Below are 55,718 nucleotides of genomic sequence, written 5' to 3' on the forward strand. Positions count from 1 at the left end.
AACGGTTCCCCGCCTCGGTCGCCTGACCGCGGGCTGTCGACGGGCGTCCACCGCGGTGCGCGGTGGACACCCGTCGCGGCCGGTCCGCCGGCCAGTTCGCCGGCAGCCCGTACCGTCGGCAGCCAGCTTGTCGGCAGCCCGAGCCGTCGGCAGCCAGCTTGTCGGCAGCCCGTACCGTCGGTGTGGTGGCCGCCGAGAAGGAACTCTCCGCCCGGGGTTTCGTCGTCGTCATCGTCGGCGTCGGCGTGCTGCTCTGCTGTGGCACCCCCACCGCCGGCTTCTACCTCTCCCACAAGGACGCGAGGGAGGAGCCCGGCATCCGCGCCGCCGCCGACGCCTACCTGTCCGCCGTGGTCAGGCATGACGACAACGGCGCGTACGACATGTTGTGTGCGGCCGACCGACGCCGCGAGTCGCGGGCGGACTGGCTGGACCGTCCTGCGGCCGGGTACGGGGTGACCGGGTTCCGGATCACCGACGTGACGGTCAGGCGCCTGAGCGAGGGACCGACCCTGCGGTGGGTGACCGCCGAGGTCACCTATTCGGACCAGGCACCCCGGACGGTGGGGCTGAACGTCGAGCGGCAGGACGGCGACTGGAAGGTGTGCAGCCCGGACGTCCGGTGACCTGCCCCGGACGGCGGGCGGTACGGCCCGGGCGAGGGCGGCCCCGGGTACGGTCGGCGGGCGCGTATTGACGTCACATGTCAGACGAATTACGTTGACGTTCGTCAATTCAATACGTGTCCTGCACCCCGGCGAGGAGCGTGCACATGCTCAGACGGAGAGTCGCCCTGCTGTCCCCGGTACTGCTCGCGGCGACCCTGGGCACCGCGGTGGTCACCGGCACCGTGCTGCTCGGCAGCGCCCCACCCGCGCAGGCGCTGGAGAACGGCCTGGCCCGCACCCCGCAGATGGGCTGGAACGACTGGAACTCGTTCGGCTGCAACGTCAACGAGACGCTGATCCGGCAGACCGCCGACACACTGGTCTCCAGCGGGATGGCCGCCGCCGGCTACGAGTACGTCAACATCGACGACTGCTGGTCGACCAAGCAGCGCAACGCCAGCGGCGACCTGGTCGCCGACCCGGCGAAGTTCCCCAGCGGCATGAAGGCGCTCGCCGACTACGTCCACGGCAAGGGCCTCAAGCTGGGCATCTACTCGTCGGCCGGGACGACCACCTGCGCCGGCTACCCGGCCAGCATCAACTACGAGCAGCGCGACGCCAACCTCTGGGCGTCCTGGGGCGTCGACTACCTCAAGTACGACAACTGCGGTGACCACCTCGGTCGCAGCGGGCAACAGCGCTACACCGCGATGCGGGACGCCCTGGCGGCCACCGGCCGCAACATCCTCTACAGCCTGTGTAACTGGGGCCAGGAGAGCGTCTGGACCTGGGGCGCGGCGGTGGGCAACTCCTGGCGCAACACCGGGGACATCGGCGGCAACTGGAACTCCATCATGGGCATCCTCGACCAGCAGGTCGGCAAGGACTCGTACGCCCGACCCGGCGCGTGGAACGACCCGGACATGCTGGAGGTCGGCAACGGCCCCACCGAGACCGAGTCCCGCGCCCACTTCAGCCTCTGGGCGCTGCTGAACGCCCCGCTGCTGGCCGGCAACGACCTGCGCACCATGTCGGCGGCCACCCGGACCATCCTGACCAACACCGAGGTCATCGCGGTCAACCAGGACTGGGGTGGCCGGCAGGGCTACAAGATCAGCGACAGCGGTGACCTGGAGGTCTGGCGCAAGCCGATGTCCTCGGGCGGGGTGGCCACGGTGCTGCTCAACCGGGGTGGCGGCACGGCCACCGTCTCCACCACGGCCAGCGCGCTCGGCCTCGGCAGCGCCTCGTCGTACGCGGTACGGGACCTGTGGGCGCACAGCACCGCGACGTCGACCGGCACGATCAGCGCCTCGGTGCCGGCGCACGGCGCGGCGATGTTCCTGGTGACCGGCGGCGGCACTCCCCCGCCGACCACCCCACCCCCGACGACGCCGCCCCCGACCACCCCACCGCCGACCACTCCCCCGCCGAGCACGACGACCGCGGTCCGCAACGTCTCCGCCGGCCGGTGCCTGGACGTCAACGGCGCGACGCAGACCAACGGCGCCGCGGCCATCGTCTGGGACTGTCACGGCCAGGCCAACCAGTCGTGGACCTCGACCAGCAGCCAGGAGCTGCGGGTCTACGGCACCAAGTGTCTGGACGTCAACAACGCCGGCACCGCCAACGGCACCTCGGTGATCATCTGGGACTGCAACGGCCAGTCCAACCAGAAATGGCGCTTCAACGCCGACGGGACCGTCACCGCGGTCGGCTCGGGCCGCTGCCTGGACCTGGTGGGCAACGGCACGGCCAACGGCACCCGTACCCAGATCTGGGACTGCAACGGCGCCGCCGGTCAACGGTGGAGCCGCGGCTGACCCGTAGCGTGCCGCCGACACCCGCCACCACCGGCCCGACGAGCGGGCACAGCGCATCTCGGCGACGCGCCGCCGCGGTCACGACCCGCGCGGCGCGTCGCCGCTACGGTCCGGCGGACGGGCCTGCCCCGGGGCGGACCCCACCCCCGGACGGCATCGGAGGCGGGGCCGGACCCACCTGCGTCAGCCGCGTCCGGTGATCTCCACGGTCGCGCGGGCGAGCGTCCGGCCCGTCCCGTCCAGCACGGTCAGCCGGACCCGCCCGTCGGCGACGTCGACAGCGGTGGCGGCGACCAGGAACCGCTGGGCGTGGACGTCCGCCCGGACAGACGACGACCCGACCAGGACCGTCCGCGCCTCCCGAAGGGGCAGGTAGCCCAGCAGACCACCCAGGATCTCGCTGATCGCGTACTCCGGTCCGCCGCCGCTGGTGCCGACCGCCGCCGTGGAACGCCCGGCGTCGAGACTCTCCACGTAGCTACCCGACGGTCCGGCCCAGAGCCGCAGCGTACGACCATCGTCCAGGGTGACCCTCTCGGCGTCGACATAGCCGGAGGGCGGCTGCCAGCCACCTGCGGACTCCGCCGGTGGGTCCGGGGCGATGACGACGACCGCCGCGATCGTCAGGGACACCGCCGCGAGCCCGACGAGACTGCGCAGTGGCGAGCGGGGCGGGGCGGCGGTCATGCGGGGGTTCCGCCGGCCGACGGTACGGGCTCGGCGAAGGTGTCGCGCAGCGCCGGGTCCAGGGACCGGCCGGTGGTCGGGGTGAGGAACAGCTCGGCGAGCAGGAGGTCGGCGAGGTGGGCGGGGTTGATCCCGGCCTCCCGGCCCGCGAGAGCGTGCAGCAGACCGCCGCAGCGCAGCGGGGCCCGTACCGCCGCGGCGGGCAGCCGACCGACCCGGCGCGGACGGCCGACCGACCCCGCGATCCGGGTCATCATCTCCGCCCAGCTCAGGTTCTCGTCGGCGACCGGAACGTCCCCACCACGGGCCTGTTCGAGCGCGTCGGCCGTGATGTCGGCGACGCTGTCCACCGAGGCGGTGGCGGTCCCGCCGACGGGGACGACCAGGGGTGCCCGGGACCGCGCCCACCGGTCCAGCGGACCGGCCCAGTTGGGCAGCCGGTCGCCGGCCCGGCCGAAGACGAACGGTAGCTCCAGCACGGCGACCGGCAGCCCCGGGCCGGCGGCGGCCCGCCCCTCCCCGGCCTGATCCCGCCGGCACCTGACGTACGCGTGGTGTGCCGTGAGTCGCCACTGTGGATGCAGCCGGTCGAAGTGGGTGTAGTACGAGCCCATGACGACCCCCCGGGTGAGCCCCTCGTGACGGGCGGCGGTGAACAGGCGCACCACCGGCTCGACGAGTTCCCGGCGCAGGGCCGGGTAGGCCGGCCTGGGCAACACCCGCTGTTCGTCCGCCCGGGTGGCCAGGACCACACCGTCGTGGCCGGCGAGCAGCGGCCGGAGGTCGTCGATCGCGGCGGACTCCAGGTCGAGCAGGTGGTCGACGCCCGGCCGGGCGGTACGGGCGACCGAGGTCACCGCGTGCCCCCGCCCGCGCAGCACGTCGACCACCCGGGTACCGATCAGACCGCTGCCGCCCACCACGAGAATCCGCACGGCCCATCGTCCACTGCGGACCGGTCGGCTTGTCAAGCCGTACTCCCCCGGACCGGTGGGTGGGTCACCTGTGGCGGGGCGGCACCGGCCACGTGCCCCCCGTCCGGGTCCTCAGCGGCGACGTTCCGGCCGGCACCCGCCCGCAGCCGGTCGTCGCCGCCTCGCGGGTCGGGTCGGCAGCTCGGCGAGGAACCGCTCGGCCCGGCGGGTGTGCAGGAAGGCCCCCCGGTCGGCGGAGACCGCCCGCGCCCGCTCGGCGGCGGCCCGGACGACCTCGACCGGCTCGCCCCGCGCCTGGAGGAGCCGGGCCCGCAGCAGGAGCAGCAGCCCCTCCGGGTGGCGCTGGCCGCACGACTCCAGATAGAAGTCGGCCCGGTCGAGTGCGGTCGCGGCGGCCTCGACCGCGCCGGCGGCGATGAGCATCTCGGCGAGGAGCCCGTGCCAGGCGGCGACGTCCGAGCGGGGCGGGTCGAGCAGGTGCGCGGCGATGAGCCGACGCACCTGCTCCGCGTTGCCCACCGGATCCCGGCCGGTCACCGCCAGCGCCCAGCAGCGGGCCAGCCGCTGGTAGGTGCCGAGGAAGACGAAGGAGAAACCGGGATCCACAGCGATGCCCCGCCCGGAGGCGCGCAGCGCCAGCGCCGGATCACCGACGAGCACCGCGATCCGGGTGGCGGCGCACGCCCACACGGTGACCATGTATGGGTCCTCCCCGGCCAGGTCTTCGAGCCCGTCGAGCAGGGTCCGCCCGTCCGCGACCTCACCGTGCAACGTGGTCACCTCGGCCAGCATCGCGGCCATCAGCAGCTGGAGGTCGTGCCGGACGGGGTCCTCGTCCCGACGGGGAATGTCGAAGATCATCTCCCGGGACCGGTCCAGCCAGCGCGCCGCCTCACCGATCTCCCCGTAGTCCCACTGTTGCAGGCCCCAGGCGTGCAGTCCGCACGCGAGCACCCACGGATCACCGGACTCCTCCCCCCGTCGCCGCAGCCGGCGGGCCAGCAGGGCGCTGCGGTCGAGATCGACCGCCTGGACCAGGGCGGCCCAGCGGGAGTAGAGGAAACTGGCCGCCTCCCGCTCCCGACCGAGGCCACGGGCCAGGTGCTCGGCCCGCTCCAACAGGTCGGTCACCGAGAAGCCGTACATCGACCGCATGCCGAGGACCGCGGTGAGCTGGGCCAGCGCGGACAGCTCCCCCTCGGCGAGGCCTGCGGCCCGGGCCACCTGCACGGCCGCGCGCAGGTGGCGCTCGGCGACGTCGAGCGCCGACTTGCCCGCCGCGTGCCGGCCCGCGTCGACCAACGCCCGGACGGTCCGGGCCGGCTCGGCGAGCAGCCCGGCGGACCACAGGTGGTGCCCGAGACGTTCGGCCACCGTCTCGGCCTCCGGACCGCCCCGATCAGGCCGTACCCGGGTCGTTCCGGGGGGCGTTCGTTCGAGCGCGTCGGCGATCCGCAGGTGCAGCTGGCCGAGCTGCGTCGGCCGGGTCGTCACGGTCACCGCCTCGCGGACCAGATCGTGGGCGAACCGCAGCGAGAAGGGGTCGCCCGGCCGGCTCTCCAGCATGCCGAGCGCCAGTACGGGTTCCAGCCGTTCGAGGCAGCTGTCGAGGTCGAGACCGGCGGCGCGGGCGAGCAGCCCGAGTTCCACCTCCCGGCCGATCAGCGCGGCGATCCGGAGCAGGTCACGGGTGTCGGCGTCCAGCCCGGACATCCGGTCGACGACCACGTCCCGCACGGTCGCCGGCACGCCGGCCCGCCCCCGGGGCCGGTCGGCGAGCAGCCGGGACAGTTCCCGGACGAAGAACGGGTTTCCGCCGGTGCGGCTGAGGATGCCGCGGGTCGCGTCGGCGGTGGGAGCCGCGCCGGTCTCCCGGCGGACGAGTTCGGCCACCTCGGCCTCGTCCAGGTTGCCGAGCTGGATCCGCTGGTGGCCGGGGAGCCGGCTGACCGTGGCGAGCATCCGGGACAGCGCGGAACCCGGGGTCGGGGCGCGGTCGCGCAGCGCGCCGATCAGGGCGGTGCCGCCGGGCAGGCGGGTCGCCAGGTGACCGACCAGGTGCAGCGACGCGCTGTCGCCCCAGTGCAGGTCGTCGAGCGCGAGCACCGTGGGCCGCCGCGCCGAGGCCGCGGCGACGATCGCGACGACCTGCTCGAAGAGCCGGAACGGGAAACCGTTGTCGGGCAGCACCGGCGCGGCGAGGACGTCCGGACGCGGTTCCAGGAGGCTGCCCAGCTCCCGACCGACCGGAACGTCCCGCTGCGCGGCCGGCAGACCGTCGAGGATCCCCCGGATGGCCTGGACCCAGGGCCACATCGAGGGGGTGCCGCCGCCGTCGAGGCAGTGCCCCCACACGACGAGCGCGCCGCGCTGTTCCGCCTCGGCGGTGGCCTCCCTGAGCAGTCGGGTCTTGCCGACCCCGGACTCGCCCTGCACGATCACCAGCCCGGTGCCCCCGGCGAAGGCGGCGGCGGTCGCGTGCCGGAGCGCGGCGAGTTCGCCGACCCGGCCGACCAGGCCGCCGCCCGTCGGGGTCCGTGGCGTGGGCGGCGTCGACGCCCCGCCGCGCACCCGGTGGTACGCCTGCCACAGGGCCGGGCCGGGATCGACCCCCAGTTGCTCGGCGAGGTCGGCCCGGACGGCCCGGAACACGGTCAGCGCCTGCGCCTGCTGGCCGGCGGCGGCCAGCGCGGTGACCAGCGCCGCCTGCACCGGCTCGTGCAGGGGTGCCATCGTGGCGGCCAGGCGTAGCGGAGCCAGCACCTGGTGCGGTTGCCCCGCCGCGACGGCCAACCCGGCGGCGGCGACGGCGGCGGCGAAGAACTCCCCGTCCAGGGCGGAGAAGAGGGCGACGGCGCCCGGCCGGTGCGGGTGGCCGTCACCGGCCGGGCCGCGCCACAGCGCGAGCGCCCGGACGTACGCGTCGAGGGCGGCCCCGTCGCCGCCCTGGGCCAGGTGGACGGCGGCGGCCCCGACGTGCTCCCGGAAGGCCATCAGGTCGAGCGTCTCCGCCGAGGCGGACAGCCGGTAGCCGGTCGGGTGCCGGAGCAGGTAGGAGCCGGCCGCGCGGGGCGGCAGCCCGGGTTCCAACAGCCGGCGCAGCACGCCCACGTACTTGTGGATGACGTTGACCGCGCTCACCGGGGCGTCGTCGCCCCAGACGAGGTCGATCAGCTCGGCGGTGCTGACCGGTCCCCCGGCGCGGGCCAGCAGCAGGACGAGCAGGTAGGCCCGCTGGCGGGGCCCGGGGTCCAGCTCGACGCCGCCCCGCCGGACACGGAGCGGGCCGAGGATCTGGAGTCGCAGTGCGTCTTCCGGCCGTGTCCGGTGTCCGCTCTCCCCCGACCACAGCCCAGCCACGCCTCGGTAACCCCCGGCCGTCGGTGATATCGACGCCCTTCAGCTTACGCCGAAGCCCCGCAATACCGACCGGAGATGAGGGCGGGGCCGGGGCTCACCAGCGCCAGCCCTCCCGCCCGGTGTCCGGCACGGACTCCACGCTCAGGTGCGCGTGCAGGCCGTGGTCGGTCAGGTAGGTCTGGACGAGCTGACCCTGCACGACCGTGTTGTTGTAGATGGTCATCGAGGTGCTGTCCTGGTGGACGCACCAGAGCTGGCCCTGGCTGTGCGGGTCGTAATCGTCCAGCACGACGTGCGCGCCGGGCACGGGCAGCCCCCCGTCCGGGGTGGACGTCAGGTACTCGTCGCCGTGGAGCAGATAGAAGCACCGGTCGGACCCGCGCTGCCCGGCCGGCACCGGCTGCCACTCCCGGCTGCCGGTGGTGGCGGGCAGCAGCTGCACCGGTCGGCCCTCGACCCCGTCCGGGCCGGCCACCCCCAGCTCGGCCGCCGTGCCGGCGGGCGCGACCACGGGCAGGATGTCCCGGTGCAGTTCGAGGTCGGTCGACGACGAGAAGAACCAGCGCTGGTACGGCGAGTCCGTCGCGTCCCGGGCGGCCAGCAGGAAGTCGCCCGCCACGCTGGTGAGCGCCTGGCCGGTCAGGTAGTTGAGCAGGGTGTACGTGCCGTCGCCGTTGCTCACCGGCCGCCACAGCTGGGTCAACGACGGTGACCAGCCCAGTCCCGCGCGGGCGTCCGGGGCCGCGTCGGCCAGGCCCAGGTAGCGGTCGTCGGTCGAGTTGCCCTCCCGGACCCGTTGCAGGCGCAGGTAACCGGGGAACTCGTTGTCCCATTCCAGCCGCCACTGCTGTGCCCGCGACGGGTCGTACGCGGTGTCCACGACCAGCGGCCCGCCGTTGGGTTCGGCGTCGGCGACGGAGGTGGTGGCGGCGTTGCGCAGCAGTGCCCGGCCGGGCATCGTGGGGGTGGCCAGCGGCGGCACCTCCGCCGCGGCGCGCAGGTCGAACCCGTAGGTCACCGGGTGGTGGTCGGAGTTGGTGATGGTCCGTTCCGTGTGCGCCTGGAAGAGCGTCGGTGCGCCGTTGCCGAAGTCGGTCACCGCGTAGTCCAGGGTGCTCGTCGGGCCCGTCGTCGGATGGGTGTTGGCGTCCGGGGCCATCACGGCGAACTGGTTGGCCGGTAGCGCATTGCGCAGGTTCTGCGGTTCCCGGTTGAAGTCGCCGAGCACCACCCACTCGTACGCACGACCGGTCGTCGGATCGAGGTTGTTCTGGAGGTACGTGCGGATGTTCGCCAGCGTGGTCGGCATGTCGTTGCCGTTGCCCGACCAGCCGTGCACGGTGAAGAAGAACGTCGCACCGATCCGTACGCCGAGCGCCGGCCGGGCGCCCGCCGCACCGGCGACCACGACGACCTGGTCGGCCCGCTGCGCGGTGGCGATGGCCAGGTTGACCCGGTTCGGGCCCTGCGTCGAGGTGTCAGTGTTCAACCAGTACAGGTGACGGGTGGGTTCACCGAGCAGGGTGCCCAGGTAGTACTCGTAGACCGGGGGGAAGACGCCGTTGTTGGCGAACACGTTCTGGGTGTAGCGCCCCCGTTCGTGCGCGCTGCCGGCCGGTGGTGACCCGGCCTCCTGGAGCGCCACCGCCAGCACCCCCGCGCTGAGGAACCCCAGCACGGTCGCGTACTTGTTCTCGTAGGTGCCGCCCGCGCTGGAGCCCGCGCCCTGCATGTTCCAGGTCATCACCGTCTGCCGGTTCCCGGCACGCGGGTCGAGCTGGCCGACGTCGCGCAGGAACAGTGACGGCCACCGCTCGCCGGTCCGCACCGCGACACCCTGGCCGGCGTAGTTCACGGTCTCCCGGCCGGACCAGTCCTTGATCGGCGCACCGCCCTGGCTCAGCGGGGTGAACGCGCGCGGGTTCGCCGCGTCGGAGCCGAACTGGTAGATCGCCTCCGACTCGCCGCTGTCGCTGGAGTACGGCTCGTAGGGCAGGTAGGGGCCACCGGCGACGGACTGTTTGATCATCGTGTTGCGGTGGAAGACGTTCTGCGGGCCGGACGCCCCGGACCACTTGATCGCCTTCGCCGCCGCCGCCCACCAGATCGGGAACCAGGTGCCGTCCTCCAGCTCGCCGCCCTCGCCGCCGCAGTTGGCGGTGCAACTGCCCGACCGGTGCTCGTACGGGACGCGGACGGTGTTGCCCTCGAACAGGTTGTAGCGTTCCCAGCCGCCGTGCAGGTTGAGGTCGGAATCCAGGTCGTTGCCGAACGCCACGTTGCCGCTGGCCGACCACTGGAAGGTGAAGTGCCGCAGGTTCCGGCTGGTGTTGTAGGCCCACAGCGAGTCCCACACCCGGCTGCCGCGCAGGTAGCCGTTGCCGCCCTTGCCCTTGTTCCACGCCCCGTCGAACGTGTTGTGCTCGATCTGGAGGTTGCGGGCGACCTCGGTGACGATCGGGTGCGAGCCGGTCATCGACCCGGCCAGCCCGCGCGCCCAGCTGTTCGCGGCCCACTTGAACGCGATGCCGTGCATGGCGTACTCGGGGGCCAGGTTGCCGTAGTTGTGCACCGCGTCGGTCGGGGTGGGGTGGTAGACGCCGCCGAGCAGCTTCGGCAGCCCCTCCATCTCCTGGGAGAAGGCGAAGTTCTCGAAGCCGACGCCCTCCACCGCGCGTAGCGGCGTGATCTTGCTGGTGTAGACGGTGCCGGCGATCGGCGCGGAGCCGTCCGAGGTGGAGTCGACCGGCACGTCGTACTCCAGCGGACGGTCCAGCGTGACGGTCTTCGCCGACGTGTTCACGGCGGTCGCCCGGAACATCTGCTGCCGCATGTGCAGGTTCTCGCGGGTGCCGGGGTCGTCCGGGGAGAGCCCCTGCTGCTCGTAGAAGCGCAGGCTGTTGGCGGCCCCGACCCAGACGTAGCCGCCGACCCGGAAGCCGTCCATCTTCGCCTTGCTGTCGAGGCGGATCACGTTCTGCCCGGCGCGGGCCGAGAAGCCCGGGTCGGCCGAGGCGGACCCCAGCTTCTGGCCGGACGCCCAGTGCTGGTTGATGGAGCCCTCGAACAGGTCCTTACGGTTGGCGGGGGCGGCGGACCACTCGTCGGCGTACCGGTCGGCGACCTCGCGGGTCTGCACCTTGAACAGCGCCCGGCCGGGCCAGATCCAGCCACCGGTGCCGGTGTCCGGTGCCGAGCCGAACGTCATGGTGTCCTGGTTCCACCGGCTGCCGTCGGCGGTGAGCGTGTCGTACCGGGTGTTGACGTCCGGCCGGAGCACGATCCGCGTCCCGCCGCTGCCCGCCCCCTGGCCCCGGAGCACCAGGAAGTTCGCGTCGACGTAGATCTGCCGGGAGATGTCGATCCGCCCGGCCGGCAGCACGATCAGCGAGAGCCGGCGCGCGTTGCCCGACGGCGAGCAGGTGGCCTTGATCCGGTCGATGGCCGACTGGAGGCCCCCGCTGTCGTCCACCGTGTCGTCGGCGCGGACCCCGAACTCGCCGGCCAGCCGGGCCGGATCGATCGTGCAGGCCCCGCCGGCCAGGTCCGCGTCGGTCGGCAACGACTGGCCGCCGAGATAGCCGACCCGGGACCAGTCGGGCAGCCCGGCGACCCCGCCGATCCGGTTGCCGGCGGCCAGGTCGGCGTCCCCCGCGACGCCCGCCACCAGCGACGCCGCCGAGTCCATCGACCGCGGCACCCCCGCCGGCCGGGCCGCCGCCCGCGCCGACGAGGGCGGCGGCCCGGCGACCGTCACGACGAGCAACAGCCCCAGCAGTACGCGGGCGGCGCGGACCATGGTTGTCTCCCCTGTTCCGGGTGGTTCAGTAGCGGTAGTAGTGCGCGTCCTTGCGGCCACCGGAGGCGGTGGTGCCCTCGGCGGCGATCCCGATCCCGTCGACGCCGTTGTAGAACGTCTCGTACTTCCGGTTCGGGCCGATCACCGCGAAGGTGTCGGTGCTGGTGTTGAAGTGTCCGACGACCGAGATCAGGGTCGCCTCACTGCCGGTCGGCACCGGTCCCCACCAGCAGTCGGCCCCCGGGGCGAGGACCGGGCCCAGCTGCACGGTCTGGTTGTTGAGGGTCAGGTACTCGAGGTGCACCCGGTAGTTGCCCCAGGGGCAGAGCTGCACCCACCCGTCGCGGATGGTGGAGGCGGCGGCGGGTGTCGTCGGCGCTACGACCAGCGCGACCGCGCCGACCGCCACGCCGACCGCCGCCACCATCCGCCTCGGCTCGAAGTGCTTCGATGTCATTCCGGAGAGGGTAGGTCGCCCCACTGGACAGGAAGTGAACCCCCGATCCAGTACACCGCCCGCGCCCCGTGGAGATTGTGCGTGGTCACTCCCGGAACATTCGGCTGCAAGGGATCACCCCTGAGGACAGCCCCGGCTTCCGACCCCAGCGGTGAGGACCCATCAGGTTCCCTCCTTACTCCCCCGCGGACGCTGCGCCCGCTCGGTGACCTCGCCGATCTTGGATCTGGCTCGCCCCAGGGCTCCCGCACCGAGACGGCTGGCGGCACCAATGCCTCCCGCCCCTGCCTCCAGCACCTTGTCACGCATCCCCGTTCCCGTGTCGAGAACCCTGTCCCGCACCTCCCCGGCCGCGTCCCGCCACCGCCTGGCACTCCAGGAACTATGGTCACGATCAATGCCGAGCCGTCCGTGGAATTCGACGACGGCGGTCCCTACCCGGTTGGTCGAATGCACAACGGCGCGGGAGGTGGTCGGATTGAGCAGCACCTTCGCGTTGGCCGTCCCAGCGGCCGCGTCCATCCGGGCCAGCAGGCGTTCGGTGCTGCGGGAGATGAGATCGAGGCGATGGCGTCGGGCGATCCTGATGGCAACCCGATGCTCCTCCAGGTCCTCCGGAGAGGCGTCCAGCACCCGGTCGATTTCGAGCACGGCGACCGCGTCCTGGAGTTGGAAGCAGCGGGCCAGAACGGCGAGCCACTCCTGAACCTTGATCTCGGCTTCGCTGGTGGTCCTGACCAGATCACCAACCTTGGTCTGGCTCTCCAGCTTCTCGGCGATGGCGTCCATCTGCCGCAACGCGTACGCCTGGGTCCGGGCCAGCGGGATCGGTGTGGTCTGCACCTTCGACCAGGTGACCTCGGAAACCCTGCCCACCCGTTCCCGGATCGTCAGTGCCTCGTCGATGACGAGTTCGACCCCGATCATGTCCGCCACCACGGCATCGGTCTGGGCGCGGAGCACCGCGTCGACCTTCGCATCGATCACGGCGAGATAATCGGTGATCTGGTCCATGGTCTGTTGCATGGCGAGTTGCGTCATGAGTCCGGCGACGCCGGTCAGCACCGCCGGGTTGGTCAGCAACGTTCGGGGATTCTTCTGCACGATTTCCAACAGGCCCGTGATCTTTCCACGGTCGGTCAGCACAGCGCGGCTGATGCCGTCCCCCGAGCCCTTCATCAGGTTGTACTTCTTCATCGCCTGTGCCGATTCCGCAGTCAGCTGAACCCAGCGACCGGAGTGCTCGGCAATCTCGGAGCCGCTCTTGGCGAGCGTGGACCCGGTGCGGAGGGTGGAGCTGATCCTTCTGAACCCAAGGTCCTTCGACGGCAGCCGCTCACCGGTGAGGAAACGATCGACAGTAGCCGGATGCCCGATGACCGCCAGACCATCGCCGTCACTGACCAGCTCGATCTCGTTCTCCAACGTCTGCTCCCAAAAATCTGACAAGAACTTGCCCACGCTACCGGCGACGTCGCCACCCCTGCCATGGGCCGCTCGTCCCATGGTTCCCGGGCATCAAGTGGACCATCCGCTTCCTAGACCACACGGTCACGAACGCGGCGCATCCCAGCCACAGACGCCGACCATCGAGTCGTCGGGCCGGCGATCCTGAAAGGAATTGCTACCCGAGGCTGAGATCGTGCTGCTCCAGTGCGCTCTGAAGGATCCCGAGCGCTCTCGGCCCCACCCCGTGCAGTGCGGCCAGCTCGGCGCGCGGCACGCCCGCGAGGTCGCGCAACGTCAGGTAGCCGGCTCCGGTCAGCGCACGCGTTGCCGGCGCACCGATCTTCGGCAGGGCGTCGAGGGAGGAGTTCACGCCGCCGACCCTACGCACCCGCCGCCGCACCCGCGCCCACCGACGTGAACGTGTCACGAGGCCGGCGGCCACCGGCCGGACCGCTGCCCGCTCAGCGGACAGTGGACTCTCGGCCGGTCGGATCGGTGTCATCCGGCCTGGCGGCGCTGGTGCCGGTCGGATGCGGCCGGCACGGTAGCCGCACTTCGGTCTCCTGCACCTCCGGCGGCCGTCTGGTCCAGCCGACGAAGTGGCGGTACAGGGGGCCGGCCGGTGCCCAGGGCATGTCCTCGGCCGCCCGGACGAAGCAGGCCCCGAGGTGGAGGGCCAGCGACACCGGCGCGTCGGCGTACTCCGCGCGCAGTTCCTGCCGCCGGGTCGGACAGGGCCAGGGCCGGTCGCATCCGCCGCAACTCCACCCCGGCGGCACCGGGCCGTGACTGGTCACCGCTCCTCCTCGGTCGGCCAGTGTCCACGGCTGATCGGAAGCCGGTGTCGGACGTGACCCGCCGCAGGAGTCCGCTGTTCACCGCCATGTGGCTGGCCCTCCGTCCTCAGGGCATGGAGGGCAGCACACCACTGGTGCTCCTCGTTCCGTGCCCGGCTTCAGTGAGCCTCAGCCTCATGCCCCGCCGGCCACCGATCCAGAGGGTGAGCGTCCGCTAACCAGATGCGCTGTCCGCTGATGGTCGCCGTCCCGGTGCGAACTCGGTGCACACATCACGCAGTGTCACTGCCTCCGGCACTCCCGACTGCTCCACCTTCGCCAGCAGTTCCGCAGCACGCCACCAGTTCGACGGCACCACCCGTCCGGACGCCACCGCCTGCGCCCCCAGGGCAACCGCCTCGTCCGGCTGGCCGGCGGCGACCAGGGCGAGACCGAGGTCGAGGCGGGCCGACGCGGACCGGCGGGGCCGCGCTCCCCCATCGCCGTACGGGTCCAGCTCGGCCAACACCGCCCGCGCCACCTGCTCGGCACCGGGGTCACCCGCCCACGCCAACGTCGTGGCCGCGTACGCGGCAGCCTTGGCCGGGTCGTAGCGATAGTGGTGCTCGGCCCGCTCAGGAGCGGGCAGATTCGCCGTCAGCCGCTCCACCCGGTCCAACGCTCGGCGAGTCGCACCGACATCGCCGATCCGCGCCCAGGCGCGAGCCTCCTGAGCAGTCGCCTGAATGCGGGCGGAACTTCCCCTCGGAGCGACCCGCTGCGCTTGACGGGAGAGATCGAGTGCTCCCTGGTAGTCACCTTGGGTCAGCACATCCCAGGCCCGGGTTTCGAGGCACCACGCCTGGATCTCGCCGTGCTCGGCATGTTCGGCAAGATCACGAGCGGCTCGCAGGTGGGCGACCGCAGCAGTCCGTTGCCGCAGGTCGATGTGAACCGTCGCCCGCAGCACCGCCAACCAGCCACCGGCAACCAACAACCGCCTCCGTTGCGCGAGCGTCACCCTCCCCTCCAACAACCGCCCCACGTAGGAGAGATGCCGCCGCACCAACGGCAGGAGATCCGCCGGTGTCATCGTCGGGTAGGCACTGGCGAGATCGTCAACGCCCTGCTCGATCCGGTCGAGCACGTCCGCGCTCACATCACTGGCGGCGACTCTGGCCCTCAGCTCGCCGGCCTCGGCCGCATGGTCGATCGGCGCATCCACCAACCGCGCGAGTGCACCTCCCACGTCGAGAACCCGATCCAGGTGACAAGCCGTGTCGACTGTCGGAGCCTTGAGTCCCGCCTCCAACTCGTGCAGATGGCTCTTACTCCGATGAGCACGCTGCCCCAGGGAACGAAGCGACAGACCACGCTGCTCCCGAAACTCACGCAGAGCTACGCCGAAGCGCGGGTCGACAGACGAGACCATACCGCCGCTCCAAGCTCACGGGGCCAGGCGACACCCGGTCGCCACCTCGTCGGACGGTACCCCGACCACCGGCCGGATCGTTGCACCCGTCGTGCCCGAATGGCGCAGCCCGCCGTACCACTGGAGGTCCGACCATGCACCGTCGCCCGGCCGCTGCGGGTCACCTTCGTCGACGCCACGTACTCGGCGGCGAAGCTTGAGGGGTGGGCCGCCAAGGTCCGGAACGACCAGGCATTCTGGCAGCGGCAGGGGGTGACGGTACATGGTGTCGGCACCGACTTCGGCCGGTGCGTCACGGTTGGCCTGGCCGACCCGCAGCGTGACGGCGCGACGGTGCTCGCCCACTACCCCGAGGCGACACTGTGCGTGGAGCAGGGGTACGCCTCAGACCCGCTGACAGCGAGCTGAGCCACTGCCGTTGCACAGAAGGGAGGCACGGCACCCGCCTTCTCGCTGCCTCCCGACCGGTAGTGATCGACAGAGACGACTCAAGGCCCCTCGATCGAGGGGCCTTGAGTTTGCTATATCGAGGGTGGGCGATGCTGGTATCGAACCAGCGACCTCTTCGGTGTGAACGAAGCGCTCTCCCACTGAGCTAATCGCCCTCAGCGCCGTTGACTCTACCCGATCGTGCGACGGAGCCAAAAACCCGGGGGGTGGGGTCAGGTGGTGGCGAGGTAGTGCAGCAGTTGGGCGACCAGGTCGATGCCGAGGCTGTACTTGAGCGAGAGCCAGAGGACCACGGCGACGAAGACCAGGCCGACGGAGCCGAGCAGGAACCGCACCGGCAGCGACCGGGTGGTGGCCCACCGGGTCCAGGCGTGCACGTGCCGGCGGGTGAAGCCGAGCAGGCGGCGGGCCCAGTGGAATTCGACGGCCCAGATGGCGAGGCCGGCGATGACGATCAGCCAGCCGGGGCCGGGCAGCGGGATGAGGGCGATGCCGACGGTCACCACGAGCGCCCCGGCTACGGCGATGAAGATCTTGAGGGCGACCCGGCCGGTGGGGTTGGCCCGGATCAGGTCGAGGGTGGTGCGCAGCCGCCAGCGCCAGCCGGCGGGGCGGGCGGCCAGCGCGGTGCGCCCGGACCGGCTTCCGCCGCCGCCCCGGGCACGTCCGTTCGCGGCCGGGCGGGGCCTGCCCCGGGCCGTCCGGGAGGGACGTCCGGCACGACCAGCGTCGGACATCGTCCGACCGTCCCGGTCCGGTGGCTTGATCGGCACCCCGTCACCCCGCCTTTTGGCTGCCCGGGCCCCTACTTTCGGTGACCCGGCCATACTCACCGCATCCATTGAGGAACGCTTCGTGGCCATTTCACACCCCAGTGTCGTCCCGGCCCGTCACTTGCGCAGACCACTGGACGTTACCGGAGTAAGTCGACGACTGAACCACCCGACTTCGGACGGGCTCCCGACTGGGCAGAACCGGAAATCCTACAAGAATCCTCACATTCTCGCAGCGATTCGGACCCCCTTCCCACCACTGGGTGAAGTCAGCGTATGGCGGAGCGTAGCCAGCAGTAGCACCTGAGTATGGGAAAAGCGGGACACGCGCGTTCCGCAGCGGTGCCGGGGGGAGAACGTCCATGAGTGTCATCCGACCGACGACCGTAGAGGTCGAGACGTCACTAAGGCTCGTCGCGCCTGACGCCACCGCCTTGCCGGTGCGTGCCAGTCTGCGTTACGACCCTGCTGACCCGTATGCGGTCCATGTCCTGTTCCACGCCGAATCGGCCGGCGGCGAGGCGGTGAGCTGGTCCTTCGCCCGCGAGCTGCTGGTCACCGGCCTCGACGAGCCGGCCGGCATCGGCGACGTGCGGGTCTGGCCCTGGGCCACCCCGCGCGGCGACTTCGTCGCGCTGGCCCTGTCGTCGCCCGACGGTAACGCCCTGTTCGAGGTCCCGCGCAGCGTGCTGGTGCGCTTCCTGCGCCGGACCTACGTCGTCGTCCCGCGCGGCCGGGAGGCCGAGCACCTGGACGTCGACACGGCGGTGAGCCGGCTGCTCGCCGGCCGCTGACCAGCAGCCCCACCGGAGCCGCGCGGATCTGCCGAGTCCGCGCGGCTCCGGCCGTCCGACGCCCGGGTACGCCTGCCTCCCCGGTCACCCGCCGGGCACACCGGTCAGCCGTGCGTGGTGATGCCGCCGTCGACCGGGATCACCGCGCCGGTCAGGTACGCCCCGGCCCGCGACGCCAGGTAGATCGCCGTGCCGGCCATGTCGTCGGGGCGGCCGATCCGACCGAGCGGCACCTGCTGCTCGATCGCCGCCCGGGACGCCGGGTCGTCGAGGGCGAAGGCCATCATCCTGCTCTCGAACGGCCCCGGGGCGATCGCGTTGACCGTGATCCGCTCGTCGGCGAGCTGGTGGGCCAGGCTGCGGGTGAGCATGTGCACGGCCGCCTTGGTGGCGGAGTAGGCGTACACCTCCATCGTCGGCACCCGGAGACCGTCGATCGAGCCGATGTTGATCACCCGGGCCGGGTCGTCGTCGCCCGCCGCGGCGCGCAGCAGCGGCAGCAGCGCGGTGGTGAGCCGGAACACGGCCTTCACGTTGACCGCCCAGAGCTTGTCGAACGCCGCGTCCGGGTACGCCTCCAGGGGTGCGCCCCAGGTCGCGCCCGCGTTGTTGACCAGCACGTCGAGCCGGTCGTACCGCTCGCGGACGGCGGCGGCGAGCCCTGCCGCGCCCGCGTCGTCGCTCAGGTCGGCCGGGATCGCCGTGCAGCGCCCCTCGGCGGACAGCTCCTCGGCCACCGCCGCGCACACGTCGGCCTTGCGGGAGGAGATGATCACGTCGGCTCCGGCCCGGACGAAGCCCCGGGCGATCATCAGCCCGATCCCCCGGGAGCCACCGGTGACCAGCACCGTCTTACCGTCGACCGAGAACAGATCCGTCATGGGCACCCCATCGCGTGTCGCTTTTCTTACCGATCGGTAACGTAGCCCGGCCCGGACGGACCGGACAAGCCACGGCGGTCGACCCCGCCGACACCGGCCGGGCCGCCACCGAGGGTGCCCGCGATGCCGGGGGTGCGCCCGCCCGCCGGGAACGCGGCGGAGTCCCGTCGCCGGGATGCGACCACGGCCCTGCCCGGTTACGGTCGAAGACGATGGTCCCTTCCGGTCAGCTCTCCCCGGCAACCCGTCCCGACCTGCCCCGCCCCGAGATCGAGATCCTGGAGCTGGGCGACCTCACCCCGGGCACGGGGCCACCCCGGCCGTTCCTACTCGACGCCGACCTGCTCGTCCTGGTCACCGACGGACACGGCATCGCCGAGCTGGACTTCCGCGCGCTGCCCTGCCGGGCCGGCACCCTGCTGCGGGCCACCCCCGGGCAGGTGCTGCGCTCCCCCACCCGACTCGACGCGATCGTGGTCCGCTGGCGGGCCGACGCGCTGCGCGGCCTGGACGTCGATCCCGCCGCGGTCCCCCAGCACCACCAACTCGTCGGCGAGGACGAGGACGCGGTCATCAACGAGGTCTCCCAACTGGTGGTGGACCACCGCCGGCACCGGGACGACCCGGCCGCCCACGCCCTGCTCCGGCACCAGCTCGCGGTGCTGCTCATCCGGCTCGCCCTGCTGCCCGGCGCCGCACAGGCCCGGCGGACACCCGACGACGCCGACCCGCAGCGCACCGAGCTGGTGACGTTCCACCGGTTCCGCCGGGAGGTGGAGGCGGGTTACCCGTACACCCGCCGGGTCGAGGACTATGCGGCCCGGTTGGGCTGCTCGGTGCGTACCCTGACCAGGGCCTGTCTGGCGGTGACCGGGCGCAGCGCCAAGCAGGTGGTGGACGAGCGGGTCGCGCTCCAGGCCCGCCGGCTGCTCGCCGCCACCGACGAACCGGTCGCCCGGGTCGGCCGCCAGCTCGGCTTTCCCGAGCCGACGAACTTCGGCCGGTTCTTCACCCGCGAGGTGGGGGTGAGCCCGGGGGCGTTCCGGGCCGCCCGGGACCGCCCACCGTCACGAATCGGCCGGCCACGGCGACCCGCCGACCCCGCCACCCCCGACGGGCAGGCATGATGGCATGGTGCAGATCTCCGCGCGCGGCGACTATGCGGTCCGAGCGGCCCTGAGCCTGGCCACCGCCTACCCCTCCCTGCTCTCCACCCAATCGATCGCCAGCGAGCAGGACATGCCGCGCAAGTTCCTCGAGGCCGTCCTGGCCGACCTGCGCCGGGCCGGCGTGGTCCGCGCCCAGCGTGGCGCCGAGGGCGGCTACACGCTGGCCCGCTCGCCGCGCGAGGTCACCGTCGGGGCGATCCTGCGCGCCGTCGAGGGTCCGCTGGCCGGGGTACGCGGGCTGCGTCCCGAGGAGACCCGGTACGAGGGCTCGGCGGAGAACCTCCCCCGGCTCTGGGTGGCCGTCCGCGCCGCCGTCCGGCAGGTGCTGGACGAGGTGACCCTCTCCGAGGTGGTCAGCGGCCGGCTCCCGATGCACGTGCGGAGACTGACCACCCTGCCCGACGCGTGGGAGCCGCGCTGAGGTCACCGGGTCCAGACCACCTCCTCGGTGGTGAGCCGGGGCAGCCTCTCGCGCCAGGCGTCCGGGCCGGGGCGGCCGATGTTCACCAGGAGCAGCACCTCGTGCCGTCCGTCGGGAAAGAACTCCCGCTGCACCCCGGTGGCGTCGAAGCCGGCCATCGGTCCGGCGGCCAGGCCGGCGGCGCGTACCCCGATCAGCAGGTAGCCGATCTGGAGGGTGGCGTTGAACCGGGCCTGGGCGACCCGCTCCGTCCGGTCGGCCAGCCACTGCCGCGCCTGCGGCTGGTGTGGGAACAGCTCCGGCAGCCGCTCGTGGAAGTCGACGTCGGCGGCGAGCACCGCCACCAGCGGCGCGGCGGCCGTCTTCGCCCGGTTGCCGCTCGACAGGTACGGCAGCAGTCGGTCACGGGCCGCCGTCGAACGCAGCAACAGCACCCGCAACGGTTGACCGTTGAGCGCGGTCGGGCCGTACCGGATCAGCCCGTGGATCGCGGCGACCTGCGCGTCGTCCACCGGTTCGGCGGTGAACGTGTTGGCCGTGCGGGCCGCCCGGAACAGCAGGTCCTGGGCGGCCGGGTCGAGGGCGAGCAGGGACGCCCCGGCCCGGTCCGCCCGACCGGCGGCGGGTGTGCCCGTCGCGCCGGTCACACCGGTACCCGGGTGTGCGCGGTGGTGTAGTCGCCCCGGTGGTACACCAGCGGGTCGCCGTCGGGCCCGGGACCGAGGGCGAGCGGTTCGGCGATGACCAGGACGTGGTCGCCGGCCGGCACCCGGTGCACCACCCGGCACAGCAGCCGGGCCAGCACCCCGTCGAGCAGCGGCACCCCGAACGGGCCGGGCGTCCAGGCCCGGTGCGCGGCGAACCGGTCGATGCCGCTGGTGGCGAAGATCCGGGCCACCTCGGTCTGGTCGGCGCCGAGCAGGTGGACGGCGACGTGCTCGGCGCGGTCCAGCACCGGCCAGCTCGACGACGTGACGCCGAGGCAGAACGACACCAGCGGCGGGGTCAGCGACACCGAGGTGAACGAGGTGGCGGTGAAGCCGGCCCGGGCCGGACCGGAGTCCCGGGCGGGACCGGTCGGCTCGGGGTGGCGGGCCACGGCGGTGACCACGGTGACCGTGCTGGCCTGCCGGCGCAGCAGGCCGCGGAACAGGTCGTGGTCGACGGGCAGCAGGTCGGCCGGACGGTCCGGGGTGGTCATGCGGTCACCAGCTCCCGGTCGCCCGCATAACGCGAGCCCGGCCGGGGCAGTCCGTAGTGCTCGCGCAGCGTCCGGCCGGTGTACTCGTGGCGGAACAGGCCCCGGGCGCGCAGCAACGGCACCACGTGGTCGACGAAGTCCTCCAGCCCGCTGGGCAGCAGGGGCGGCATCACGTTGAAGCCGTCGGCGGCCCCCTCGGTGAACCACCGCTCGATCTGGTCGGCGACCTGCTCCGGGGTGCCGGCCACCACCCGGTGCCCGCGTCCGCCGCCGAGCCGGCCGATCAGCTGCCGGACGGTCAGCCGCTCCCGCCGGGCCAGGTCGACGACGAGCTGGTAACGGCTCTGGTGCGACTGCACGGTGGCCGCGTCGGGAAGCTCCGGCAGGGGACCGTCCAGCGGCAGGCCGGTGAGGTCGACGCCGATCATGCCGGACAGTTGCGCGAGGGCGTGCTCGGGGACGATCAGCTCCTCCAGTTCGTCGGCGAGCGCCCGCGCCTCCGCCTCGGTGCCGCCGAGCACCGGGGCGATGCCGGGCAGCACCTTCACCAGCTCCGGGTCACGGCCGGCGGCGACCGCCGCCTGCTTCACCGTCGCGTAGAAGCGCTGCCCGTCGACGAGGGTCTGTTGGGCGGTGAAGACCGCCTCGGCGTACCGGCCGGCGAAGGTGACCCCGTCCGGGGAGGAACCGGCCTGCACCAGCAGGGGTCGGCCCTGCGGTGGACGCGGGGTGTTCAGCGGGCCGCGTACCCGGAACCGTTCGCCGGCGTGGCCGATCTCGTGCACCCGGTCGGTGTCGGCGAAGATCCCGGTGGCCGGGTCCAGCACCAACGCGTCGTCCTCCCAGCTGTCCCAGAGCTTCACCGCCACCTCGACGAACTCGGCGGCCCGCCGGTACCGGTCGGCGTGCGCCGGGTGGTCGTCCAGGTTGAAGTTCCAGGCCTCCCGGGCCTGGGCGGAGGTGACGATGTTCCAGCCGGCCCGGCCGCCGCTGAGGTGGTCCAGCGAGGCGAACGTACGGGCGGTGGTGAACGGCTCGTTGTAGCTGGTGGAGACGGTGGCGATCAGGCCGACGTGGGTGGTGACGGTGGCCAGGGCGGCGAGCAGGGTCAACGGCTCGAAGACGGCCTGGATGTTGTGCCGGACGGCCGGTCCGACGGCCAGCGAGTCGGCGAGGAAGACCGAGTCGAGCGTGCCGCGCTCGGCGGTGCGGGCCAGCTCCTGGAAGTGCCGCAGGTCGGTGACCCGACCCGGGTCGGTGCGCGGGTGCCGCCAGGCCGCCTCGTGGTGGCCGACGCCGAGCAGGAAGGCGTTGAGGTGCAGGGTGCGGGGCATGGTGGTCCTCTCAGGACGTGACGTCGACGCGCCAGGTGGAGAAGCGGCGTTCGACGACGACGAGGAGCTGGTTCACGGCCAGCCCGATGGCGGAGATGGTGACGATCCCGGCGTACATGTCGGGGATGGCGAAGTTGTACTGGGCGTAGTTGACGAGGTATCCCAGCCCGGCCTTGGCACCGACCATCTCGGCAGCGACCAGCACCAGGATCGAGTAGGCCCCGGCGAGCCGGACGCCGGTGAAGACGGTGGGCACGGCCGCCGGCAGGATCACCTTCTGGAACAGCCGCAGGTGGTTCAGGCCCATCGACCGGGCCGACCGCACCAGCAGCGGGTCGACGCCCTTCACCCCGGCGATGGTGTTCAGCAGGATCGGCCAGGAGCAGGCATAGAGCACCAGGGCGATCTTGGAGGTCTCGCCCAGTCCGAGGATCAGCACGAAGACCGGCAGCAGGGCCAGCGCGGCGGTGTTGCGGAACACCTCCAGCAGCGGGCCGAGCAGTTCCGCGAGGGGCCGGTACCAGCCGATCAGCAGACCGAGCGGGATGGCGGTGAGCACCGCCAGGCCGAGCCCGGACAACGACCGGGTGAGGCTGGCGCCGACGTGCTCGGCGAGCTGCCCGCTGGTCAGCAGCGCCCACCAGGCGACCAGCACCTCCGACAGCGGCGGGAGGAAGACCCGGTCGACCAGCCCGGCCCGGGGCGCGGTCTCCCAGATCGCGGCCAGCGCCGCCAGCGCGGCGGTGCGGTGCAGCGCCCGTCCGCCGAGGCCGGCGAGCCGGGTGAGCGGGCCGGGCCGGGCGACGGTGGGCACCGTCGACACGACGGCGGGCGGCGGGACCAGCCGGGTGGGGCGGTCGGCGATGTCAACCAACGGAGAGCTCCTCGATGCCTGTGGTGGACGCCCCGACCGCAGCGGCGACGGGCACCGGGACCTCGGCGGCCGCGGGCGCTCCGGCGGGGGCCGCCGTGACCGCGGCGGCGGGCGCTCCGGCGGGGGCGGCCGGCCGGCCGGGCCACCGGCGGCGGGTGGGCCGGGCAGGGCGACCGGCCCGGCGCTCGGTGGACTGGGCGGCACGGACCTCGGCCCGCAACGACGTCCAGATCTCGTGCCGGTGGTGCCGGAAAGCGTCGGACGAGCGCACGTCGTCGACCGCGCCCCGGTCACCCAGCTCGATGTCGACGACCTGTTTGATCCGCCCGGGGCGGGAGGTCATCACGGCGACGCGGCGACCGAGGTAGACGGCCTCGTCGATGCCGTGGGTGATGAAGACGATGGTCTTGCCGGTGGCCTGCCAGATCCGCACCAGCTCGTCCTGGAGCGCGTCGCGGGTCTGCGCGTCCAGGGCGGCGAACGGCTCGTCCATCAGCAGGATGTCCGGGTCGTACGCCAGGCTGCGGGCGATCGCCACCCGCTGCTTCATGCCCCCGGACAACTCGTGCGGGTAGTGCGCGGCGAATCCGCTCAACCCGACCAGTTCCAGGTGCTGGGCGACCAGGTCCGCGCGCTCGGCGCGGGGCACCCCCTTGGCCTCCAGTCCGAAGGCGACGTTGCCGGCGGCGGTCCGCCAGGGCAGCAGGGCGTACTGCTGGAAGACGATGCCCCGGTCCAGCCCGGGGCCGGTCACCGGCCGACCGTCGACGAGGACCCGGCCGGAGGTGGGCCGGGACAGGCCGCCGAGCAGGTCGAGCAGGGTCGACTTGCCGCAGCCGCTGGGGCCGACGACGACCAGGAACTCGCCGGGGCGTACCGCGAGGGTGAGCTGGTCCAGGGCGGTGACCGCGCCGGTGGGCGCACGCCGTCCGGCGCGGACGTCGAAGGTCCTGGTGACCCGGTCGAAGAGGACCTTGTCGGCGCTCACGCGGCACCCCCGCCGGTGGCGAACGGGTTGTAGTCGTTGGTGTAGACGTCGCCGGGTTTCGGCCGGTCGCCCTTGAGTTCACCGGCGTCGGCGAGCCAGTCGATCCAGGTGGTGAACTCCCGGTCGGTGATCACGCCGCCCCGGCCGGCGACACCGTTGCTCTTCCAGTACCGCACCAGGGCGGGATCCTCGTTGCGGCCGCGCCGGGCGATGATCTGTTCGAGCCGGGCGACCACGGTCTCCCGGGGCTGGGTCCGCGCCCACTCGATGGCCCGGCCGACACCGCCGACGAAGGCCCGGACGGTGTCCGGGTTGCGCCGCAGGAAGTCGTCCCGGAACACGTAGGCGCCCGCGCTGAACGCGCCGAGCAGTTCGTGATCGGTGAAGACGGTGCGTACCCCGCCGTTGGCGACGGCCTTGTCGCGGATCACGCCACCGAGCACCGCGACGTCGATCTGCCGGGCCCGCAGCGACTGTTCGGTGTTGACCGGGGGCAACGCGACCAGCTCGACCCGGGCGATCTCGGCGGGGGTGAGACCACCGCGGGCCAGCCAGGTCTTGAGCACCGCCTCGGCGTGCGCGCCGAGGGTGTTCATGCCGACCTTCCGGCCGATCAGGTCGCGGGGACCTCTGACCGGGCTGTCCTGGAGGACGTAGTAGCCCTGGAAGGTCTGCGCGTCGGAGCCGTAGTAGCTGACCACGGCGGTGATCGGTGCGCCCGCGGCGACGAGCTTGACGATCGCGCCGTTGAACGCCCCGCCGAAGTCGCTCTGCCCGGTGGCGGTGGCCTGGATGTCGGCCGGGCCACCGGTGACGTTGCCGATCCAGTCGAGCCGTACGTCGCCGAGGTAGCCGAGGTCGGCGGCCAGTTCGGGGAGGGTGACCTGGCCGACGGAGCCCTGGTAGCGCAGGGTGGTGGTCTGTCCGGCCGCCTCGGCGTCGGAGCCGCAGGCGGTGGCGGCGGTGAGGGTGAGCAGGGCCGCGACGGCGGCGAGGGTACGACGGAGTGGGGACATGGGGGTCTCCTGATCGGTGCACGGAGGGGCCGCGCGGCGCGCGGAGGTGCGCCGCAGCGCGGGCGTCGGGCCGTCGTGGGCCGGGCCGGGCGGTGCGGCGGGTGGGCGGTGCGGGAAGAGGGTGCCGGGGTGCGGACGGGCGTCAGCTCAACAGAGCGCGCTCGCGTGCCGGACCAGGTCGACGTGCACGCGAGCGGTGAGGTGGAGCTCGTCCCGCTGCGACATGACCTCATGCTGCCGGCCGCGAGGCGAGCCGGTCAACGTCCTTCCATCAGATGGGACTTGCGCGTTTCGCCACGCTCTTTGACTCACCTACCTGCGTTTATAAATCCTTAACACCTACCGACTAGCTAGAGTTTGCGAAACCGTCCAGCTCGGACCGGAGCAGGTTCCAGCTCGGACCGGAGCAGGTTCCAGCTCGGACCGGAGCAGGTTTCGGATTTCGTGGATGCGGGCATCTACCGGGTCGAGACGGCAGCAACGACAGGGAACGCGAAGGGAGCGCCACGATGGGTCTGATGTTCCGCAAGCGCAAGAAGTACGGCCCGATCATCCTGAACTTCACCGAGAACGGCTTCTCCTCGTGGAGCATCAAGATCGGTCGCTGGTCCTGGAACTCCCGGGCCAAGGCGCACCGTGTCGACCTGCCCGGGCCGCTGTCCTGGAAGCAGGACAAGTCCCGCGCGTGACCCCTGCGATCGATCGGGGCGTCGACGGTTCGTCGGCGCCCCGATCGGCGTCCGTGCCACCCGCCCGGCAGCGGCCGGGTTCGGTGTTCGTGCACCCGGCGCGGCAGCGACCGGGTTCGGCGTTCACCTGATCGGGACCGCCGCGACGGCGCAGAATCGCCGCATGGCACGCGTCGACGGGAGCTACCCACGGGCACGGCGGCACGCCCTGGCGTCCTGCGCCCTGCTGCTGGCCAGCTACTTCCTGATTCCGCTGGAGCCCGATCCGAACGGCCTGCGGCTGACCCTGCGGGCAGCGGGCACCCTGCTGCTGATCAGCGTGGTCACCTTCCTGGTCACCCGCCAGGTCAGTCGCCAGCTCGGCAACCGCGCGCCCGCCGGCGCGGACGAGGCCCGGTCGTTGAGTCGACTGGTGGTGGCCCTGGTCGCCGGGCTGCTCGCCTTCGCGCTGGCCGACTACGTGGTGGCCGGCAGCGGGCCGGGCCAGTTCATCGGGCTACGTACCCGGTGGGACGCCCTCTACTTCGCGCTGGCCACCCTCACCACGGTCGGCTACGGCGACGTGCACGCCCAGGGACAGCTCGCCAAGGCGATCGTCTGCGTGCAGATGCTGTTCAGCATCGGGGTGATCGCCACCGGGGCGTCCATCGTGGTCAAGCGGTTGACCGGCCGGCCGGAGCGGGGTCCGCGCTGATCAGCACGTCCCCGCCGAGCCGTCCGTGCGCCGGCTCCCGGGTGACCGCGCCGGTCTCCAGCAGCGCGGTCAGCGCGCCACCGGCGTCCACCGCCCGGTACGCCGTCGCGGTCAGCGCGTGCCGCCGCAGCTCGGTCACCGTACGCGGACCGTGCCGGGCCAGCTCGGCCAGGAGTTCGTCGGCCAGCGGGCCGGCCGGTGGCGGGGCGACGGCCGCGCGCAGCCCGCCAGCCGGATCGCGGTACCGCACCGGGCCGGAGGAGGCGGCCGTCCAGAGTGCCTCCTTGAAGGCTTCCAGGCTCTTGTCCAGCCGGCTACCGAAGGCGACCAGGCGGGCCGGTGACCCGTCCACGGGCACCAGCTCGACCTCGGCGACCAGGGGGTACCCGGCCGCCGCCAGGGCCGGCCGCAGGGTGGCGGTCGGGGCGGCGGTGAGCAGCACCTCGGCCGGGCGGCCGGTCGTGGTGGCGGCCAGCAACGCCGGGTCGGGTGCCGCGCCGTCGATCAGGGTGAGCAGTGGTGCGCCGGCCGCACCGGCCGCCCGGAGCACCACCGGCAGCCGGGCCGGGTCGCCGGGCACCACGTGCACGGCCACGTCGGCCGGGAGGCCGGCCTCGACGGCACCGAGCCGGGTGGGTAGTTCCGGGTCGTCACCGGCGAGCACCAGCACGGTGAGCCGGCGGCCCCGGAGCCGGTCGGCGACGCCGGCCACCGCCCGCAGGGCCGCCTCGGCGGTGCCGGGGTCACCGGCGTACGACAGCGCGAGGGTGGCCCGCCGGGAGCGGTGCAGCGCCCCCGGCAGCCAGTGGTCGAGCTGGCGGACGAGCAGCTCCCGCAGGACGGCGTCGATCGACATGCTGTCGTTCTACCGTACGGCGGTTCAGACCGGCACGGAGATCCCCACCCCGCCCCGGGTCTGCCCGCCGTAGCGGGCGCGCTCCCGGTCGAGGTCGAGCCGACCGATCCGCTTGCGGGCCGCCAGAGCGTCCTCGTCGAGCAGGTCGGCCGGGACGATCCAGACGATCTCGAACTCCAGCCCGTCGGGATCCCGGCCGTAGAGGCTCTTGGTGGTGCCGTGGTCGGAGGTGCCGACCAGGGCGTCGGCGGCGGCCAGCCGCTGCGCGGTGGCGGCCAGTTCGTCGAGGGTGTCCAGCTCCCAGGCCAGGTGGTAGAGGCCGACGGTGGCCCGCCCGGCCTGCGAGCGGCCGGCGTTCGCGCCGATCTCGAACAGGCCGAGGTCGTGGTCGTTGGTGGAGTCGGGGGCCTGGAGGAAGGCCGCGCCCCGGAACCCGTCCGGGGTCATCGGCACCGGGCGGAAGCCCAGGACGTCGCGGTAGAAGGCGATGCTGCGGCCGAGGTCGGAGACGTAGAGGACGGCGTGGTTGAGGCGATGGATTCCCATGCCGACGACGTTACCGCGATTTTGTTGAGCGTTCAACTATTCCGGCTATGATGACCGTCATGACCCGCTGGCTGGACCCCGACGAGCAGCAGACCTGGCGTGCCTTCCTGGCCGCCTCCCGGGCGCTGACCGACACCCTCGACCGCGAGCTGCAACGCGACGCCGGAATGCCGCACGCCTACTACGAGATCCTGGTCCGGCTCTCCGACGTGCCCGACCGGCGGCTGCGGATGAGCGAGCTGGCCGACCTCACCGGCTCCTCGCGCAGCCGGCTCTCCCACGCCGTCGCCCGGCTGGAGACCAGCGGCTGGGTCCGTCGCGAGGACTGCCCCACCGACCGGCGCGGGCAGATCGCCGTCCTCACCGACACCGGTTTCGCGGCCCTCGCCGCCGCCGCCCCCGGCCACGTCGAGGGGGTACGCCGGCACCTGTTCGACGCGCTCAGCCCGGCCCAGGTCGACCAGCTACGCCGGATCAGCGAGACGCTGGTCGCCCACCTGACCGGTTCTTGACCAAGTTGCCGACCGGCAAGGGTTGTACTAACCGTCGCCGGCCAAGCACGATGGGGCGTGTCTTCCGGCTTCGGTGAACTGACCCTCCAGGCGCAGCACCTGGTGTCCGCCGGCGACCTGGCCGGTGCCCAACGACTGCTCGCCGACGCGCTGACCGACGCGGACCCCCGCCCCGACCACGCCTCCCCCGAGCTGGCCGAGGCCGCCGGGCTCCAGGCCCGACTGCTGGTCACCCTCGGCGAGCCGCACTCGGCACGGGGCTGGGCGGCCTTCGCGTACGCGGCGTCGAGCCGGTTGTACGGCATCTCCGACCAGCGGACCATCTCGACGGCGGCCACCCTGGCGGCGGTGCTGCACCGGGTCGGCAGCGACGCCCGCGCCGCCCGGCTCTACTCCGAGGTGATCCTGGAGCTGACCGCGCACGACGGTCCGGAATCGCTGCGGGTGCTCGCCGCGCACGCCGACCTGGCCACCGTGGAGTACGCCCGCGGCCAGTGCGCCCAGGCCCGGGAGCGCCTCCAGGACGCCTGGGAACTGCACCGCGAGGTGTACGGCGACGGCCACGCCAGCGGGATCAAGATGCTCGCCCGGCTCGGCGCGATGCAACGCGACTGCGGCCGGTTCGACGAGGCGCACGACAACCTCGCCCTCGCCCGCGAGCTGGCCCGCCAGCACCTGGCCCCCGACGACCCGCTGGCCCGGCAGGTGGCCGCGCTGGCCCGGGCCGCCGCCGACCCGGACCACGTCTGCGACGACGAACCCGCCCCGGAGCGCGACGCACCGGTGGTGCCGGCCGCCCGCACCCCGCCGCCCGCCGAGGGGCCACCCGATCCGCCGGCCTGGTCGGTCGGGGTGACGCCGCCCGACGAGACGTACCCGCCGACGGTGCCCGGTCAGCGGCTGCCCACCGAGGACGGCTACCCGGCAGGCGGTTATCCGGGAGGCGGCTACCCGGGGGACGACTACCCCGGGGACGGCTCGGGGGGTGGCTACCCGGGGGACGGCTACCCGGCCGGGGGCGGCTACCTTCCGCCGGGCGGTCGTCCCGGCTCCGGCTACCCGGACGCGGGGCACCACGCCGGGGGCACCGGCCACACCGGCTACCCCACCGGCCCGGACTATCCGACCGCATCCGACTACCCCACCGCGCCGGACTACCCGGCCGGATCGGGCCGGATCGGGGACGACGGACGCTGGCCGGCCGGGACGCCCGCCGGCCGGCGCGAAACCCCGTACGCCCCGCCGCCGACGCACGGTCGCGCCGACGACGAGGCCGCCGGGGTACGCCGGGTCCACGCACCGGTCCCGGTGGACCGGTCCCGGCTGCTGCCCGTGCTGGTGCCCCGCCGGCACGCCCCGCCGCCGCGTCGACCGGGGGCCGTGCCGATGGTGGCGGCCGGCGTGGCGGTGGTGCTGCTCGGCGCCGTCGCGGTGATCGCCGGGGTGTCCGGGGTGGGCGGTTCCGGCGACCCGTCGCCGGCCGCGCCGGGCAACCCCGGGACCACCCCGAGCACCGCCGGCACACCGGCCGCGCCGCCCGCGTCACCCGGCACCCCACCGGGTCGGGTGACCCTGCGCGACCGGCCCGACGGCATCACCCTGAGCTGGACGTACCCGGCCGGTAGTGAGGGTCCGGTGATCCTGTCCGCCGGCCGGGCCGGGCAGGATCCGCGTCCGTTCGAGACGTTGCCGCCCGGGACCGACAGCTTCGTCGTGCACGGCCTGGACCGCACCACCGACTACTGCTTCACCGTCGCCGTCGTCTGGTCCACCGACGTGGTGGCCCGGGCGAAACGGGTCTGCACCGCCCGTCGCTGACCCACCGCCCCGGCCGGACGACCCGGACGGCCGCACCCCTGCGGCCGCCACCACGTCCGGGTCGCCCCCGCCCGGGCACCGGAGTAGCCGCCCGGTCACCGGAGCGGCCCGGCGACGGTCAGTCGGGCTCCGGTAGGAGCGGTAGGCGCAGCCGCACCACCAGTCCGGGGCCGGCGTCGGCCAGCTCCACAGTGCCGCCGCCCCGACGGACCAGTTCCCGGACGATGGCCAGGCCCAGGCCCGCGCCGCCCGCGTCCCGGGCCCGGCCCTCGTCGAGCCGGGTGAACCGCCGGAACACCCGTTCCCGGTCCGCGGCCGGGATGCCCGGCCCGTCGTCGGTCACCGTCACCAGGTGGTACGCCCCGTCCACCGCCGGCTCGACGGCCAGCACGATCCGCTCCCGGGCGTGCCGGACGGCGTTGTCGACCAGGTTCCCCAGCACCCGTCGCAACTCGTCGGGAACGCCGACCGTCCACGCCGACCCCGCCACGGCGACGGTCACGACCGGCGACGCAGGCGACCCCGATACGACCGGCGACCCCGCCACGACCGGCGACGCGGGCGACCCCGGGCCGGACACGGCGGTGCCGGCGGCCCGCGGTCCCGGCCGGCGGGCGGCGACCTCGGCGAGCAGCCCACCCAGCTCCACCGGTTCCGCCTCGCGGGGCGGGCCGGGCGGCCGGGCCGGCTGCTCGTCGAGCCGGGCCAGCAGCAGCAGGTCGTCGACGAGCCGGCCCAGCCGCTCGGTGTCGACGAGCAGGTCGGCGGCGACGGCGGGCCAGTCGGAACGGTCACCGAGCCGCTGGGCCACCTCCAGCTCGGTACGCATGTTGGTCAACGGGCTGCGCAGCTCGTGTGCCGCGTCGGCGAGAAACGACCGCTGCCGCGCCCGGGCCGCCGACAGCCGGTCCAGCATGTCGTTCAGGGTCACCGCCAGCCGGTGGATCTCGTCCTGCGAGGCGGGCACCGGCAACCGGTCGGCCGCGTCCCGGCCGGTGATCTCGGCGGCTCCGCTGCGCAACGCCTCGACCGGCCGCAGGGTCGCCCCGACCACCCGCCAGGCGACCACCGCGAGCAGCCCCACCAGCAGCGGGAAGGCGACCAGGAGCACCGTCCGGGCGGCCTGGGTGGCGTGCCGGACGTCCACCGTGGAGCGACCCACCAGCACGGTCACCGGCTCCCCCGCCGCCTGGGCCGGCACCGCCACCACCCGGACCGGCCCCTGCCAGCCGAGCCGCTGGCCGGGCACCACCGTCCGTCGCCGGCCCTCCCCGGCGAGCTGGTCGGGGCGGACCATCGGCACCAGCCGGTCGGCGTCGATGGAAGCGGCCCGGATCCGTCCGGCCGAGTCGACCACCTGCACCCGCAGCTGCCCGCCCGCCACCGGCAGCGGATCGGGCAGGGCGTCCTCCGCGGCCAGCCGGGCCACCGCGTCGGCCGTCCGGAACGCCTCCTCGTCGACGGTGCGTTGCAGCGTCCACCCCAACGCCACCAGCAGCACCACCCCGCCCAGGGCCAGGCCGACCGAGAGCCCGGCCACCCCGAGCACCATCAGCCGGGCCCGCAGGCCCAGCGCCGACCAGCGCAGCCGGCTCACGGGATCAGCCGGTAACCGGCGCCCCGCACGGTCTCCAACCGGTCCCGGCCGATCTTGCGGCGCAGGTAGCCGACGTAGACCTCGACCGCGTTCGGCGCGGTACGCAGGCTCGCGTCCCAGACGTGGTCGAGCAGCTCGGTCTTGGAGATCACCTCCCCGGGCCGACGGATCAGGTACTCCAGCAGCGCGAACTCCCGGGCGGTGAGCGCCACCTCGACGTCAGCCCGGGTGACCCGTCGGCGGGCCGGATCGAGCCGCAGGTCACCGAGGGCGAGCACGGTCGGCCGCTCGGGAGCGCCCCGCCGCAGCAACGCCCGCAGCCGGGCCACCAGCACCACGTACGAGAAGGGCTTGGTGAGGTAGTCGTCCGCGCCGCAGTCCAGCCCGTCGGCCTGGTCGTACTCGCCGTCCTTGGCCGAGAGCATCAGCACCGGCAGCCAGCGCTCGTCGGCGCGCAACCGGCGGACCACCTCGTAACCGGACAGGCCGGGGAGCATCACGTCGAGGATCATCGCGTCGTAACCGCCGTGCCGGGCGGCGTCCAACCCGGCCGGCCCGGTGCCCGCCGTGTCCACCACGAACCCCTCGGCGGTCAGGCCACGCTGTAACGCCGCCGCCAGCCGCGCCTCGTCCTCCACCACCAGCACCCGCATCGTCCCAGCGTGCCACCTCGACGCGACCGGCCGGGCGGGCGTCCTCAGCCGGCTCACAGCACCGAACCGGCAGGATGGTCCCAGGAGGTGCCGTCATGTCCGTACTGAAGAACCGTTCCACCCTGCGGTGGCTGGTGCCGCTGGCCGCCGCGGTCACCGTCGTCGGCGGGGGTGCCGCGATCGGCACGTTCGCGGCGAACGCCGAGCCAGCCCTGCCCCCGCGCAGCGCCGCCCAGCTCCTGGTCGACCTACAGACCGCCCGGCTGGACGGGCTCTCCGGCACGGTGGTGCAGCGCGCCGACCTCGGGCTGCCGCCGCTGGTCGGCCTGGCCGGTGGGGACGCCGCGCTGCTCGCCGGCACGCACACCCTGCGGGTCTGGTACTCCGGCCCGGACCGGCAGCGGGTCGCGCTGCTGGACACCCTCGGCGAACGGGACGTCATCCGGTCCGGCCGGGACCTGTGGACGTGGGACAGCCGGGCCAACAAGGCCACCCACCGGACCCTGCCGGAGTCGACCGGGCGGACGGCGGACGAGGCGCTGCCGATCACCCCGCAGGACGCCGCCGAGCGGGCGCTGGCCGCCGTGGACCCGAGCACCCTGGTCACCACCGGCCGGTCGGCCACCGTCGCCGGCCGGGACGCGTACGAGCTGGTGCTCACTCCGCGTGACGAGGCGTCCCTGGTGCACCAGGTGCGGATCGCCATCGACGCCACCGAGCACGTGCCGCTGCGGTTCGAGGTGCTCGCCGACGGCGCCGACCAGCCGGCGTTCGAGGTGGCCTTCACCCAGGTCGACTACCAGCGGCCGGACGCCGACCAGTTCACCTTCAACCCGCCGCCCGGGGTGAAGGTGACCGAGGCCACCGGTGACCGGCCGCACGCCCGGGACGGGGCGCAGTCGAAGCCCGGCGTCGGGTCGAAGCCCGGTGCGGCGCAGCGGTCCGGGGACGGCGACGACGCCGGTCTGCGTACCGTCGGGGACGGCTGGACCACGGTGCTGGTGGCACGGACGGGCGAGGCGGACGCGGCCCGGACCCCGGCCGGCGGTGCGGCGAAGCCCGGACCGGCCGACGGTCCCGAAGCGGCGCAGGCCCTCGACCTGCTCAACGGGTTGCCGAAGGTCAGCGGGGACTGGGGCAGCGGCCGGCTGTTCGCCGGGAAGCTGTTCAGCGTGCTGCTCACCGACGACGGGCGGGTGCTCGCCGGAGCGGTCACGCCGGAGCGGCTGTACCAGGCGGCGCGGGGCTGACCCGACACGCCACGACCCCCGGGGGTCCGGGCCGGCGGGAGCCGGTGCGGACCCCCGTAGGCTGTCCGGGGTGGCCTGTCCGGTTTCCGTAGCCGGCCCGCCCGGCCTGGCGGGAGGCTTGGTGCGGGCCGCCGCAGGCGGTATCTTGAGCAGTTCCCGAAAGAGAAGATGGAACGGCCGAAACACCGTTCCAGCGGCCTTTTCAGCACGAGGAGACGGCTTGTCGATCAGTCCGGACAAGCTGCGGCACCACGACGACGAGATCGGCCGCGAGCAGGAGTACGTCTCGATGCTCTACGGCCGGCTGGACGCCATGCGCGAGCAGGCCGGCAACCGGCTCGCCGACGCGCTGCGGGCCGGTGGCGGCGGCACCCAGCAGGACCGCTCCCAACGGGACAGCGCCCTGCGGATGTACGCCGACCAGGTCAGGCAGTTCTCGGCGGTCGCCCAGGGGCTGGCCTTCGGCCGGCTCGACGGCACCGACGGCAGCCGGCGCTACATCGGCCGGATCGGCATCTTCGACAACGACAGTGACTACGATCCGCTGCTGATGGACTGGCGGGCACCCGCCGCCCGCCCCTTCTACCTCGCCACCGCCGCCAACCCGCAGGGGGTACGGCTGCGGCGGCACCTGCGCACCCGCGAGCGCAAGGTCACCGGCCTCAACGACGAGGTGCTGGACATCGAGTCCGCCTCCCCCACCGGTCACGAGGAGCTGACCGGTCAGGCGTCCCTGCTCGCCGCGCTCAACGCGGGGCGTACCGGCCGGATGCGGGACATCGTGGAGACCATCCAGGCCGAGCAGGACCGGATCATCCGGGCCGACCTGGCGGGGGTGCTCGTCGTGCAGGGCGGGCCGGGGACCGGCAAGACGGCCGTCGCGCTGCACCGCGCCGCGTACCTGCTCTACACCCACCGGCAGCAGCTCTCCACCCGGGGCGTACTGCTGGTCGGGCCGAACGCCACCTTCCTGCGCTACATCTCGCAGGTGCTGCCGACGCTGGCCGAGACGGGCGCGCTGCTCAGCACCCCCGGCGACCTCTTCCCCGGGGTGAACGCCCGCCGGGCCGAGCCGGCCGGGACCGCCGCGGTCAAGGGCCGGGCGGTGCTGGCCGAGGTGCTCGCCGCCGCCGTACGCGACCGGCAGTGGGTGCCCGACGAGCCGCTGGAGATCGAGTTGCCCCAGCGGGAGGTGCTGCTGCTGGACCCGGCGACCGTGCGCCTGGCCCGGGAGCGGGTCCGGCGCACCGGTCGACCGCACAACCTGGCCCGCGCCCAGTTCGACATCGAGATCGTGCACGCCCTGGCCGACCAGGTGGCCGAGCGGATCGGCGCCGACCCGCTCGGCGGCGACAACCTGCTGGAGGAGGCGGACCGCGCCGAGATCCGCCGGGAACTGCGCGAGGAGCCGGAGGTCACCGCCGCGCTGGACCGGCTCTGGCCGGTGCTCACCCCGCAGCAGTTCCTCGACGACCTGTACGCCTCGCCGGAGCGGATCGCCGCCGCCGCGCCGATGCTCACCGACACCGAACGTGCCCTGCTGCACCGTCCGCCGGGCGACGGCTGGACGCCGGCCGACGTGCCGCTGCTGGACGAGAGCGCCGAGCTGCTCGGCGAGGACGAACGGGCCGCCACCGCCCGCCGGGAGCGGCTGCGCTCGTTCCAGCGTGAGTACGCCGAGGGGGTGCTGGACATCGCCCGGGGTTCCCGCTCGATCGACGTGGAGGACGACGCCGACGGTGGCGAGATCCTCGGTGTCACCGACCTGATCGACGCCGACCGGCTGCTGGAACGGCAGGAGGAGGGCGACCGGCTGACCACCGCGCAGCGGGCCGCCGCCGACCGGAGCTGGGCGTTCGGCCACGTCATCGTCGACGAGGCGCAGGAGCTGACCCCGATGGCCTGGCGGCTGCTGATGCGCCGCTGCCCGAGCCGGTCGATGACCATCGTCGGGGACGTCGCCCAGACCGGCGCGCTGGCCGGCACCCCGTCCTGGGCCGAGGCGCTGGAGCCGTACGTGGCGCAGCGGTGGCGGCTGGAGGAGCTGACCGTCAGCTACCGCACCCCGGCCGAGGTGATGGCGGTCGCCGCCGAGGTGCTCGCCGGGATCGACCCGGCGCTGCGCCCACCCCGCTCGGTACGCCGCAGCGGCGTGCCGCCGTGGGACCGGACGGTCGCCGCCGACCGGCTCGCCGCCGAGCTGGTCGAGGCGGCCAACCGGGAGGCCGCCGGGCTGGACGAGGGGCGGCTCGGGGTGATCGTGCCGGCCGGCCGGGCCGCCGAACTGGCCGGCGCGGTGCTCGCCGCGCTGCCCGAGGCGGGGGTCGGCGAGCAGCCCGAGCTGGAGGGCCGGGTGGTGCTGCTGACCGTCGGCCAGGCCAAGGGGCTGGAGTTCGACTCGGTGCTGGTGGTCGACCCGGACGGGATCGTGGCCGAGTCCCCGCGCGGGCGCAGCGACCTCTACGTGGCGCTGACCCGCGCCACCCAGCGGCTGGGCGTGCTCCGTCCCGCCTCCTGACAGTGCTGATGTGGGGGGCGGGTCACCCGGCCGGTCTGTCCCGACCCCGCCGCCCCCGCGGTCAGTCGTCGGAGAAGTCACCGATCTCGACCGCGCTGGCGGCCTGGTCGCTGACGGCGCCGCCGGTCGGGGTGCTCAGGCCTCCGGTGCCGGCGTCGCCGGTGGTGGTCGGGGCCACCGTGCCCGGGTGCCGTTCGGGTTGCCGGGCGACCCGGCGCACACTGGCCGGGCCGGCGGTGCCGCCGGTGGTGGTCACCGCGCCCTGCCCTCTGGTCGGGCCGCCGTCACGCAGCACCTCCGGGTCGATCGGCACGTCGGCCACGTCGTCCGGGTCGTCCTCCTGGATGGCCCGGGTCACGTCGACCTGGGGCACGGTCACCTCGTCGAGCGCCCCGGGGCCGTACACGCCGGCGGTGAGCCGTTCCTCGGCCTGCCGGGCGGACTGTCGCATCCTGTCGCTCTCGGCCACGTTCATCACCTCTCAGCAGTGGTGGTGGTGACCCGCTGCCTGCCCGCTGCGGTGCCGACCAAACCGGCCCCGCGCCGACGTACCACGGCGGGGGTGCCCCGGCCCGGACGTCGCCGGAACGCCTCCCAGCCCCGGTCGCGGGCCGCGGAGGGGCAGTGTCGCGGACTGCGCGCCGTGGGCCGGTCGGCGGCGACATTTTCGGTGCCGGTCGGTGTTACCTGCTCACGGTCGGGGGGTAGACCCAGGGTGCCCCCGCCACAGCAGGTGAACCGTGCCGTGGCCGACCGCGGTAGCGGGGCGAGGGAGTGCAGGTACTCATCAAATCCTGAGGAGGACCAGATGAGCACGCAGGCTGCATCCACCAGGCCCATGAACCGGCCGATGCAGGACACCGCCCAGCGCAACGCCATGATGAACGAGCAGACCCGGCAGATGCCGGCGATGCACGACGGGCACCGGGAACCGATGATGTCTCCGGGTACGGAGACCAAGCAGTCGTTCCTGACCACCGAGTTCTGGGTCTATGCCGCCGCCGTCGCGGTCGTGGTGATCTCCGCCTTCTGGCGTGGCACCACCACGAACGGCCTGAACATCAACAACCCGAACCAGGCGTGGTGGTTCCTGACCGCCCTGACCGGCGCCTACCTGGTGAGCCGGGGCCTGGCGAAGGCGGGTTCGGCGCGGCGCTCCGGCGCGGAACGCAGGGGTCGTCGCTGACCACAGCTGCGCAGCGCGAGCTGCGGAGAACGATGGCCCCCGGGGTTTCCCCGGGGGCCATCGCCGTCTTACGTCAGCCGCCGCACGCAGCGGGCGGGTGGCGGTGGGCGCCCGGCGGCCTGACCGCCTCGGAGCCGGGGCCGCCCGCCGGAGGTCGCCCACCGTCGTGGGTCACCCACCCGCGTGGTCGGTCACCGCCCGGCGGTCACTCGAAGTCACCGCCGAAGTCGCCGCCGTCGTCGTCACCCTCGAAGGCGTCCTCGATCAGCTCCCCGGCGACCAGGCCGCCGGCGACGCCGAGCGCCGCGCCGGCCACCACGCCACCCATCCCCGGACCCCGGCCGTGGTGCCCGTGGCCCTGGCCGTGCATCGGGTAGCCGTGGGTGGGGGCACCGAAGCCGGAGGAGGCACGCAGGTTGCCGTACGTCGAGGTGGTCTCGCGCAGCCAACCGTCGACGACCTGCGCCCAGTCGACCCGGTCGGCGTCGGTGTGCGCGACGGTGTAGCGGCCGAACACGTCGTGCCCGGAGCTGAGGAAGCCGCCGCGCTTGTCGCACTCCAGCACCACCTCGACCCCGTGCGGGCTGGTGACGAAGGTCAGCTCGACCTCGGAGATGGCCTGCGCGTACTGGGGCGCGGCGAAGAACTCGATCTCCTGGTAGAACGGCAGCGTCTGCTGGGAGCCCCGGATGTGGCCCCGCTCCAGGTCGGCGTGCTTGAACCGGAAACCGAGCTGCTGGAACGCGCCCAGGATGTGCTCGTGCACCGGCAGCGGGTGCACGTTCACCTGGTCCAGGTCGCTCTTGTCGACCGCGCGGGCGATCGCCAGCTCGGTACGCAGACCCATGGTCATGCCGTGCAGGCGCTGACCGTAGACGTCGGTGATCGGGGTCTCCCACGGCACCGGGAACTGGAACGGGATGGCGAGCTGCTGCTTCGGCGCGAGCTGGAGCGGGCCGCTGACCACCATCCGGTGGAACTCCATCACCCCGGCGTACTCGCCGTCACCGCTCTCGACCTCGACCCGGGTGACCAGGCCGAGGCCGATCTGTTCGATGTTGGCCGGGGCGTCGCCGCCGACCAGGTTCACGTTGCCGTCGAGGGTCAGGCCGGGCCGGGTGTTCGGGTTGGCCAGGACGGTGTCGACGCTGGGCCCACCGACACCGAACGCGCTCAGCATCTTCTTGAAGACCATCGGAACTCCCGCTTCACGGTCGGCGTACTCCACCGTGGAGCACGCACGGTTACCCGGCGCACCCTAAACGGTAGGGCTGGGAAGTGGCTGAGAGGGCACGCCGCGGCGGGCCAGCAGGATCAGCGCCCCGGACGCCGCCACGAAGAAGACCGCCATCACCGACGCCATGGGTAGCAGGGTGGCGTACCCGAGGAGACCGGTGAGGGGCGTGACCAGCGCGCCGGCCAGGAAGCCCAGGCCACCCTGGAGGGCGGCGGCGGTGCCGGCGGAGCGTCGGCCCGCCTCCTGGGCCAGCGCGGTGGTCGCCGGCAGGGTCAGGCCCATCCCGGTGACCACCACGGCGAGTAGCGCCCACGGCACCGCCAGCGGCAACGCGGCCCGGCTGTCGACCAGGGCGACGACCAGCAGGGCGAGGGTGGCCACGGTGGACGCGGCCACCCCGACCGCCCGCAGCCGGGCCGCGCCGACCCGCACCACCAGCACCCGGAACAGCAGCCCGGAGGCGGCCATCCCGGCGGCGTTGGTGGCGAAGACGAGCGTGTAGCCAGCCTCGTCCACCCGGTAGACGGTCTGGAAGACGAACGACGACCCACCGATGTAGGTGAAGAAGCCGGCGACGGCCAGGCAGAGCACGGCGAGATGGGCGAGGAACGACCGGTCGTGCAGCAGGTCGGTCATCCGGGCCACCGCCTGGCGTGGTCCGCCGGCCTGCCGGCGGTGCGCGGGCAGCGTCTCCGGCAGCCCGACCAGCGCGGCCACCGCCATCACCGCCCCGAGCCCGGTGAGCGCGAAGAAGACGGTACGCCACGTGCCGTGGTCGAGGATCACCCCGCCGACGGCGGGTGCCAGCACCGGACCGAGGAAGGTCACCGAGGCGATGCTGCCGAACCGGGCGGCGGCCTGTGCGCCCTGCCAGGCGTCGGTCACCATGGCCCGGCCGAGCGCCAGCCCGGTGCCGGCGGCGACACCCTGGCCGAGCCGGGCGAGGACCAGGAGCCAGCCGGTCGGGGCGACCGCGCAGACCAGCGAGAGCAGCGCGAAGACCAGGGTGCTCGCCACCACGATGCCCCGCCGGCCCCGGACGTCGCTGACCGGCCCGAGCAGGAGTTGGCCGGCGGCCATCCCGACGATGAAGGCGGTCAGGGTCAGCTGTGCCACGGTGGCGCTGGTCTCCAGGGAGCGCCGCAGCTCGGGCAGGGCGGCGATGTACGCGTCGGTGGCGAACGGCCCCACCCCGGTCAGCAGCACCAGCGCCACCATGGACGGGGTGCCCGACGGGCGGCGTCGCCGTGACGGCGTGGGCGGCGTGTCGACCTTCGGCAGGGTCACCCATAGACCCTAGACGATCTGATTCGGATGGCGTCAGGGACGGTGCGGCCGGGAATCGTGCCGCCGCGCCGGCGACGTCCACTGTCAGCAGGAAAGCAGAACACGGAGAGTAACTCATACGTCCGTTTAGATGAGAATTCCGGCTTTCCTCCTGGCCGGTTGTGTTTTTTATTGACAGCTATTTGATCGATGGATAACTTCGTGACCAGACGCTTGTCGGGCAGCAAGGGAAACACGGGGGCTGTTCGGGGATCCGGTCGTGTCGAGTCGCGACCTATATGGACCACTGTCCAGACAGCGGATGATCTTTTCATGGTCGCCGACAGGCGACCACAACGGGGACTCGGTGCAGCAATGAACAATCGTCGCCAATTATTGGCGTGCCCAGGGGCATGCGGATGACCGCCGCCCTCACGCTCGTAGCAATTTCCCTCTTCCTGGCCATCGTGGTGCCCGCCGTCGTGCGGGCCGCGCGCCGCGTCAACCACGACCTGGCCGTGCTGGCGGAGCTTCCCGCCGACCCGGCGGCAGGGCGCACGTCCGCCTGCCCGGAAGACACCTCGCCGGTCTGACTCTCGGCCGTTGTCGACACCCGTCCATGCGGGCGTCGTTCACGCCCGCCCTGCGCCGGGTCCATCCGGTTCAGCGTGCGGCTTTTCGGTATGGCTCCACACCAGTGGAAATCCGTCCACTGGATTCATCGGGGAGATATTTGTGGGTCAACGCACCATGGTCGCGGGGATGTTGTCCGCCCTGCTGACCACATCAGCACTGGTAATTCCGTCGGGTGGGGCGGCGACCGCCGCCGCACCCGCACCCGCAGGCCGGGACGGAGCGGGCAAGCCCGTCGTGTCTCCGAAGTCGAAGTCCTCGGTGTGGCTCTTCGACACGCCGGACACCACCCGGTCCCGGGGCGCCTCGCTCGCCGGGGCCGCGCCGTCGGTGCCGAAGGGCACCGGCCCGGTGCGCAACGCCACCCAACTGTCCTTCTCGCTCAGTGACCGGCTCCAGGCCAAGGTCAACGTCGGTTCGGGCAACCTGATGCTGAGCAGCACCGAGCTCACGCTGCCGGGCGTCGCGGGGGACGTCACCGTCGGCGCCACCTTCAACAGCCTGCTGTTGGGCAGCGATCTGGCCACCGGCGCGCACGGCGCGGGCTGGCGCACCCGGGCCGGCCAGGACGTCAAGCTCTACCCGGCCGACGACGACTCGGTCACGTACGCCGCCGCCGACGGCGTGGTCGGCAAGTTCACCGCCTCCGGCTCCGGCTACTCCACGCCTGGCGAGTTCAAGGCCACCCTGGCGCACAACGGCAGCGGCTGGAAGCTCACCGAGCACGACAGCGGCCGGAAGCTGTTCTTCGGCTCCGACGGGCTGCTGGACAAGACCGAGGACCGCAACGACAACGTCACCGACGTCGCCTACAGCGGCGGACAGATGACCGGCATCACCTCCGACCGTGGCCCCACCGCGGCCCGTACGGCGGCGGCGACGTGGACCAGCGGGAAGATCAGCAAGTACCGGCAGACCGGCAGCGACGGCAGCTGGCGGGAGGTGTCGTACGCCTACGACGGCAACGGCCGCCTCCAGAAGATCCAGTCGGCGACCTGGCGCAAGGTGCTGTTCGAGTACGACACCGCCGGTGACCTCACGAAGATCACCACGAAGGACAACACCTACGTCACCATCACCTACGACGGCCAGCACCGGGTCACCTCGCTGACCCAGGTCACCGACAACGCCACCATGCAGGGATCCACCACCCGGCTGGCATACCCCACCTCCAGCCAGACGCTGGTCGCCGACGCCCGGCAGGACATCTCGCTGGCGGTCTCGGCGGTGCCGCACACCACCTACGACCTGAACAGCAACAAGCGGGTCACCAAGGCGACCGACCCGGCCGGCAACGAGCAGAGCAAGACCTACACGCCGTACAGCGACGTGGCGACCTCGGTCAGCCCCGAGAACTCCACGGTCACCAACACCTTCGGTGCGAACGCCGGTGAGTCGATGACCAAGTCGGAGTCCCCGACCGGGGCCAGCGCCTCCGCCGCCTACGCCAACGCCGCGACCTCGACGAACCCGACGGCCAACTTCCAACCGTCGTCCTCGATCGACACCCAGAGCAACAGCTCCACCTACACCTACAACGGCGCGGGCAACCGCACCTCCACCGCCGACGCCCTCGCCGCCAAGGCCGAGGTCGACTACAACTCCGACGGCACCGTCAAGACCTCGACCGACCCGGCCAACACCGGCAACCCCACCAACTACAGCTACGACGGCAGCAAGCAGCTCACCACGGTCACCCCGCCGACCGGCAACGGCCTGGCGACCAGGACCATGACGTACGACCCGTACGGCCGGCTGAAGACCGTCAACGACGGCTGCACCACCAGCTACACCTACAGCCTGGACGACCGGATCTCCCAGATCGACTACTCGGGCTGCGGCACGCAGCCGTCGGTCACCTACGACTACGGCGGCACCGGCAACCTGCTCACCCGGGTCGACGCCAGCGGCACCACGACCTGGTCGTACGACAATCTCAACCGGCTCCGCGAGCGGAACAACCCCGGCGGTGGCATCCTCACGTACGTGCCGGACGCAGTGGGCAACCTGGTGGGGCTGACCGATGGTCGGGGCACCACGACGTACTACTACAACACCCGCAACTGGCTGGTCCGGATGGACACCGCCGGGGCCACCCGCTACAACTTCCAGTACGACAAGGACGGCAACCGCACCTACACGTACTTCGCCACCAACGAGACCAACAGCAGTTGGGCGTTGCGGACCCAGACGAGGTACGACAAGTCCAACCGGCCGACCCGGATCACCGCCACCCGCAACTCGGCCAGCCCGGCCACCGTCTTCGACGTCACCTACTGCCACGCGGAGTACACCGCAGGCCAGCCCTGCTCGACGGCCAAGGCCGACGACACCGGCCTGCGCCAGTGGCAGAAGGACGAGGTCAGCGGCGCGGTCAGCCAGTTCACCTACGACAAGGCCAACCGCCTCACCAAGGCCACCGACTACAACGGCAAGACCTACGAATACGCCTACAACAGCAACGGCAACCGCACCAGCGTCAAGGTCGACGGCACCACCACCCAGACCCTGACCTACAACACCGCCAACCAGATCACCACCACCAACAACACCTACGACAACCGGGGCAACCAGACCCGGACCAGCACGCCGACGGTGAATCCGGTGACCTACAACCCGGCCAAGCAGATGACCGGCGCCAACAGCGGCAGCTACTCCTACGCCGGCAGCGACCAGGTCGAACTGACCCAGACCGCCACGGCCACCCTGCGGTACGGCATGCAGGACCAGCACGGCATGCCGTGGCTGCAGTCCTGGACGGCCAACGGCTCCACCGCCTACGTCGAACGCGACGGCACCGGCACCCCCCTGGGCCTGCGGCTCGGCTCCGTCGACCACGCCTACGTGCTCGACGCGCTGGGCTCACCGGTCGCCATCGTCAAGGCCGACGGCACCGTCTCGGCCACCTACCGCTACGACCCGTACGGCAACGGCACGACCACCGACGAGTACGACCTCAGCCAGACCAACCTCATCCGCTACACCGGCGGCACCTACGACTCGACCACCGGGTTCACCAAACTCGGCCAGCGCTGGTACAACCCGGCCCAGGGCCGCTTCACCCAACAGGACAACCTCAGCTTCATCGGCAACCCGGAGCATGGGAATCGGTACGCTTATGCTGGCTGCAGCCCAACCAATTTCATCGATCCCACCGGGCAGAGTTGGGAGTGCGAACTCGGAGGCATGATCGTCGTCGGCGCTTCTGCCGCAATTATCGCCGCCCCCCTGTCATATTTCGGACCTGGCGCAGTTTATGCGGGCGTAGCAGCCGGCTCCGCAATCGGTGGTGGCTACAAGTCCGTGTGTGAAAACATCCAAAAGGGCGAGCCCGTCAATTGGGGAGACGCCGCGCAGCAAGCAGCATGGGGCGTCGCCGGCTTTTTGATTAGCTAGATCAGCCAGTTCACGGGGATCTCCGGGCAACCCGCCGGAGACCCCCGTGAACTTATTCCAACCTTACCCACCCCAGAAATCGATGCACTAAGGATGAACAGGATGCCGACCGTTATTTTTGTCAGGGGAATAGACACGATCGGCGCGGGCAGGAAATTTCGCATATATGTAGATGGACAATTAGCCGCAAAGCTGGGAAATTCTGATCGAATTTCGATAGAAATCGGTGCGGGTAGCCATGTCGTGCAAGCCCGGCTCGATTGGCTCCGGAGTCCGCCGTTGACCCTGGAACTGACCACGGGCGACGTGGTAACGGTGGAAACGACGGCTCGGGGGAGGGCCACGAGCTTCACTGGCACGTTCCTTAGACCAAGAAGCGCCATCGATATGGTTGTCAAGGGCTACGAATAGCAGCCGCGCTGGACCTTTCCGCCGGCACGCCCACCATCGAGAACAGGCATGACGACTTCACGACAGCCCTACCGCCGACTCACGCGGCTTCCTCACCGAACGATCCAGGCTGGATGCCGCGTACCGTCCCCTCGAAGAGGTCTCGGGCACGGACGGTGACAGACCGGGTCACTCATCGCAGCACGGTCGGCCTGCTCAGACCGCGCAACGACAACAGCAGCAGCCACCACGGGGAATGAACAGGAGTGTCCACAGGGGCTTCGCCAGGCGGACCACACCAGGAATGACGGGCGTCACTGAAAGCTCGTACCGGTACCTGACGTCCGTGTCGCCCTGGGTTGGCGCCTGGATCGGGCACGAGTTGCTTTCGGGCGAACGTAGCGATGCCTAGCCTCGGTCTTTCATTTGAGTGCGGTGTCATAGCTGCTTCTCGATGTGATTGATTTGTGTGATTGTTGCTGGTTTGGTTGCATGGTGAGGACCCGGCGCGGGGCCGGGTTCCTCCGTTCTGCTGGTCGGGGCGTGAAGTCCGGGGTCAGCCGGTTGGTCGGGGTAGCGCGGCGAGTTTGCTGAATGCGCTGGTCAGGGCGTCGGTCCAGGGCCAGTTGGCGGCGATGGCCAGGCGTGTTCGCCGGGCGGTGCGGGTGATCCGGCCCGCGACGTGCAGCAGCCGATAACGCAGCTTCTTCGGCTCGGCGGTGGCCAGCTCGCCGTCCAGGAGCAGGACCTGAGTCCAGGAGAGCAGGTCGATGCCGGTCAGGGCGAGGTGGAGCCAGGCCTGATCGATCGCGAAGTGCCGGGACGGGAACCGACCGAAGCCGGTGTTCTTCCCGCAGCGGATCCGGTCCTCGACGCGGGCGTGGCCGCGGTGGCGGGCCTCCAGGAACTGGACGCTGCCGCCGCCGGGTGGGGTGTCGGTGGCGACGACTTGATGCCGCCACCCTTCGAGGTGTCGAACAGCGACAGCTGGGCGCCGGGGTGCGGGCGTTCCCTGCGGACGAGGAACCGGGTGCCGGGCGGCCAGCCGGTCGCCTCGAACAGGCCGGTGATCTCGCAGACCTCGGCATGCTCGCGCAGGTCACCGTCAGTGTCCACGGCAGGAACCCAGCCGGTCGCGGCCCGGATCGCCGCACGCACCGCTTCGGTGATCGCGGCGCCGACGGAGAACCGGATGTTCAGGTGCTGCTCGCGCAAGGACCGGATGTGGGCGAGGAATCCGTGGCTGGAACCGGCCGAATCGGCGCGGAGCAGGATCGGGATGCCATAGCGATGCTGGTCGGGGATCTGGGCGAGGGCCTGGTCGAGCACCGTGATGTGATCGGCGGTGGTGTTCGAGCCGGCCCGGCCTTCGCGCAGCAGCCCGGCGAGGGCTTCGCCGGTGTTGTCCAGGAAACACAGCAACGGATGGAAGCCGAACGTCTTCTTCCAGGTGCGGGTCGCCGATTCCTTCTCCGAGTGGCAGAGCACGATCGTCGCGTCGATGTCCAGGACCAGACCGTCGACCGGCAGGCCGGCCACGCAGGCCCGTGGCAAATCACCGCGGGTGTCGAAGTGTTGGGCCCAGGCGACCTCACGGGCCTTGGCCCGAGCGGACCGCAACACGGCGAGTGTCGCCTCGTCCAGTTTCGACAGCAGCCGCCAGGCGGTCGGGTCGGAGGCGACCGGCCCGAACAAGCCGGCCTGGTCACGCAGCACCGCCAGATCAGCGATCGCCTCACCACCGTCGGCCAGCATCACCGCCAGGTCCACGGCGATCCGGCCTGGATCGTGCCCGCCCTGCCGCTGCCGTAACCCTGCCAGGGCCTCACCGAACGCGCTGGTCAACCCGGTCGCGTCGGCCAACTCCGCGAGGAGGCGGGCACCGACGTGGCCCACCACGCCCCGCCCACCCCCGGTCACCATGATCTTCGGACGTGTTGCGGTAGCCTTCACCCAGCAAGTGCCTTCCGTGACAGGAACATGGGACCTTCGACAAGCCCCATTTTCCCTGATCAGAAGGCACTTCTTCGTTTCCGGCCCACTCCTTGGACAGCCCTTCACGAAGGGCCGAGGCTAAGCTGGCGGTGGCTCGCCACGAGCCACCGTCAGCTTCTTGCGAGAGCAACACTTTGAGGAGGAGCCGATGGCATCAGTTATGGTTCGTCGCGGGCACGACTTGGGGGGACTGCTACGCCGCATACAAATAGAGTTCGACGGCGTCGTTGTGGCCAGGCTGAAGCAGGGTGAAAGCACCATGCTGCAGGTTAGTCCCGGACCTCACGCCTTCAGGGCACGCCTCGACTGGCTCACCAGCGCCCCGCTCGAATTGCACGTGGAGGAGGAGGCGCAGGTAACCTTGGCGGTTGCCGCCGGCGAAGAGGTGCAGACATTCCATGCTACCTTCATCCAGCCGGAAACCGCACTGGAACTGCTGATAGTCGAACCTGGAAAAAAGTAGCACGAGCTTGCACCTGTAAGCCACGCCTGATGCCAACCGGCATCGACCGGCGCCGCCCAGAGGTCGCGGGGCACATACGGCGACGGGGGCGCGGGGAGGGCGGCCGTCGGGTTCGGAAACGCCGGCAGGGCGGTCCTGCGAGTTCACGAGGTTCGGCCAGTGCCGGCACAACCCAGCGCGGGTAGGCCCTGCCCAGCAGGACATGTTCAGCTTTCTCGGCAACCCCGACGAAGAAGGCCGCCCCGCATACGCTGTAAGCAGCCGTTCGAATTGCAGGATCTGATTCAGCCGGATCAACCGGTCGATGGGCGGAATTCGATGGGAAAACGATCGCCGCGACTCTGGCTTCTCGTCACCTTCTTGCCGTGCGTTCTGCTCGGCCCAACTGTCTTCCGACTGCCGTGGACGAAAAGTGCTGCTGTTCCGGAGTGCCGTTCCCTGCCACCTTCCTGGCGTTGCTGGCTGGGCCGAGGAACGGGAACAGGTGATCCCGGCCATAGGCGTCGTGGGACGGCCACGACGGCGAGCGGACCGAGGACGCGCTGGGCTTCGCCGGGCTGCCCGCATCAAGAAAGATGGGCGTCGCTGAAAGCTCGTACTGGTACCTGACGTCCGTGTCGTCCTGGGTCGTCGCCTGGGCGGGGTACGAGCTGCTTTCGGGCGAGCGTAACGATGCCCTGCCGCGGGTGTTGCTGATCGTCTCGCTTGCGGCACTGGTCGCTGGTGTCGTCGGACTGGTCGTGCTGAGGTCCCGGCGTCATTGACCCGCACCGCCGAAGCGACCGCTACACCGGTGGGACAGCCCTGAGTCCCTGCCCGGGCCTGTCATCGGATCGACCTGGGCGAGCCGTTCGCTCGACGAGAGTGGAGCCCGTAGGGTGCCCGGCTGCCGGCCCTATCCGGCGTCGTCGACGAGCAGTCCGCGCAGGACACTGCGTACCGTCGTCTCGAAGAGGTCGCGGGGTGCGGGCGGTGACGGGGGCGCGGCGAGGGCGGCCGTGAGGTTCGGGAACGCCGCCACGTCGATCCCGGCGAAGCCGGCCGGCGGCCCGGCGGACTCCCGGCGGGCGAACAGCGACGTCACCCCGGTCATCATGGCGATCGCCTCGAACTTGGTGACGGTGGACGCCGGCACCGGCCGCAGGATGGCCAGGCAGTGGTCGAACCAGGCCAGGCTCTGCGGGCCGGGGGCGGTCGGCCGGGGCAGGATCTCCACCAGCCACGGATGCCTGCGGTAGAGCGCCAACTGGCGGTGGGCCAGGCGCAGCATCGCGTCGAGCCAGTCACCGCTGCCGTCCGGGTACGGGCGCAACTCCCCCGCCGTCCGGTCGACCATCAGGTCGAGCAGGTCGTCCCGGGAGGACAGGTAACGGTAGAGCGAGCCGGCTCCGGTGTGCAGCGCGGCGGCGACCGCCCGCATCGAGACCGCGCCGATGCCGTCGGCGTCCGCCATCGCGATGGCGGCGGCCACGATCTCGTACCGGGAGTGCGTCGGGGCGGGACCGCGCAGGCCCCGCGCCGGTCGGGACCAGAGCTGCGGACGCCCTGGCTCATCGGGTGAGGACACCGTTACACTCTAACTGCGAACGCCGTTCGCGGTTTCCAGGGGGAGGACGAGATGGAACAGGACTGGAGCGTCCAGCGGGTGCCGGCGGCCGACGGTGCCGAGATCGTGCTCCACTCGGTCGGCAGCGGGCCGGGCATCGTGGTCGTGCACGGGGGCGGCGTCACCATCGACATCTACCGTCGGCTGGCGCTGCGGCTGGCCGACCGGTTCACCGTGCACCTCTACAACCGGCGGGGCCGGGCCGACGCGGCGGCCCGCGCCGAGCCCTACGACGGCGAGCAGGACGTCGCCGACCTCGGCAGCGTGCTGACCGCCACCGGGGTCCGCAACGTGATCGGCCACAGCGGCGGCGGCTTCGTGGCCCTGCGCGCCGCCGCACGCGACCTGCCGATCGACCGGCTCGCCCTCTACGACGCGGCGATCCAGGTCAACGGCCTGTTCCCCCTCGGGTGGGTGCCCACCGCACGGAAGGCGGCGCAGGCGGGTGACATCGCCCGCGCCCTGGCGATCACCGGCGGCGGCCTCAACACCCACTCGCCCGCGTCACGCCTGCCGCTGGCCGTCCGGACGACCCTCTGCCGGCTGTTCCTGCGGACCCCGGTCGGGCGCACCATGGGCGAGCTGCTGCCGACGACCCTCGACGAGAGCGCGCTGATCCAGCGGCACGACGGGCAGCCGGAGCAGTGGGCCGGCGTCACGGCCGAGGTGCTGCTGGCCTGCGGCGGTGCCGGGCCGTCCTACTACCAGCCGATCAACGAGGCGTTGGCCGGGGTGCTGCCGCACGCCCGCACGCTGGTGGTGCCGCGCGCCAGTCACGACGCGCTCAACCGCGCCCCGGAGCACCTGGTGGACGCGCTGGCCGGGTTCTTCACCGCGCCGGCCACCGCACCGCCGACCCGTTCGTGAAGGGCCGGCACCTCCCGCGCCGTCCCGGTGTACCGGCTCCCGGCGCGGGAGGTGCCGGAGGCGGACCGGCGGGAGGTGCCGGAGGCCGGAGGCGGACCGGCCGGAGGTGCCGCGCCGCCACCCACGGGACGGGTCAGCCGGGCTAACCGGTCGCCACCGGTCCACCGGCGAGGAAGTCCGCCAGGATGCCGGTGAACCGGGCCGGCTGTTCCTCGGCGGCGTAGTGGCCGCAGTCCTCGATGATCGCCTCGGTGACGTCGGCGGCGGCCAGCCGCATGGTCCGGGCGACCAGCGCGCCACTGTAGAGCGCGCCGCCGATGGCGAGCACCGGCAGCGTGAGCCGAGTCTTCGCCCGCCGTTCGTTCTGCGCGATGGTCTCGTCCAGTGCCCGGTAGTAGCCGAAGCTCGCCCGCAGCCCGCGCGGATCCGCGACGATCGCGTCGACGTAGACGTCGACCGCGTACCCGGGGATCGTGGTCGGGGTGGCGGCCTTCCTGGCGAACTGGTAACCGAAGAACAACCGCTCCCGCCCCCGGACGAGTTCCTCGTTGAGGTCGTCGAGCCGGTTGAAGCCGAAGTGCCAGAACCGTTGGTTGGCCGCGGCCGGGCTGAAGACCGACGGGCTCGGCGTGAGGCCGGGGATGATGGCGTCGACGACGGCGAGCCGGCCCACCCGCTCCGGGTGGTCGGCGGCGAGGGCGTACCCGGTCCACATGCCGATGTCGTGGCCGACCACGTCGAACCGGTCGTGCCCGAGCGCGGCCATCAGGGCGACCAGGTCGGCGGCCAGCGTGCCGGCGTCGTAGCCGGCGTCGGGCTTGTCGGAGAGCCCGGTCCCGCGCTGGTCGACGGCGACGACGGTGTGCGTACGGGCGAGCGCGGGCATCACCTCACGCCAGGCGTACCAGGTCTGCGGCCACCCGCCGACCAGCAGCAGCGGCGGGCCGTCCCCGCCGGTGACCGCGTGCAGGTGCAGCCCGTCCAGCTCGACGAGCTGGCTGGTGAAGACGTCGGTGAAGCCGGCGGGCAACCGCAGCGAACTCAAGGTTGTCATGCCGGCGACCATACCCATCTTGGAACGATCGATACAAGATGGCTATGCTGACCACCATGGCGGGCCGCAAGCAGTTCGACGTGGACGAGGCACTACGACGCGCGATGCACGTCTTCTGGCGCTGGGGCTGGTCGGAGGCCTCGATCGACCGGCTGACCGGGGGCACCGGCCTGGGCCGCAGCTCGCTCTACGGCACCTTCGGCGACAAGAGCGCCCTGTTCCGCAGCAGCCTCCAGCTCTACACGCAGACCTATCACCCGCTGTACGACCAGGCACTGCGCGGCCCTCATCCGGACCCGGGCGCCGTGGTGGCCGCCTTCCTCCGGGTCACCCTGAACCGCATCGCCGACCCGACGGTGCCGGACGGCTGCCTGGTCACCGTGTCGGCCACGCAGTTTCCCGCCCTCGACGCCGACGGCCGGGCGATGGTCCGCGCCACGATCGACGGCCTGCGGGCGATGCTGGAGCAGGCGCTGCTCGCGGCGGGGGCCGGCGAGCAGGAGGCGGCCGACCTGGCGTTGTGCACGCTGGCGACGAACAAGTCCCTGGCGGTGCTGAGCCGCGCCGGCTTCACCGCCGAGGAGCTGGCCACCGTCGCCGCAGCCGCCGCCCGCCCCCGGGACTGACGCCGACCCCGCCCGTTCCCGGGAGCGGTCAGTGCGTCCAGAAGGTCGCCGGGAGGGCTTCGACGTCGGTCGCGGAGCGTTCGAGCAGTGCCGCGACGGGCAGCAGAGCGGTCGCCGCGCCGTCCCCGGCGTCGGCCAGGTGACGGATCACGTCCGCCTGCCGCCGGGCCCGCTGGGGTACGGCGGCGGCGAACCCGCCCCGGTCGCCCGCGTAGCCGTACGCGTCGAGCAGCAGACGCAGCCGGCGGGAGCGCTCGCGCAGGTCGTCGTCGCCCACCGGGCTGCCGTCGCGCGGTGCGGCCAGCGGCACCCAGGTCAGCGCCGAGAACGCCAGATCCCACTCCCGGGACGACGGGCCGGCGGTGTCCCAGTCACAGAACCCGACCAGCCGGTCGCCGTCCACCACCGCGTTGTACGGGGAGGCGTCCTGGTGCCCGACGACCAGTCCGGGGCCCATCGTGCGGCCGACGAACCAGCACTCGTCCGACGGTGGGGTGAAGCCGGCGGTCAGGTCGTGGACCCGGCGCAGCCACCGGCCGACCTGGACCAGCATCGTGTCGGCCGTCGCCCATCCGGGCCAGGGCTCCCGACCGCCGATCGTCTCCCCCGGCAGGTAGCTGAGCATCTCGCGGCCCTGGTCGTCGAAGCCGAGCGCGCGGGGAGCGGCGTCGAACCCGGCGTCCTCCAGATGTCGCAGCACCGCGTGCACGGTGGGGGTCCACCGCGACGCCCGCTTGTGGACGACACCGTCGATCAACACGGCACCGGTGGTGTTACCGCCGGGCAGCACCTCTTCACGCATCCACCCGGTATACCGGGGGCCGCGACGCCAGCGACACCGAATTTCGGACGACCGCGCCCGACCGTGGCCCGACTGTCAGACCCCTGTGCTCGAATGCCGGCATGCACATCGTCGTCTGTGGCGCGCTCGTGGTGGACGACGCGGTCCTGCTGGTGCACCGCAGTCCGACCCGCCGGGCGTACCCGGATCTCTGGGACCTGCCCGGCGGCCACGTCGAAGCGGGCGAGTCCGAACGCCAGGCCCTCGCCCGTGAGCTGCGCGAGGAGGTCGGCGTCGAGATCGTCGCGGAGGCCTGCTCACGGGTGGGTGACCTGTGGGCCGGCAGCGGCGAGGACGCCGTACACGTGGCTGTCTGGCACGTCGGAGCCTGGCTCGGCTCCCCCACCAACCGTGCGCCCGACGAGCATGACGACCTCGCCTGGGTCGGGCTCAGCGAGCTGGACGGGCTACCCCTCGTGAACGGCGGCCTGCCGGCGTTGCTCCGCGCCCTGGACCGGCCGGCCGCCTCAGGCCTGATCGAGGAGGTGGCGTGACGGCAGGTAGTCGATCTTCGTGTCGGCGTAGACGCCGAGCGTGCCGTCGTCGAGGCACCTCAGGCCGACGCTGACCCAGCGCACCTCGCCGTCGGCACCGAGCGCGTAGCCGACCGCGACGGCGAACTCCTCACCCCCGCAGGGGCAGGCGCAGGGCTCGTGACCGGCCTCGTCCCAGTAGTCGGCGCTGTCGCCGATGAAGGCGACCGCGCCGCAGGCGAGGCAGGTCCGCCGGGTCGCCTCCTCCTCGTCGAGGTCGACACGGAAGGCACGGCCGTCGCACCCGGCGCACCGGGACTCCACCACCGTGGCCACCGGGTAGCCGCCGGCCGCGAAGTGCCGGAGGTAGTCGGCGAGGTCGTCCACGTTCTCCCCACGCCACCACTTCCCGGACCTGTCGAGTGCCATCCCGGCATTCTGCCTGGTGCGGGCGGCGCGTCGGCGAGCGGACGACCCCTCGTCCGGCTCAGACCCAGGTGGTGGCCAGCCAGGTGGCGACGGCGGCGGTCACCAGCAGGACGACGTTGAGCCCGATCTGGCGGGTCTCCCCCCGGGACAGGTGCACCGCGATGCCGCCGACCTGGATCAGGACGAACCCGACTGCCGCCGCGACCGCGAGCCAGGGTGCGATCCCGGTCAGCGGCGGCAGGACCAGGCCGACCGCGCCGAGAACCTCCAGCACCCCGATGGTCCGGACCAACGGCATGGGTACGCGGTCGACCCAGCCCATCATCGGCTGGAGCTGCTCCCGGCTCTGGGTGGCCTTCTTGCCCCCGGCATACAGGTAGAAGACGGCCAGCAGGGCGGCGACGATCCAGTAGGCAAGGGTCATGACGGGCTCCTTCGGCACTGGGCTCGATGGTTACGAGAAGGAAGTAGCCACATCATGTGTCAGTATCGAGGGGCTTACAAAAGGCACACGGATGTGCGTAACGCACAGAGGATGGTCATGTCCCAGTACGAACACACCTGCCTGATCCGGGGTGACGGCGGCCGGACGATCCGGGCGATCCTCGACCGCATCTGCAACAAATGGACACTGCTGATCGTGGCGACCCTCGACGGGGGCGCACTGCGCTTCACCGAGCTGCACCAGCAGATCCCCGGCATCTCCCAGCGCATGTTGACGCTCACCCTGCGCCACCTGGAGCACGACGGCCTGGTGTCCCGGACGGCGTACGCGGAGGTCCCGCCCCGGGTGGAGTACGCGCTGACGCCCACCGGCAAGAGCCTCATCCCGCCCGCGCTGGCCCTCGCCGGCTGGGCCATCGAACACGTCCCCCACATCGAGGCGAGCCGAGCCCGCCACCAGACCCCGCCGGAATGACGGACGCCCGCCAGTCCCTGAGCCGACGCGACGCCGCCCGCCGGTGACGCCGGTATGAGCCTGGTGGCGGGGTTCGTGCCGATCTGGCTCCTCACCGCGGTCGGCTACGCGGCCTGCCGTGGGGGTCTGCTGGGCGAGGCGGTGGCGTCGGTGCTCGGCCGGTTCGTGTTCCATCTGGCGATGCCGGCAGCCCTGTTCCTGGCCCTTTCCCGGATGCCGCTCTCCGGGCTCGCCGGCCGCCCGCTGCTCGCCTTCGGAGCGAGCACCACTGCGGTCGTCGGGTTCGGGTGGGTCAGCGCGGGCCGGCTGTTCGGCCGCGAGCCCGGCGAACGGCCCGTCTGGGGCATGGCCGCCGGCTACGTCAACTCGGCGAACCTCGGCATCCCGATCGCCACGCAGATTCTCGGCGACGTGTCGTTCCTGGCGCAGGTGGTGCTGCTGCAGGTGCTCGTGGTGACACCCATCATCCTGGTCGCCCTGGACCGGCACAGCGACCCGGCCGGGCGGGTACGGGTCCGCCGTATCGCCTCCCTGCCGGTACGCAACCCGGTGATCCTGGCGTCGCTGCTCGGTGTCGCATGTTCGGCCGCTGACCTGCACCTGCCGTCGGCGGCCGGCGCGACGCTCACCCTGCTGTCGGGCGCCGCGGTTCCGGCCGCCCTGGTCGCGCTCGGCGCGTCGCTGTACCACGCGCCACCGTCACGGGCCGAGCGGGCCGAGCGGGCCGAGCCCACCGAACGGGCCGAGCCGACCGAGCCCACCGAACGGGCCGAACGGGCCGAGCCGGCGGAGCTGGCCGTGATCACCGCGCTGAAGCTCGTCGCGCAGCCGGCCATCGCGTACGCGGCCGGGCTGGCCCTGCACCTGCCCGCGCCGCAACTGCTGGCCGTGGTGGTGTGCGCGGGCCTGCCGACAGCACAGAACACCTTCATCTTCGCCCAGGAGTACGGTGTCGGCGGGGCGGTGGCCAACCGGGCGGTGGTGGTGACCACGACACTGTCGCTGGCCACCCTGGCGACGACGGCCACGCTGCTCGGGTAGGCCCACCCCTCGGGCTGACGTCACAGGCTGGGCCGTGGGTGCCCACCACCGTCACGGCGGTGGGCACCCCCTCCCTGCCGGTCGATCAGAGGTTGCCGCCGCGGTTGAGCCAGGCGCGGACCGCGCCCTCCCGGTAGACGACGAGGTAGTCGGCCTTCCCGTCGCCGCTGATGTCCTTGAACTGGACGTGTTCACCGGGATAGCCGGACTCGTAGGCGAAGTTGAGATGTTGCTCGAACCCGCCGGCGTCCTTCCCGCCCCGGTTGAGGAAGGCGTGCACGTTGCCCTGTTCGCCGACCATGATGTAGTCGGCCCGCTTGTCGTTGTCGACGTCGGCGAAGCGCAGGTTGAACCGGCTGGCCCCGTTCACGCCGGGCGCCCAGCTCAGCCTGACCTGCCACGCGGTGGTCCGGGTGGCACCGGGGTCCAGCGACGTCGGGTAGTTGACGTAGGCGTGCACCTCACCGGTGGCGCCCAGGCGCAGGTAGTCGTCGCGGCCGTCGCCGTTGACGTCGGCGAACCGGATGTGGTCACGATTGACGTTGCTCACCGGAGCAATGTCACCGGCCTTGCGCACGAACCCGGACGGTCCATTGTTGTAATAGACCTCCATCGCCCCGACTTCGGACACCACCAGCACGTCGTCACGGCCGTCACCGTCCATGTCGGCCAACCGGAGCTGATCCGCGAAGGACGGGGCCGACGGATCCGACGGCACCTCGTGGACACCGGCCGGCGCGAAGGTCCCCGTCCCACCACCCCAGTAGAGCCAGGTGGGTTGTCCGGGCAGATCCTCGGTGTTGATCGCGATCCGGACCGTGCCGTCCTTACGGATCTGCACGTAGTCGGCCCGCTTGTCGCCGTCCATGTCGGCGATCTCGGTCCGGGCGTAGTTCCCGGGACGTTGCATGCCCGAGGCGATGACACCCAGTTTGC

54 protein-coding genes, 1 tRNA gene and 1 pseudogene (2 of these 56 cut by a window edge) are annotated in these 55,718 nt (G+C 72.2%); 23 read left to right on the forward strand and 33 right to left on the reverse strand.

The features are described 5' to 3' along the window. The 3 genes from GA0070623_RS09390 to GA0070623_RS09400 form a co-directional block, all read left to right on the forward strand. On the forward strand, positions 1–26 hold the 3' end of the coding sequence (locus tag GA0070623_RS09390; protein ID WP_067305001.1) for a catalase. 2,233 nt of this gene lie to the left of the window's left edge; 26 of the gene's 2,259 nt are visible here — the last part of the coding sequence; its start codon lies off the left edge, out of view; its stop codon occupies positions 24–26. A gap of 159 nt (positions 27–185) precedes the next feature. Then, positions 186–626 carry an Rv0361 family membrane protein gene (locus GA0070623_RS09395; RefSeq protein WP_157517492.1) on the forward strand — a complete coding sequence of 147 codons (441 nt, stop codon included), beginning with the start codon at positions 186–188 and terminating at the stop codon, positions 624–626. 146 nt (positions 627–772) lie between these two features. After that, entirely contained in the window at positions 773–2,431 is a 1,659-nt protein-coding gene (locus GA0070623_RS09400) for a lectin (RefSeq protein ID WP_089003982.1), read from the forward strand. A gap of 183 nt (positions 2,432–2,614) precedes the next feature. On the opposite strand, the gene GA0070623_RS09405 is transcribed toward GA0070623_RS09400, so the two are convergent. From GA0070623_RS09405 to GA0070623_RS09445, 9 genes are all read right to left on the reverse strand, one after another. After that, positions 2,615–3,118 carry a hypothetical protein gene (locus tag GA0070623_RS09405; RefSeq protein ID WP_067311341.1) on the reverse strand — a complete coding sequence of 168 codons (504 nt, stop codon included), beginning with the start codon at positions 3,116–3,118 and terminating at the stop codon, positions 2,615–2,617. Further along, positions 3,115–4,053 carry an NAD-dependent epimerase/dehydratase family protein gene (locus tag GA0070623_RS09410; RefSeq protein ID WP_067311344.1) on the reverse strand — a complete coding sequence of 313 codons (939 nt, stop codon included), beginning with the start codon at positions 4,051–4,053 and terminating at the stop codon, positions 3,115–3,117. The genes GA0070623_RS09405 and GA0070623_RS09410 overlap by 4 nt, the downstream gene beginning before the upstream one ends. A 111-nt stretch (positions 4,054–4,164) precedes the next feature. Beyond that, positions 4,165–7,413 carry an ATP-binding protein gene (locus GA0070623_RS09415; RefSeq protein WP_231932729.1) on the reverse strand — a complete coding sequence of 1,083 codons (3,249 nt, stop codon included), beginning with the start codon at positions 7,411–7,413 and terminating at the stop codon, positions 4,165–4,167. 94 nt (positions 7,414–7,507) lie between these two features. Beyond that, entirely contained in the window at positions 7,508–11,212 is a 3,705-nt protein-coding gene (locus tag GA0070623_RS09420) for an endonuclease/exonuclease/phosphatase family protein (RefSeq protein WP_067311347.1), read from the reverse strand. A gap of 25 nt (positions 11,213–11,237) precedes the next feature. Then, entirely contained in the window at positions 11,238–11,669 is a 432-nt protein-coding gene (locus tag GA0070623_RS09425; RefSeq protein WP_157517581.1) for a hypothetical protein, read from the reverse strand. 162 nt (positions 11,670–11,831) lie between these two features. After that, positions 11,832–13,094: a hypothetical protein gene (locus tag GA0070623_RS09430; RefSeq protein ID WP_067311375.1), complete on the reverse strand. Its 1,263-nt coding sequence runs from the start codon at positions 13,092–13,094 to the stop codon at positions 11,832–11,834. Between the two features lie 199 nt (positions 13,095–13,293). Beyond that, positions 13,294–13,488, reverse strand: coding sequence for a helix-hairpin-helix domain-containing protein (locus tag GA0070623_RS09435; protein WP_067311378.1), 195 nt, complete (start codon positions 13,486–13,488; stop codon positions 13,294–13,296). Positions 13,489–13,579: 91 nt separating this feature from the next. After that, a complete protein-coding gene (locus GA0070623_RS09440; protein WP_231932730.1) occupies positions 13,580–13,915 on the reverse strand; it encodes a hypothetical protein in 336 nt (111 codons plus the stop codon). A gap of 214 nt (positions 13,916–14,129) precedes the next feature. Then, on the reverse strand, positions 14,130–15,326 hold the full coding sequence (locus GA0070623_RS09445) for a helix-turn-helix domain-containing protein (protein ID WP_067311350.1): 1,197 nt from the start codon (positions 15,324–15,326) through the stop codon (positions 14,130–14,132). Between the two features lie 99 nt (positions 15,327–15,425). Here GA0070623_RS09445 and GA0070623_RS09450 point away from each other — a divergent pair, with 99 nt between their 5' ends. Next, entirely contained in the window at positions 15,426–15,734 is a 309-nt protein-coding gene (locus tag GA0070623_RS09450) for a hypothetical protein (protein WP_067311353.1), read from the forward strand. 125 nt (positions 15,735–15,859) lie between these two features. Here GA0070623_RS09450 and GA0070623_RS09455 read toward each other — a convergent pair. Together GA0070623_RS09455 and GA0070623_RS09460 are read right to left on the reverse strand one after the other, a co-directional pair. Further along, positions 15,860–15,931: transfer RNA gene (locus tag GA0070623_RS09455), tRNA-Val, on the reverse strand. Positions 15,932–15,988: 57 nt separating this feature from the next. Then, the gene (locus GA0070623_RS09460) at positions 15,989–16,618 is read right to left on the reverse strand and encodes a TIGR02611 family protein (protein ID WP_231932731.1); all 630 of its coding nucleotides are present in this window, start codon (positions 16,616–16,618) and stop codon (positions 15,989–15,991) included. A gap of 293 nt (positions 16,619–16,911) precedes the next feature. On the opposite strand from GA0070623_RS09460, the gene GA0070623_RS09465 reads away from it, so the two are divergent. Beyond that, positions 16,912–17,343, forward strand: coding sequence for an SsgA family sporulation/cell division regulator (locus tag GA0070623_RS09465; protein ID WP_067311359.1), 432 nt, complete (start codon positions 16,912–16,914; stop codon positions 17,341–17,343). A 104-nt stretch (positions 17,344–17,447) separates the two neighbouring features. On the opposite strand, the gene GA0070623_RS09470 is transcribed toward GA0070623_RS09465, so the two are convergent. Further along, complete coding sequence (locus GA0070623_RS09470; RefSeq protein ID WP_067311362.1) at positions 17,448–18,224, reverse strand: glucose 1-dehydrogenase; 777 nt, start codon at positions 18,222–18,224, stop codon at positions 17,448–17,450. A 212-nt stretch (positions 18,225–18,436) separates the two neighbouring features. Between GA0070623_RS09470 and GA0070623_RS09475 the strand changes: the two genes are divergently transcribed. Both GA0070623_RS09475 and GA0070623_RS09480 read left to right on the forward strand, forming a co-directional pair. Next, complete coding sequence (locus tag GA0070623_RS09475; protein WP_067311365.1) at positions 18,437–19,351, forward strand: helix-turn-helix transcriptional regulator; 915 nt, start codon at positions 18,437–18,439, stop codon at positions 19,349–19,351. Positions 19,352–19,355: 4 nt separating this feature from the next. Next, positions 19,356–19,814: an RrF2 family transcriptional regulator gene (locus tag GA0070623_RS09480; protein ID WP_231932732.1), complete on the forward strand. Its 459-nt coding sequence runs from the start codon at positions 19,356–19,358 to the stop codon at positions 19,812–19,814. A 2-nt stretch (positions 19,815–19,816) separates the two neighbouring features. Here the strand turns inward: GA0070623_RS09480 and GA0070623_RS09485 are convergent, their stop codons facing one another. The 7 genes from GA0070623_RS09485 to GA0070623_RS31630 all read right to left on the reverse strand — a co-directional run bounded on the left by GA0070623_RS09485 (position 19,817) and on the right by GA0070623_RS31630 (position 25,452). Then, positions 19,817–20,461, reverse strand: coding sequence for a malonic semialdehyde reductase (locus GA0070623_RS09485; protein WP_231932733.1), 645 nt, complete (start codon positions 20,459–20,461; stop codon positions 19,817–19,819). Continuing rightward, positions 20,458–21,015, reverse strand: coding sequence for a flavin reductase family protein (locus GA0070623_RS09490; RefSeq protein ID WP_067311369.1), 558 nt, complete (start codon positions 21,013–21,015; stop codon positions 20,458–20,460). Before GA0070623_RS09490 ends, GA0070623_RS09485 begins: the two co-directional genes overlap by 4 nt. Beyond that, positions 21,012–22,349 carry an LLM class flavin-dependent oxidoreductase gene (locus GA0070623_RS09495; RefSeq protein WP_089003983.1) on the reverse strand — a complete coding sequence of 446 codons (1,338 nt, stop codon included), beginning with the start codon at positions 22,347–22,349 and terminating at the stop codon, positions 21,012–21,014. Before GA0070623_RS09495 ends, GA0070623_RS09490 begins: the two co-directional genes overlap by 4 nt. 10 nt (positions 22,350–22,359) lie before the next feature. Then, positions 22,360–23,223, reverse strand: coding sequence for an ABC transporter permease (locus GA0070623_RS09500; protein ID WP_084261438.1), 864 nt, complete (start codon positions 23,221–23,223; stop codon positions 22,360–22,362). Next, positions 23,216–24,211 (reverse strand): ABC transporter ATP-binding protein, encoded by a 996-nt coding sequence (locus GA0070623_RS09505; RefSeq protein WP_231932734.1) that lies wholly within the window; start codon positions 24,209–24,211, stop codon positions 23,216–23,218. The genes GA0070623_RS09500 and GA0070623_RS09505 overlap by 8 nt, the downstream gene beginning before the upstream one ends. Then, positions 24,208–25,227: an ABC transporter substrate-binding protein gene (locus GA0070623_RS09510; RefSeq protein WP_089003984.1), complete on the reverse strand. Its 1,020-nt coding sequence runs from the start codon at positions 25,225–25,227 to the stop codon at positions 24,208–24,210. The genes GA0070623_RS09505 and GA0070623_RS09510 overlap by 4 nt, the downstream gene beginning before the upstream one ends. Positions 25,228–25,374: 147 nt before the next feature. After that, the gene (locus tag GA0070623_RS31630) at positions 25,375–25,452 is read right to left on the reverse strand and encodes a putative leader peptide (RefSeq protein WP_350938629.1); all 78 of its coding nucleotides are present in this window, start codon (positions 25,450–25,452) and stop codon (positions 25,375–25,377) included. A gap of 284 nt (positions 25,453–25,736) precedes the next feature. On the opposite strand from GA0070623_RS31630, the gene GA0070623_RS09515 reads away from it, so the two are divergent. Both GA0070623_RS09515 and GA0070623_RS09520 read left to right on the forward strand, forming a co-directional pair. Next, entirely contained in the window at positions 25,737–25,916 is a 180-nt protein-coding gene (locus GA0070623_RS09515) for a DUF4236 domain-containing protein (protein ID WP_007075522.1), read from the forward strand. A gap of 163 nt (positions 25,917–26,079) precedes the next feature. Further along, complete coding sequence (locus tag GA0070623_RS09520; protein WP_067312345.1) at positions 26,080–26,610, forward strand: potassium channel family protein; 531 nt, start codon at positions 26,080–26,082, stop codon at positions 26,608–26,610. On the opposite strand, the gene GA0070623_RS09525 is transcribed toward GA0070623_RS09520, so the two are convergent. Further along, positions 26,570–27,466, reverse strand: coding sequence for a hypothetical protein (locus GA0070623_RS09525; protein WP_067312348.1), 897 nt, complete (start codon positions 27,464–27,466; stop codon positions 26,570–26,572). The genes GA0070623_RS09520 and GA0070623_RS09525 overlap by 41 nt on opposite strands. A gap of 24 nt (positions 27,467–27,490) precedes the next feature. Beyond that, the gene (locus tag GA0070623_RS09530; RefSeq protein ID WP_089003985.1) at positions 27,491–28,012 is read right to left on the reverse strand and encodes a VOC family protein; all 522 of its coding nucleotides are present in this window, start codon (positions 28,010–28,012) and stop codon (positions 27,491–27,493) included. Between the two features lie 50 nt (positions 28,013–28,062). On the opposite strand from GA0070623_RS09530, the gene GA0070623_RS09535 reads away from it, so the two are divergent. Continuing rightward, positions 28,063–28,524: a MarR family winged helix-turn-helix transcriptional regulator gene (locus GA0070623_RS09535; protein WP_067312354.1), complete on the forward strand. Its 462-nt coding sequence runs from the start codon at positions 28,063–28,065 to the stop codon at positions 28,522–28,524. 57 nt (positions 28,525–28,581) lie between these two features. Beyond that, positions 28,582–30,342, forward strand: a complete 1,761-nt coding sequence (locus GA0070623_RS09540; RefSeq protein ID WP_067312357.1) for a tetratricopeptide repeat protein — start codon at positions 28,582–28,584, stop codon at positions 30,340–30,342. A 118-nt stretch (positions 30,343–30,460) separates the two neighbouring features. Here the strand turns inward: GA0070623_RS09540 and GA0070623_RS09545 are convergent, their stop codons facing one another. Together GA0070623_RS09545 and GA0070623_RS09550 are read right to left on the reverse strand one after the other, a co-directional pair. Then, positions 30,461–31,894 (reverse strand): sensor histidine kinase, encoded by a 1,434-nt coding sequence (locus GA0070623_RS09545; protein ID WP_067312386.1) that lies wholly within the window; start codon positions 31,892–31,894, stop codon positions 30,461–30,463. A gap of 41 nt (positions 31,895–31,935) precedes the next feature. Continuing rightward, positions 31,936–32,592, reverse strand: coding sequence for a response regulator transcription factor (locus GA0070623_RS09550; RefSeq protein WP_067312360.1), 657 nt, complete (start codon positions 32,590–32,592; stop codon positions 31,936–31,938). Between the two features lie 95 nt (positions 32,593–32,687). On the opposite strand from GA0070623_RS09550, the gene GA0070623_RS09555 reads away from it, so the two are divergent. Beyond that, positions 32,688–33,842, forward strand: coding sequence for a LolA family protein (locus GA0070623_RS09555; RefSeq protein ID WP_067312363.1), 1,155 nt, complete (start codon positions 32,688–32,690; stop codon positions 33,840–33,842). A 289-nt stretch (positions 33,843–34,131) separates the two neighbouring features. Further along, entirely contained in the window at positions 34,132–36,360 is a 2,229-nt protein-coding gene (locus tag GA0070623_RS09560; RefSeq protein WP_084261473.1) for a HelD family protein, read from the forward strand. Positions 36,361–36,421: 61 nt separating this feature from the next. Here the strand turns inward: GA0070623_RS09560 and GA0070623_RS09565 are convergent, their stop codons facing one another. After that, a complete protein-coding gene (locus tag GA0070623_RS09565; RefSeq protein ID WP_407937973.1) occupies positions 36,422–36,829 on the reverse strand; it encodes a hypothetical protein in 408 nt (135 codons plus the stop codon). Positions 36,830–37,210: 381 nt separating this feature from the next. Between GA0070623_RS09565 and GA0070623_RS09570 the strand changes: the two genes are divergently transcribed. Further along, positions 37,211–37,546: a hypothetical protein gene (locus tag GA0070623_RS09570; RefSeq protein ID WP_172898502.1), complete on the forward strand. Its 336-nt coding sequence runs from the start codon at positions 37,211–37,213 to the stop codon at positions 37,544–37,546. A 205-nt stretch (positions 37,547–37,751) separates the two neighbouring features. On the opposite strand, the gene GA0070623_RS09575 is transcribed toward GA0070623_RS09570, so the two are convergent. Beyond that, positions 37,752–38,741 carry a sporulation protein gene (locus tag GA0070623_RS09575; protein WP_067312376.1) on the reverse strand — a complete coding sequence of 330 codons (990 nt, stop codon included), beginning with the start codon at positions 38,739–38,741 and terminating at the stop codon, positions 37,752–37,754. 63 nt (positions 38,742–38,804) lie between these two features. Beyond that, entirely contained in the window at positions 38,805–40,070 is a 1,266-nt protein-coding gene (locus GA0070623_RS09580; protein ID WP_067312379.1) for a multidrug effflux MFS transporter, read from the reverse strand. Positions 40,071–40,468: 398 nt separating this feature from the next. Between GA0070623_RS09580 and GA0070623_RS09585 the strand changes: the two genes are divergently transcribed. After that, positions 40,469–40,642 (forward strand): hypothetical protein, encoded by a 174-nt coding sequence (locus tag GA0070623_RS09585; RefSeq protein WP_157517594.1) that lies wholly within the window; start codon positions 40,469–40,471, stop codon positions 40,640–40,642. Positions 40,643–40,784: 142 nt separating this feature from the next. Beyond that, complete coding sequence (locus tag GA0070623_RS09590) at positions 40,785–44,078, forward strand: RHS repeat-associated core domain-containing protein (protein WP_231932735.1); 3,294 nt, start codon at positions 40,785–40,787, stop codon at positions 44,076–44,078. Between the two features lie 946 nt (positions 44,079–45,024). Here the strand turns inward: GA0070623_RS09590 and GA0070623_RS09595 are convergent. Next, a pseudogene (locus GA0070623_RS09595) lies at positions 45,025–46,391 on the reverse strand (IS1380 family transposase). Between the two features lie 220 nt (positions 46,392–46,611). Between GA0070623_RS09595 and GA0070623_RS09600 the strand changes: the two are divergent. Beyond that, complete coding sequence (locus tag GA0070623_RS09600) at positions 46,612–46,926, forward strand: hypothetical protein (protein WP_157517622.1); 315 nt, start codon at positions 46,612–46,614, stop codon at positions 46,924–46,926. A gap of 575 nt (positions 46,927–47,501) precedes the next feature. Continuing rightward, on the forward strand, positions 47,502–47,690 hold the full coding sequence (locus GA0070623_RS09605; RefSeq protein ID WP_067313605.1) for a hypothetical protein: 189 nt from the start codon (positions 47,502–47,504) through the stop codon (positions 47,688–47,690). Between the two features lie 131 nt (positions 47,691–47,821). Here GA0070623_RS09605 and GA0070623_RS09610 read toward each other — a convergent pair whose 3' ends face one another. Next, a complete protein-coding gene (locus GA0070623_RS09610) occupies positions 47,822–48,493 on the reverse strand; it encodes a TetR/AcrR family transcriptional regulator (protein ID WP_231932736.1) in 672 nt (223 codons plus the stop codon). Positions 48,494–48,544: 51 nt separating this feature from the next. Here GA0070623_RS09610 and GA0070623_RS09615 point away from each other — a divergent pair, with 51 nt between their 5' ends. Continuing rightward, positions 48,545–49,399: an alpha/beta fold hydrolase gene (locus GA0070623_RS09615; RefSeq protein ID WP_067313601.1), complete on the forward strand. Its 855-nt coding sequence runs from the start codon at positions 48,545–48,547 to the stop codon at positions 49,397–49,399. 142 nt (positions 49,400–49,541) lie between these two features. Here the strand turns inward: GA0070623_RS09615 and GA0070623_RS09620 are convergent, their stop codons facing one another. Beyond that, on the reverse strand, positions 49,542–50,453 hold the full coding sequence (locus tag GA0070623_RS09620) for an alpha/beta fold hydrolase (RefSeq protein ID WP_172898383.1): 912 nt from the start codon (positions 50,451–50,453) through the stop codon (positions 49,542–49,544). Between the two features lie 38 nt (positions 50,454–50,491). Between GA0070623_RS09620 and GA0070623_RS09625 the strand changes: the two genes are divergently transcribed. Continuing rightward, positions 50,492–51,079 carry a TetR/AcrR family transcriptional regulator gene (locus tag GA0070623_RS09625; protein WP_231932737.1) on the forward strand — a complete coding sequence of 196 codons (588 nt, stop codon included), beginning with the start codon at positions 50,492–50,494 and terminating at the stop codon, positions 51,077–51,079. Between the two features lie 28 nt (positions 51,080–51,107). Here GA0070623_RS09625 and GA0070623_RS09630 read toward each other — a convergent pair whose 3' ends face one another. Continuing rightward, positions 51,108–51,881: a phosphotransferase gene (locus GA0070623_RS09630; protein ID WP_067313597.1), complete on the reverse strand. Its 774-nt coding sequence runs from the start codon at positions 51,879–51,881 to the stop codon at positions 51,108–51,110. A 101-nt stretch (positions 51,882–51,982) separates the two neighbouring features. Between GA0070623_RS09630 and GA0070623_RS09635 the strand changes: the two genes are divergently transcribed. Beyond that, a complete protein-coding gene (locus tag GA0070623_RS09635; protein ID WP_172898384.1) occupies positions 51,983–52,414 on the forward strand; it encodes an NUDIX domain-containing protein in 432 nt (143 codons plus the stop codon). Here GA0070623_RS09635 and GA0070623_RS09640 read toward each other — a convergent pair. Both GA0070623_RS09640 and GA0070623_RS09645 read right to left on the reverse strand, forming a co-directional pair. Continuing rightward, positions 52,388–52,822 carry a hypothetical protein gene (locus tag GA0070623_RS09640; protein ID WP_067313595.1) on the reverse strand — a complete coding sequence of 145 codons (435 nt, stop codon included), beginning with the start codon at positions 52,820–52,822 and terminating at the stop codon, positions 52,388–52,390. The two genes, GA0070623_RS09635 and GA0070623_RS09640, sit on opposite strands and share 27 nt — an antisense overlap. Before the next feature lie 58 nt (positions 52,823–52,880). Then, positions 52,881–53,246: a DoxX family protein gene (locus tag GA0070623_RS09645; RefSeq protein WP_067313593.1), complete on the reverse strand. Its 366-nt coding sequence runs from the start codon at positions 53,244–53,246 to the stop codon at positions 52,881–52,883. 117 nt (positions 53,247–53,363) lie between these two features. On the opposite strand from GA0070623_RS09645, the gene GA0070623_RS09650 reads away from it, so the two are divergent. Together GA0070623_RS09650 and GA0070623_RS09655 are read left to right on the forward strand one after the other, a co-directional pair. Then, on the forward strand, positions 53,364–53,741 hold the full coding sequence (locus GA0070623_RS09650; protein ID WP_067313609.1) for a winged helix-turn-helix transcriptional regulator: 378 nt from the start codon (positions 53,364–53,366) through the stop codon (positions 53,739–53,741). 54 nt (positions 53,742–53,795) lie between these two features. Continuing rightward, positions 53,796–54,782 carry an AEC family transporter gene (locus GA0070623_RS09655; RefSeq protein WP_067313591.1) on the forward strand — a complete coding sequence of 329 codons (987 nt, stop codon included), beginning with the start codon at positions 53,796–53,798 and terminating at the stop codon, positions 54,780–54,782. A gap of 85 nt (positions 54,783–54,867) precedes the next feature. On the opposite strand, the gene GA0070623_RS09660 is transcribed toward GA0070623_RS09655, so the two are convergent. Continuing rightward, positions 54,868–55,718, reverse strand: partial view of a phosphatidylinositol-specific phospholipase C domain-containing protein gene (locus GA0070623_RS09660; RefSeq protein WP_172898385.1) — the 3' end only. It continues 1,876 nt past the right edge of the window; 851 of the gene's 2,727 nt are visible here — the last part of the coding sequence; the start codon falls outside the window, past its right edge; its stop codon occupies positions 54,868–54,870.

It is taken from the genome of Micromonospora rifamycinica (assembly GCF_900090265.1).
Classification (GTDB): domain Bacteria; phylum Actinomycetota; class Actinomycetes; order Mycobacteriales; family Micromonosporaceae; genus Micromonospora; species Micromonospora rifamycinica.

Bases quoted from the DNA above. Each gene is read 5' to 3' on its own strand.
- GA0070623_RS09400 (WP_089003982.1), top strand. From the start codon at position 773: ATGCTCAGACGGAGAGTCGCCCTGCTGTCCCCGGTACTGCTCGCGGCG.
- GA0070623_RS09405 (WP_067311341.1), bottom strand. From the start codon at position 3,118: ATGACCGCCGCCCCGCCCCGCTCGCCACTGCGCAGTCTCGTCGGGCTC.
- GA0070623_RS09420 (WP_067311347.1), bottom strand. From the start codon at position 11,212: ATGGTCCGCGCCGCCCGCGTACTGCTGGGGCTGTTGCTCGTCGTGACG.
- GA0070623_RS09425 (WP_157517581.1), bottom strand. From the start codon at position 11,669: ATGACATCGAAGCACTTCGAGCCGAGGCGGATGGTGGCGGCGGTCGGC.
- GA0070623_RS09445 (WP_067311350.1), bottom strand. From the start codon at position 15,326: ATGGTCTCGTCTGTCGACCCGCGCTTCGGCGTAGCTCTGCGTGAGTTT.
- GA0070623_RS09450 (WP_067311353.1), top strand. From the start codon at position 15,426: ATGGCGCAGCCCGCCGTACCACTGGAGGTCCGACCATGCACCGTCGCC.
- GA0070623_RS09460 (WP_231932731.1), bottom strand. From the start codon at position 16,618: ATGGATGCGGTGAGTATGGCCGGGTCACCGAAAGTAGGGGCCCGGGCA.
- GA0070623_RS09465 (WP_067311359.1), top strand. From the start codon at position 16,912: ATGAGTGTCATCCGACCGACGACCGTAGAGGTCGAGACGTCACTAAGG.
- GA0070623_RS09470 (WP_067311362.1), bottom strand. From the start codon at position 18,224: ATGACGGATCTGTTCTCGGTCGACGGTAAGACGGTGCTGGTCACCGGT.
- GA0070623_RS09475 (WP_067311365.1), top strand. From the start codon at position 18,437: ATGGTCCCTTCCGGTCAGCTCTCCCCGGCAACCCGTCCCGACCTGCCC.
- GA0070623_RS09480 (WP_231932732.1), top strand. From the start codon at position 19,356: ATGGTGCAGATCTCCGCGCGCGGCGACTATGCGGTCCGAGCGGCCCTG.
- GA0070623_RS09490 (WP_067311369.1), bottom strand. From the start codon at position 21,015: ATGACCACCCCGGACCGTCCGGCCGACCTGCTGCCCGTCGACCACGAC.
- GA0070623_RS09495 (WP_089003983.1), bottom strand. From the start codon at position 22,349: ATGCCCCGCACCCTGCACCTCAACGCCTTCCTGCTCGGCGTCGGCCAC.
- GA0070623_RS09510 (WP_089003984.1), bottom strand. From the start codon at position 25,227: ATGTCCCCACTCCGTCGTACCCTCGCCGCCGTCGCGGCCCTGCTCACC.
- GA0070623_RS31630 (WP_350938629.1), bottom strand. From the start codon at position 25,452: ATGTCGCAGCGGGACGAGCTCCACCTCACCGCTCGCGTGCACGTCGAC.
- GA0070623_RS09515 (WP_007075522.1), top strand. From the start codon at position 25,737: ATGGGTCTGATGTTCCGCAAGCGCAAGAAGTACGGCCCGATCATCCTG.
- GA0070623_RS09520 (WP_067312345.1), top strand. From the start codon at position 26,080: ATGGCACGCGTCGACGGGAGCTACCCACGGGCACGGCGGCACGCCCTG.
- GA0070623_RS09525 (WP_067312348.1), bottom strand. From the start codon at position 27,466: ATGTCGATCGACGCCGTCCTGCGGGAGCTGCTCGTCCGCCAGCTCGAC.
- GA0070623_RS09530 (WP_089003985.1), bottom strand. From the start codon at position 28,012: ATGGGAATCCATCGCCTCAACCACGCCGTCCTCTACGTCTCCGACCTC.
- GA0070623_RS09535 (WP_067312354.1), top strand. From the start codon at position 28,063: ATGACCGTCATGACCCGCTGGCTGGACCCCGACGAGCAGCAGACCTGG.
- GA0070623_RS09545 (WP_067312386.1), bottom strand. From the start codon at position 31,894: ATGGTGCTCGGGGTGGCCGGGCTCTCGGTCGGCCTGGCCCTGGGCGGG.
- GA0070623_RS09550 (WP_067312360.1), bottom strand. From the start codon at position 32,592: ATGCGGGTGCTGGTGGTGGAGGACGAGGCGCGGCTGGCGGCGGCGTTA.
- GA0070623_RS09555 (WP_067312363.1), top strand. From the start codon at position 32,688: ATGTCCGTACTGAAGAACCGTTCCACCCTGCGGTGGCTGGTGCCGCTG.
- GA0070623_RS09560 (WP_084261473.1), top strand. From the start codon at position 34,132: ATGCTCTACGGCCGGCTGGACGCCATGCGCGAGCAGGCCGGCAACCGG.
- GA0070623_RS09570 (WP_172898502.1), top strand. From the start codon at position 37,211: ATGCAGGACACCGCCCAGCGCAACGCCATGATGAACGAGCAGACCCGG.
- GA0070623_RS09575 (WP_067312376.1), bottom strand. From the start codon at position 38,741: ATGGTCTTCAAGAAGATGCTGAGCGCGTTCGGTGTCGGTGGGCCCAGC.
- GA0070623_RS09585 (WP_157517594.1), top strand. From the start codon at position 40,469: ATGACCGCCGCCCTCACGCTCGTAGCAATTTCCCTCTTCCTGGCCATC.
- GA0070623_RS09600 (WP_157517622.1), top strand. From the start codon at position 46,612: ATGGCATCAGTTATGGTTCGTCGCGGGCACGACTTGGGGGGACTGCTA.
- GA0070623_RS09605 (WP_067313605.1), top strand. From the start codon at position 47,502: ATGGGCGTCGCTGAAAGCTCGTACTGGTACCTGACGTCCGTGTCGTCC.
- GA0070623_RS09615 (WP_067313601.1), top strand. From the start codon at position 48,545: ATGGAACAGGACTGGAGCGTCCAGCGGGTGCCGGCGGCCGACGGTGCC.
- GA0070623_RS09620 (WP_172898383.1), bottom strand. From the start codon at position 50,453: ATGACAACCTTGAGTTCGCTGCGGTTGCCCGCCGGCTTCACCGACGTC.
- GA0070623_RS09625 (WP_231932737.1), top strand. From the start codon at position 50,492: ATGGCTATGCTGACCACCATGGCGGGCCGCAAGCAGTTCGACGTGGAC.
- GA0070623_RS09630 (WP_067313597.1), bottom strand. From the start codon at position 51,881: ATGCGTGAAGAGGTGCTGCCCGGCGGTAACACCACCGGTGCCGTGTTG.
- GA0070623_RS09635 (WP_172898384.1), top strand. From the start codon at position 51,983: ATGCACATCGTCGTCTGTGGCGCGCTCGTGGTGGACGACGCGGTCCTG.
- GA0070623_RS09640 (WP_067313595.1), bottom strand. From the start codon at position 52,822: ATGGCACTCGACAGGTCCGGGAAGTGGTGGCGTGGGGAGAACGTGGAC.
- GA0070623_RS09645 (WP_067313593.1), bottom strand. From the start codon at position 53,246: ATGACCCTTGCCTACTGGATCGTCGCCGCCCTGCTGGCCGTCTTCTAC.
- GA0070623_RS09650 (WP_067313609.1), top strand. From the start codon at position 53,364: ATGTCCCAGTACGAACACACCTGCCTGATCCGGGGTGACGGCGGCCGG.
- GA0070623_RS09655 (WP_067313591.1), top strand. From the start codon at position 53,796: ATGAGCCTGGTGGCGGGGTTCGTGCCGATCTGGCTCCTCACCGCGGTC.